The organism is Agathobaculum butyriciproducens, from assembly GCA_003096535.1.
Lineage (GTDB): Bacteria > Bacillota > Clostridia > Oscillospirales > Butyricicoccaceae > Agathobaculum > Agathobaculum butyriciproducens.
Genome location: QEKJ01000017.1, coordinates 1 through 52,806, shown reverse-complemented (window position 1 = coordinate 52,806; position 52,806 = coordinate 1). Strand labels below are relative to the sequence as shown.

Here is a 52,806-nt window from a genome sequence, read left to right as displayed (position 1 = left end):
GACACATTTCTATCGAAATTCATTTTAATCTCAAACCCATCCCGGAGGTGGAACAGGTCACTGCCTGACCTGTCCCGCCGGGACGGTTCTCTTAAAAACACCATATAGATTTTTTGTACGCCGCCGCCCGCCATCGAGCAGAGTTTTACACCTAATTGGGGATAAAACAGCTCATGGCGGGCGGCGGTGTCGTCCTGATCGGTATGCAGCTTATCCCTCTGCTGTCCGGCCTGTTCAGCTAACCCTTACCCGTTGTCCCTTTTTCCAGAAAAGGAGCTGATGTATGGACTTTATCATCGACGCAATCGTTGAATGGCTCAAAGGTTTGCTTGTCGATGGTATCATGGGAAATCTGGATGGCCTTTTCAATAACGTCAATCAGAGCGTTGGCGAGATCGCCACACAGGTAGGCACGACCCCGGCGGACTGGAACGCCGGGGTCTTTTCCATGATACGGCAAATCTCTGAAACCGCCATTCTGCCAATCGCCGGGGTCATCCTCACTTTTGTAATGACCTATGAGCTGATACAAATGCTCATTGACCGCAACAACCTCCATGACGTTGACACATGGATGTTTTTCAAGTGGGTGTTCAAAACCTTTGTGGCGGTAATGATCCTGACGAATACCTTCAATATCGTGCTGGCCGTCTTTGACGTGAGCCAGCACGTCATCCAGCAATCGGCGGGCATTATCCAGAACGGGACAGAGATCACAACGGATGTAATGGACAGTCTGCGGACCGAGCTGGAGGCAATGGAGTTAGGCCCCCTGTTTGGCCTCTGGCTCCAGTCATTCCTGATTCAACTTACCATGATTGCCTTAAACATCGTGATCTTCGTTATCGTATATGGCCGTATGATTGAAATTTACTTACTCACAAGTTTGGCACCCATCCCGTTTGCCACCGTCCCCAACCGGGAAACCGGACACATGGGGCAGAACTATTTCCGTTCCCTCTTTGCGGTAGGCTTTCAAGGCTTGCTGATTTTGGTCTGTGTCGCCATTTATGCGGTGCTTATCCAGAGTATCGCCACCGACGGCGACCCCATCGGGGCGATCTGGGGCTGTGTGGGCTATACGGTGCTGCTGTGTTTTACCCTGTTCAAAACGGGCAGCCTTGCAAAATCCATCTTCGGCTGCCACTAAGAGACTTCGGGCCATGTTGGCCCGAAGCGGAAAGGAGGCGGTATGCCCCGGCGCTACAAACAGGGCGCGGACGGACAGCCGCACCCGGCTTTCTACGGAAAGCTCCCCGAGGAATTTTCTAAAACAGACACCATGCGCTTTATGGTGGAAACCGATCTGAAACTGTCCGGCTGCGTATCGGCGGACACGCTGGCGGCACTCCGGGCGGAAGGCTATGACTACAAGGACGGGAACCTTGTTCCCGCCGGAAAGGAGGAAACCATGCAGGAAAAGGTTGCGGACGCCACCCCCGCCGCACCGTTGAAGCTGGATGTAAGCGTGCGGGTCATCGAACCTGTGAAAAACCTGATGGGCTTTGCCAGCGTGAAATTCAACGACTGCTTTGTAGTGGAAAATCTGAAAATCGTGCAGGGCAGCAAGGGCCTTTTCGTGGGGATGCCCAGCCAGCCGGACGGCAAGGGCGGCTATCGGGATATGGCCTATCCCGTCACGAAGGAGTTCCGGGAACAGCTCAACACCGCTGTTCTGCAAGCCTATGAAGTAAAGCTGGAACAGATGGCGGAGCGCGGCTCTGCCGGGCGTGCGTCCATCAGCGAACAGCTCAAGGCCGGGAAAGCGGCTGCCGAACAGGCAAAAGCGGAACGGCCCCCGAAGGAAAAGCCCAGCCGTGGTGCGGAGCGTTGACCTCGGGCCATGCTGGCCCGAAGCGGAAAGGAGGCGAAACCCATGCCACGCAAACGAACGGGCTATGACGCGGCCTGCTACTATGACGGCAAGCTGCTGGGCCGCTGTACCAAAGCGGACAGCGACGCCTATACCCTGTTGATGAACGCCTGCGGCGGGGACGCCGCCCGTGTCCTGCGGGAATACGCCTACTTTTCCCCGGAGCTGAAGGCCATCTTGGAAAAGGCGGCGCTCATGCAGGCGGACCGAGGCCGGACGAGCGGGATGTTCCATGCGCCCCGGAGCTCCCCGTGGGGAGAGGTGCAGAGCTGTGAAGCTCTCTGTCCGGGCGTGTTTTTGGTATCCACCGCCAGCCACGGCGGAACGATGGTTGCAAACGAGGTGGCCGCCATCCTCTCTCCGGCGGCGAAAAAATGCGGTTTCAAGGACAAGGGCTATATCTGCTATGAGGAGGACGCACAGGAAAGTGTGGTGCTCCGGGAGCTGCTGGACAAAAAGCTCTGGAAGATCCCCGACCGTATCAAGGACAAAGAGCGGTTTGAAGAAAACCTCAATCAGTCCATCCGGCAATACAATCCCGAATACTGGCGGGCAAGGCAGAGCGGACGGGAGGCCGCCGAAGCCGCCCGCAGCACAGCCCCGGCCAAAGAGGCCGCAAGGTAGCTTCGGGCCATGTTGGCCCGAAGCGGCAAAGGAGGTGTAACGAAATGGCCTATGTGCCAGTACCCAAAGACCTGTCCAAAATCAAGACAAAGCTGGCCTTCAATCTCACGAAGCGCCAGCTTATTTGTTTTTCCGGCGCGGCGGCGGTGGGCCTTCCGGCCTACCTGTTTTCCCGTGGCAGTATCGGAAACAGCGCCGCCATGTTCCTGATGATCGGCCTCATGCTCCCGTTCTTCTTTTTCGCCATGTATGAGCGGGACGGCCTGCCGCTGGAAAAGGTGCTGAAAAACATCATCCGCACCCGGTTCCTCTATCCCCGGGTGCGGCCTTACAAAACCGAAAACTTCTATGCGCTGCTTGGTGCCAGAAAGGAGGCGCAGCCGATTGCAAAACAACAGAAGGGCCGGAAAGCCCGCAGGCAAAAAGCCTGACAAGACGGGCCTTCTCGGCCTGTTCACAAAGGGAAAGGACATTCCCACCACCGCCCAGCAGACACTCCCTTACCGGGAAATGTACCGGGATGGGGTGTGCCGGGTGGAGGACCGCTATTACACCAAAACCATTGAATATGAGGACATCAACTACCAGCTCGCCCAGACCGAAGATCAGGCGGCCATCTTTGACGGGTGGAGCGCCTGTCTGAACTACTTTGACAGCTCCTTGCCGTTTCAGCTTTCTTTCCTCAACCACCGGAGCCGCCCGGGCAGCCGGTACAGCGTCAACATCCCCATGCAGGAGGACGACTACAACAGCGTCCGGCGTGAGTATGTGGAAATGCTGGAGAACCAGATCGCCAAAAGCAACAACGGCATTGTCCGCACAAAGCTCCTGACCTTCGGTGTGAATGTGGACGACCTCTCCACCGCAAGGGCGAGGCTGGAGCGTGTGGAGGCGGACATTTGCGGCAACTTCAAAAAGCTGGGTGTCAAGTGCCGCTCCCTCTCGGGGCTGGAACGGCTGGAGCTTCTTCACGGGCAGCTCCACCCCGGCGGCACCGACCCTTTCCGGTTTTCGTGGGATATGATACCCCAGACCGGCCTTTCCACAAAGGACTTTATCGCCCCGGACAGCTTCGACTTCCGTTTCAGCCGCCTGTTCCGGGTGGGGACGACCTGGGGCGCTGCCTCCTATTTGCAGATTTTGGCCTCGGAGCTCTCGGACAAGCTGCTGGCGGAGCTTTTGGAAATGGATGCGGAAATGACGATCACGCTCCATATCCAGACCGTCGATCAGGCCGCCGCCGTGAAATCCATCAAGGCCAAAGTCTCCGATATTGACAAGATGAAGGTGGAGGAACAGAAGAAGGCCGCCCGGGCCGGGTACGACATGGACATACTCCCGCCCGACCTTGTGACGTACAGCAACGACGCAAAGACCCTCTTGGAAGATTTGCAGAGCAGGAACGAGCGAATGTTCCTGCTGACCTTCCTTGTGGTGAACATGGCTCCGACCCGTCGGGAGCTGGACAATGACCTGTTCACGGTGTCGGGTATCGTTCAGAAATACAACTGCACCTTGAAGCGGCTGGACTTCCAGCAGGAGGACGGTTTTCTTTCCAGCCTGCCGCTGGGCCATAACGGCATTGAGATCAAGCGCGGCATGACCACCAGCTCCACGGCTATTTTTGTTCCCTTTATGACGCAGGAGCTCCGCATGGACGGCGAGGCTGTCTATTACGGGCTCAACGCCCTTTCCCATAACGTCATCATGGCGAACCGGAAGAAGCTCAAAAACCCCAACGGCCTGTTCCTCGGCGTACCGGGCTCCGGCAAATCCTTTGCCGCAAAGCGGGAGCTTGTGAACGTGTTCCTTGCCACCCGTGACCGGATTATCGTGGTGGACCCGATGGGCGAATACTCGCCCCTTATCAAGCGGCTGGGCGGGCAGGTCATCGAGATCGCCCCGGACAGCCCGCACCACATTAACCCGATGGACATTGATTTGAGCTTCGACGAGGAAAACCCGATGGCGCTGAAAGCCGACTTTATCCTGTCGCTGATGGAACTGATCGTCGGCGGAAAGGACGGCTTGCAGCCGGTGGAGCGGACCGTCATTGACCGCTGTGTGCGCCAGATGTACCGGGAGCATTTACAGAACCCGGAGACGGCGAAAATGCCGACCCTCCAAACCCTCTATGACCTGCTCTGTTCCCAGCCCGAGGGCGAGGCGGTACGGCTGGCAACGGCCCTTGAAATCTATGTGTCGGGCTCTCTCAACGTGTTCAACCATGAAACCAATGTGGACCTGAACCGCCGCCTTGTGTGCCTCGACCTGAAAAAGCTGGGGGCCGGGCTTCGGACGATTGCCATGCTCATTATGCAGGACCTTGTCAATTCGCAGGTGTCCATGAATTTCCTGCGCGGTATCGCTACATGGTGTTACTTCGACGAGTTCCATGTGCTGCTCCGTGACCGGCTGACGGCAAGCTACTGTGTGGCGATCTGGAAAATGCTCCGTAAGAAGGGCTGCGTACCCAGCGCCTTAACGCAAAATGTGAAGGACTTCCTTGCCAGCCCGGAGATCGAGAACATCTTTGAAAATTCGGACTTCCTTGTGCTGCTCTCGCAGGCGCAGGGCGACAGGCAGATTTTAGCCAAACAGCTTGGTATCAGCCCCCACCAGCTTTCCTATGTGACCCACACCAATTCCGGCGAAGGGCTGTTGTTCTTCGGGAACACCACCATCCCGTTTGTTGACCGCTTCCCGCAGAATACCGAGCTGTACGCCATTATGACAACCCGCCCGGAGGACAAGAAACAGGAAATGAAGCGGGCGTAACATACTTCGGGCCATGCTGGCCCGAGGTTTGGAAAGGAGGGATACCTCATCGGAAAGAAACCGGATAAACGGAATTTTCAAAGGCCGGGGCCGCTGGAGGATACCGGGAGCACTCGCCCCGGACCGGCTGACCGGGAAGGGCCTTCCCCCGCACCGTCCCGACGCCTGCGGTTTGAGGACGAGGATACCGGGCAGACCGGCGCTTCGGGCCATGATGGCCCGAAGTCCAAAAGCGGCAAGTTTCAAGAGGACAGCCGGAAAGCCCGCCCTTCTGACCGCATGAGGCAGGAGGATGACAGGGGCGATCCGCAGGATACCGGCAAGGCGCAGGAGCCGGAGGGCTCCGCCGAGAAAGCCGGGAGTAAAAAGGACAAGTACCAGAAGGCGCAGGCCAAAGCGGAGCGCGCCGGGGAAAAACTGGGAAAGGCCCGGGAGAAGCTGGATAAGGTCGAGGCGAAACGGGCGGCGCAGAAGCCGCCGGGGCTTGCAAAGAAAGCCGTCCGGGGAGCCCGCACCGAGGCATGGTTTTATCTCCACAACAAAATCCACGAAGTCGAGCATGAAAATGTGGGCGTGGAAGGAGCGCATAAATCCGAGCTGACCGCCGAGGCCGGGACCCGGAAACTGACCCGGTATGCCAAACGGCGCTGGCGGGAACACCCGGCCCGGAAGGTGGCAAAGTGGGAACGGAAGGACATAAAAGCCCGGGCCAATGTGGATTTTCAGAAGATGGCCGCCGAACACCCGGAGCTTGCCAGCAATCCGCTGTCCCGGATACAGCAGAAGTGGAAACTGAAACGCCGGTATTCCAAAGAGGCAAAGGCGGCGGCAAAACAGAGCGCAAAGGCCGCAAAGAAAGCCGCTGCCGCTTCGGGGAATGTGACCCGGCGGGCGGCGCAGTTTGTGACCCGTCACCCTGTGGCGGTTTTGGTTTTGGTGCTGTTGCTGCTGGTCTGCTATCTCCTGTCGGCGGTAAGCTCCATCTTTCCCACGCTTGGCAGCGGCCTTGCCAATGCGGTGTCCGGCACTTCCTATGCTTCGGAGGACGCCGACCTGCTTGGCGTGGACGAGGACTACACGGCGCTGGAAAATGAGCTGGCGCAGACGGTGGCGAACATCGAAAGCACCCATCCCGGCTATGACGAGTACCGCTATTCCGTGGACGAGATCGGCCACAACCCCTATGAGTTGGCGTCCTATCTCTCGGCAAAGTACCATGTTTATTTCCGGGAGCAGGTGCAGGACGAGCTGCGGGAGATCTTCGAGGCGCAGTATGAGCTGACCTTGACGGAGGAAATCGAGATACGATACCGTACCGAAACCAGCACCGACCCGGAAACCGGAGAAACCACCACCGAGGAAGTCCCCTATGAGTATTACATCCTCAATGTGACCCTCACCAATAAAACGCTGCCTGCCGTGATCCTGCCGAGGCTGGATGAACAGCAGCGGGAAATCTACACCGTTATGCAGCAGCTCAAAGGCAACAAGCCTTATTTGTGAAGGGATTTATACCGGCGGCGAGGACACCGGCCCCAGCTATGAGATACCCGGCGAGGCGCTGGATGACCCGGCCTTTGCGGCGCTCATGGCGGAGGCGACAAAGTACATCGGCTGGCCTTATGTGTGGGGCGGCTCCAGCCCGTCCACCTCTTTTGACTGTTCGGGCTTTGTCTGCTGGGTGTACACGGCCAGCGGCGTCCACAACCTTCCCCGTACCACGGCGCAGGGCATTTACAACCAGTGCGCCATCATTTCCCCCTCCGAGGCAAAGCCGGGCGACATTATCTTTTTCACGGGAACCTATGACAGCCCCGGCCCTGTGTCCCATGTGGGGATTTATGTGGGCGACGGGATGATGCTCCATTGTGGTTCTCCCATCCAATACGCAAATATCAATTCAAGCTACTGGCAGACACATTTCTACGCCTTCGGGCGCTTGTGAGCCAGAAGAAAGGAGCCCTTGCATGAACAAGATCGACAAGCTCGATAAGGAGCTGGAAAAGGCCCGGGAGAAGGCCGCCGAGTGGCAGGCCAAAATCCGGGAACTGGAAAAGCAGAAACAGGAGGAAGAAAACAGCCAGATCGTGCAGGCGGTGCGCTCTCTCAAACTGACCCCCGCCGAGCTGATGGCATTTCTGAACGACCCCAAAAACAGCCTTGCCGCTTCGGGCCACAATGGCCCGAAGCCGGAGGCACCCGAAAAGGAGGACACGGCCCATGAAGAAAACTAAATTTCGCAGGCTGGCGGTGATGACTGCCAGCCTTTTGTGTTGCCTGATCTTTACGGTCCCGGCTTACGCCCAGAGCAATGAGCCGCAGCCCGAGGCCACTCCCGCCCCGGTGGAAACCGAGGCGGAGCCGGAAACCCAGAACCCCTTTACCCCGGATGGAACGGGAACGGTGGTGGACAACGCCACCGACGAGGACGGCAAAGAGTTCTACACCATTACCACCGCAGACGAGAGTGTTTTCTATCTGGTGATCGACAAGCAGAAAACCAGCGAAAACGTCTATTTCCTCAACGCTGTAACCGTGGATGACCTTCTGCCTCTTGCCGAACAGGGCGAGGAACCAGCCGAGGAAGTGACCCCCGAACCGGAGCCGGAGCCCACCGAACCCGTGGAGGAAGTGACCGAGCCGGAACCCGAACCCGAGGCCGCAAAAACAGACAGCCCACTTCTTTCGCTGCTCCTGATCGGGGCGGTGGTGCTGATCGGCGGCGGTGCCGGTTATTACTTCAAGATTTACAAGCCGAAGCACGAAGCGCCGGACTTGGAGGACGACTACTGCGAATATGAGGACGAAGGGCCGGAGGAAATCGCAGAGGAACCCGAGGACGAGGATACCCCTCCGTGGGACGAGGACACGGAAGAACAGGAGGCCCGCCAGTGAATTTTACCAACAGCCCCTTTGAGCGAATGATGAAGGAAGTGCCGTGGCCGGGCCGGGGCAGCGATGACCCTTGTACCGGATGCCGCTACTACAAGGAGTGCAAAGGCAGGAAAAAACAGTGCCGGAAGAAATTCCGGACGCTGATCGTGGAGCCCCGACCTTCGGGCCATCGTGGCCCGAAGTCCTGAATGGACGCCCGGGAGCTGACCCGTGACGAGAAGAAGAAAATCCGTTCCCTTGTCACGGGGATGTGCGCCAACTATGACCGGGAAACGGGCCTGTGCCTGCCGCTGGACTGTGGCTGCTATATGCTGCACAAATGCTGGACGGGCGCTTACTGCCGGTATTTCCGGGAGGCCGTCTTGCCCCTCGACCCGGAGCTTCTTGCGGCGCTGACCGTGGAAGGCGGCTCCCCGGAGCTTCGGGCCTGTGCGGTCTGCGGGCGGGCATTTTTACCCGAAGGCCGTCAAGCCTACTGTTCCGACGCCTGCAAGGCCGAAGGAAACCGCCGGAAAAGTCGGGAACGCATGAGGAAAATGCGGGAGAAAAGGCCGGGCGGCGGTTACGATTTGCCGCCCCGAAAGGCTTGATATTCCGGGCTTTTTTGAGGGCGTTTCCGGGGCGGGAATACTGCAACCCATCCCGCCCCGGTTTACTCCCTCATTTCGTAACATACCACACTTCGGGCCATGTTGGCCCGAGGTTCAGAAAGGAGGTATCTCTTGGAGATCGTACAAGGCTATGCCATTTTGAAAGCCACCACCTTTGACAGCGGACACGGTTTTGCGCTGGGGCATAACCCGGGCGCGCCGAGCCCCTTTGTGACCTGGCAGTTTACCGAAGGCGAAAAGGGCCAGCGGGATTACTACTGGGGTCGCTATGGAAACAGTCTGGAATGGGCGCAGAAGGATTTTGACCGCCGGGTGGACGATTATCAGCACCTTTACCATGCAGCAGTCAAAAATACGGAGCTGGGCCCGGATGGCGTTTACCGCTACTATTCCACCCAGCGCCCTGTGGACATAGGCACCTACCCGAAGCCCCCGGATAACCTTCCGCTTTCCATCGTCAACTACGATGACGACAGGCGGCGTCCTGTGGCAAATGGCAGGCTGATGGCATGGGGTGAACTAACCTATGCAAAGCCGCTGACCGAAAAACAGATGGAGGACTATGAGCTGAAACCCGCACCGGGCAATCCTGACCGGGCGCGCCCATCCATTACCGCCCGGCTCAAGGATGGAGCCAGAGGGCAGGAACCTCCGAAGGAACCCAGCCAGAAGCGGGACCATAAAAACCATGAGGAACGATAAAGGAGGATTGCCATGCACGAAAAAGACAACTATCTGAAAACCGCCGAGCTCTCCACGGAGCAGAACTGCAACATGATCGACGGCGTACCCAACAACACACCCATCCCGCCTGCACCCCCGGAGCTGGACGTAAAACCGCTGGATAAAGTGAAGGAGCCCAAAGAGCGCAGAAAGGGCCGGGAGCTGGAACGCTGATGGAGAACCGCAAGCGGAATGTCCATCTGCACGTCATGGTAACGCCGGACGAGCTGGCAGCCATCCATGAACGGATGGCCGAAGCGGGCATTTCCAATGCCGGGGCTTATGTGCGGAAGATGGCTCTGAACGGGTATATCCTGCACGTTGACCTTGCGCCCATAAAAGAATTGATCTCTCTGCAAAGGCGCTGTTCCAACAATCTCAATCAGGTCGCCGTACACGCGCATACCTACGGCGTGTACCCGGAGGAAATCGACGGATTGAAGCGGGACTATGAAAAACTGTGGGGCGAGGTGTCAAAGGTGCTGCGGGAGCTCTCCGAGCTGGTGGCAAAGTAAGACGAGGGCGGCAGGCTTCCGTTGTGTGGGGCTTGCCGCCCTGTTCTTTTTTTACCACTTCGGGCCATGTTGACCCGAAGCTCCGGGACAGGATTCACTAATCTTTCGCAACATTTATGTCCCCGGGCTGGCATGATAAAATAGAGATAGAAAGAATAAAGGAGGTTTTGATGATGAAGATACTGCTGAAAATATTAGTCGCGCCCTTCGCTCTGGCGCTGTCCCTTCTGGCGGCTCTGCTGGTGTTTTTGTTTGATATTTGCGCCTTCCTGCTGACGATTGCCTCCGTGATCCTGGCGGTGCTGGGTATCGCCCTCTTTTTCACGCCGACCCCCATCGGCGGGATTGTATTTCTGTTCCTCGCCTTCCTCCTTTCGCCGTATGGGCTGCAAGCGGCGGCTGGTTCTCTGCTTTGGGCGCTGGACGGAGGCAAATCCGCTCTGTATCGGTTTCTGGCAAGTTAAACAGCCTCGGGCCATGTTGGCCCGAAGTCGGGGCGGTCTGGACGGGCCGCCCTTTTTTCATAGAAGGGAGGGATGATTTCTGGCTACCACAACTTTGTTGCAGCGCCATGCGGGCGAAGGCGAAACGATTGCCGAGGCCATCCGGGATTGTCTGGACTATGGTAAAAACCCGGAAAAAACAGAAAGCGGAAAGTATATCTCCGCTTATGAGTGCGACCCTGCCACCGTGGCGGACGAGTTTCTTTTGGCGAAAGCCAGCTATGCCGCCATGACAGGCCGGGAACAGAAAAAGGCCAATGATGTGCTGTGCTATCAAATACGACAGTCCTTTTATCCGGGAGAGATCACCCCGAAGGAGGCGAACCGTATCGGCTATGAGCTGGCTATGCGCTGGACGAAGGGGCGGCACGCTTTTATCGTTACCACGCATACCGACAAGCAGCACATCCATTGTCATATATATTACAACTCCACCACCCTTGACTGTACTCGGAAATTCCGAAACTTCTGGGGCTCCAGCTTCGCCCTCCGTCGGCTCTCCGACAGACTGTGCCTTGAAAACGGGCTGTCTATTGTAGAGAACCCGAAGCCCCGGAGCAAGGGAAAATACCGGAACTATGGGGAGTGGCAGAAAGAACGGAAAGGGCCGCTTTCGTATCAGGACCGGCTGCGCTTTGCCATTGATACTGCGCTGGCGGAGCGCCCCGCCGATCTGGACGAATTTCTCGGCCTGATGAAGCGGGCCGGATATGAAGTCAAGAAGGTTCGGGGCGGTGGTATCAGCTTCCGGCTGACCGGCCAGGGACAGGAACGCTTTACCCGTCTGCGGGCCTCTACGCTGGGGGACGGCTACGATCTGAAAGATGTTCTTGCCGCCATTGAGGGCAAAGAAAAACGCCCCGGACGCCCGGAGCGAAAAATCAGTCTGGCGGTGGATATTCAAGCAAAGCTGGCTGCCGGTAAGGGACCGGGCTACGAGCGGTGGGCGAAGGTGTTCAACATCAAGCAGATGGCCGCCGCCCTCGCCTATATACAGGACAACAGCCTGACTGATTATGAGCAGTTGGCGCAGAAAGCCACCGAGGCAACCGACCATTTCCATGCGCTTTCCGAGCAGATCAAGCAGACAGAGCAGGCCATGAAAACCAATGCCGGGCTAAAGGCCGCAACGGTTCAGTATGCCAAAACACGCCCGGTCTTTGAGCAGTACAAGGCTGCCAAGTACAGCCGGAAATTCCTTGCGGAGCATGAGGCCGATATTGAACTGTACCGGGCGGCACAGGCGGAAATGCGCCGTCTGCTGGGCGGGGCGAAGCTCCCGAAAATGGATGCGCTGAAGGAGGAAGGCCGTAAGCTCACGGCAAAGAAAAAGCGCCTTTATGGAGAGTATCAGAAAGCGCGCCGGGATATGCAGGAAATCGTCACCATCAAGGCAAATATTGATACTCTGCTGGGCTACACCGAGCCGGGCAGAAAGCAGGAAAAGGAGCGTTGAGGTTATGAAAACAAGGAGCAAAGCGACGCAAATACTTCGGGCCATGTTGGCCCGAAGATACGGGTTTGGGGCGAGCCCCAACAAGCAGCGTCCGGGCCTTTGTGGCCACGGAGGCATTGCTTGCCATTTAGCGACACCCCCGAAAATGGCGCAAAAAAACAGAGGCTCTTACTTGCGAACCTCCGTTTCTCTGGCTTTCTTGAGCCCTTCGGCTGTAGCCTCCATGACAACAAGCTCTTTTTCGTTCATGGAGTCTAAAAGTACATCAATGTGTTTCCGGCAACTGTCTCCGCCACGGTTGCCCTCCGTATAGAAAAACTGGTCTACGGATATATCGAACAGCGTGACGAGCTTAAAAAACAGGTTGAAGCTGGGGTGCTGGCCTTTGTTCTCAATGTTCATAATGGTTTTGTCAGTCTTGCCGACCAATTCCGCAACATAGGCTTGCGTCCAGCCCTTTGCCTCTCTGGCCTGTTTCAGTGCCAGACCGAGCCCATGAAAGTCAAACCTTCTTTCATCTTGGTACATTTTCATATCACCCTATATCATTGTACATTTCGGGTTGAATTATGAAAATGAAGTGAAATTTGATATGAGGTGATATTTTATTTCCCGTCAGAGGGGAGGTTCGCCCTTGTCCTATTTCAGACCAGGAATTATAATAGAGACATCTGATAATTGATTTATAGATTATGTCGGAAAGGAAAACCGATTGGCAAGGAGCATAGACATGGAAAAAATTTTTAGTATTTTAATCATCGAAGATGACGTGCCACTCAACGACATGACAAAGCGACTTCTCACCCAACACGGCTATTATGTAACTTCTGCCTACTCGGGGAGCGAGGCGCTTCTGTTGATGGAGAAAGGCACTTTTGACTTAATTTTACTTGATCTGATGCTGCCCGGCATACCGGGAGAAACAGTATTGGAGAAGATAAAAAGTGCGATGGATATTCCGATTATCGGTGTGTCCGCTAAAACGGATATAGACAGCAAAGTGAACCTCATACGAAACGGCGCAGATGATTACATCACAAAGCCATTCGACAATCAAGAGCTGCTGGTTCGGATTGAAGCGGTGCTGCGGCGCTTTCAAAAATCCACCGGCCCCAATAATGGCAAGATGCTTCATTTTAAGGATTTGTCCCTTGATACAGAAGCTATGGAGGCTAAAATCGGGAATACCCCCATTGCTTTGACACGGTATGAATATCTGATTTTACAGCTTTTGATGTCCGCACCCTCAAAGGTATTCACAAAGAACAATATTTTTGAAAGCGTGTGGAATGAAAACTTTATCGGGGACGATAACGCAATCAATGTCCATATTGGAAATCTCCGCAAGAAGTTTGCCAAAGTCAATCCAGAGGAAAAGTATATTCAGACGGTTTGGGGCCTCGGTTTCAAAATGCAGGGCTAATCCTTAGAGAAATCTTATAAAGTTTGCACGCCGATCTGCTACAATAAGACGATATGGAAAGGGGATGATTATTTGGAGGCTGCTTTGGAAACAGCCGGGTTGACCTATGTTTTCCCGGACGGAAACGGGATTAAAAATATCACATTTCAGGTAATGCGTGGAGAAATCTATGCACTGTATGGCGGTCATAACGCAGGAAAATCTGTACTGTTGCAGGCCATTATTGGCACACTCCGACCTCAATCTGGTACGCTCAAATTATTTGGCAATATAGACTATCAGCAGGAGCGCCGCCGGATTGGATTTGTACCCCAAAAGCCTGTGACAATCGGCTCTCTGTCACCGGCTGATATGCTGCACTATTTTTCTTCTGCTTTCGGAAGCACAGAAAGCCGTTTTTTAGATATATTGCATCTGAACCCGAAAGAAAAAAAGGCTGTACGGCGATTACCCTTATCGATCCAGCGTTTAGTGAATTTAGCGGTTGCCCTTTTGGGAAATCCAGATATGATAATTCTGGACGACCCTTTTTCCGGGCTGGATAAGGGAGAATGTGAACACCTGCTTTCTGTTCTGACCTATCTGCATGAAATGAACCATACCACGCTTCTAATCTCTGGACAAGATTATACGCTGCTTTCCCGGCTTGCATCCCAATATGGCGTGATGGCAGATGGCAAGCTGCTTTGTGAGCTTACGGCTGGGGAATTGAAAGAGAGCTGCCAGCGGTGCATAAAGATAAGAACCCCGCAATTAGAACGGGCTATTACGATTTTAAGCCAGCGGTTCCCGGATTTTGAAGTGTTGGGCCATGACCTGATTAGAATTTTTCATTGCAATGAGCAATCCGGGGAAATCAATACGCTGCTGGTTCATTCCGGGATAGAGGTATCGGAAATCTGGCTTGCCGGTATGGAGCCGACCGACTATCTTTTGAAAATGACAGGAGGTGCAAAGAGTGATCCAGACGATACAAAGTGAGTTATTCCGTATCCGCAAAAATCGCCTGTTTTGGGCCTGCCTCGCACTGGCTGCTTTTTTTGTCTTTGCGCTTGCCCTGACATTTTATCATAATTCGGTAAACGGTATGCTTCCGGCTATATCACTGGTTTCGTTCACGGAGTTTCTATTTTCAGATTACAGCCTGATCTTTCCGTTGACGCTTTTTTTGTGCCTGTACTTTACAGAAGATTTTCATACCGGCACATACAGTATCGCACTTTCTAAAGGAACAAGCAGAGTACATCTATTTTTTGGAAAACTACTGGCCTCATGGATTGGCGTTTTGTTTTTTCTGTTTGTATGTTTTGGTGTTGCATATTTGTCCATTTTGATAATGGGAGCATCCCGGTATGACATAGACTATTCGTTTTCTGCAATCGGAGCCTTTTTTCTGCTTCAATGTCTGTGCTTTTTAGGGTACACCGCATTTCTCAATCTGCTAAGTTACCTGCTCCGGCATCGGATAATTGTCACGATTGCCGCATTTTTTCTGCTGGGGGTTTTGTATCTATACCTCACAAAGATAAGCACAGCATTGGATATGGATTATTCGCTCTACAAGTATTGGGTGGTAGGGCTTTCCCATAGCTTGCAGATCAATACCTTTGGGGAGAATTTAATGCCCATTTTGATTACGCTGGTAGTATATTTGTTTTTACCGACAGCCGTTTCGTTCTCCTTGTTTCAAAGGCTGGATTTGCGCGGTTTGGAAAGGCGGTGATGGCCGCATGATTGTGTTATGTATCTTGCTGGCAATGCTTTCCCTGTTTTTGTTCCTGAAACTGATTTATCAGCGGAGGCTGGTTCGGAAAATCAAAAAGCAGATTGATTTTTTGACAGACCGGGATACGCAAACAGAAATCATGGTGGAAAAAACGGATAGGCCAATACAGGATCTGGCTACAAGTATCAATCATCTTCTGAAAAAATATCGCAGCATGGGTCAGGAAATCGAAAGGAGCGATACCCTGTTCCGGGATACTATCACCAGTCTGTCCCACGACTTGCGAACGCCGCTGGCAACAGCAAACGGCTATATCCAGCTCTTACAGGAACAGGATTTAACCGGGGAGCAAAAAGAATATGTAACGATTGCGGGAGAACGAATTTCCGCTGTAAAACTGCTTCTCGACCAACTGTTTGAATTTGCAAGGATTGAGGCCGACGAGCTGAAATTGAATTGCAGGAATACAGATATACACAGTGTACTTCGGGATGTTGTCGCCTCATACTATGGCGATTTTGAACAGAAAAAATGCGTCCCCCATATCGTCATCCCAAATTCACCGGCTATCATTTGGGGCGATCCAGATGCCTTAGCCCGGATCTTCTCAAATGTGGTTTATAATGCGCTTGTTCACGGGGAGGGAAATTATCAGATCACCGCAGCGTTAGAAGAAGCTCAAACGGTCATAACCGTTAAAAATGCGTCGAGCAGTATTCAGCAGGAAGATATTCCCCATTTGTTTGACCGTTTTTACACCACCGACCAGTCACGGACAAAAAAGACAACCGGGCTGGGGCTGGCAATCGCTCAAAGACTTGTGACCCGTATGGGCGGGCAAATCTCGGCTTCTCTGCAAAACGGTATCTTTGCAATTCAAATCGTGTTTCCCATTGTCAATTTCTAAAGGGCTGCTTCGGCAGCTCTTTTTTCATCCTTAGACTTTCCTTAGACTTTTCTCAAACAAATCCTAAACCTCTTTGGTAAAGTATGAGCCATAGGAGGTACAAACAATGGTTAAGGTAGCTTTAGTAATTTCACTCATCGCTTTGGCAGTGTGCCTGCTCATGGCCTTGAATGGCATATTGAGCGATGGCCTAAAAGGGCTAAAACAGAGATCAAAGCCCATCGGGATTTCATTTTTGATTTATGCTGTGGCCTTTTTGTTTTTCATCTTTTTTCAATAACGGAGGAATTTCATGCTGGAAATCAAAAATGTAAATCTGAATGTTGGAAATACTGCCTTGCTGTCCAACATCAACCTGACTTTAGAGCAAGGAAAAATCTATGGTGTTCTGGGGCCGAACGGGGCCGGTAAAACAACACTGTTTAAGTCCATGCTGGGCCTGACCGCCTTTTCGGGAGAAATCCTCTCGGATGGACAACCCGTTTCCAGTAGATGTTTTGGAAGTTTGATTGAATACCCAGCTTTTTACCCCCGGCTCACCGTAGAGGAAAATTTGAAGCTCCACGCGCAGTATTTAGGTCTGAAACAGCCAAACATTGAAGCGGCGCTCAAACAAGTAAACCTGCTGGACGCCCGGAAAAAGCTGTTCTCTCAACTTTCTTTGGGGATGCGCCAACGGCTGGGAATTGCCCGCGCCTTTTTAGGCAATGTTCAATATTTGCTGCTGGACGAACCTACCAATGGCCTTGATCCGATGGGGATAAAGGAAATCCGGCTGCTTCTGAAAGAACGCCTGAAATCGCCCCAACACTGTATTTTGGTATCAAGCCATAATCTGACGGAGATTGCCGCCGTCACGGATGTTCTTATTTTCATTCGTGGCGGAAAAATCATCAAGATTGTAGAAAACGATTATAACGAAAAGGAACTGGAAGCACTGTATGAGGATATTATGACTTCCGGCCAGAGGGAGGAAGCATAATGGGAATGTTGATTAAAAACGAGTTTTACAAGTTGAAGCGGGAATGGTTTATGGTATTTCTTCTGCTGTTGTCGCTTCTTCCCATCATTACCGGCGGAGCAGGAGCAGTTTTTAACGACAGCACAAAATCGCTTGCTGACCTGTTCTTCTTTATGAATAACCAGTTTTCCATGTTCTTCCCAATGGTGATCTTCATTTTGATTGGTTCGCTGTTTTATCAGGAATACAAGAACAAAACTTACATCAACTGGATTACCTACGGTTTTTCAAAGAAGAAGCTCTTTCTATCGAAAGTCGCTGTCAGCATCGTTATCGGTATCGGCTTCGCGGCTGTCTTATTTATCGCATTTGGCCTGCTTGTGATGGTACTCAATGGAGCTGGCAGGTTGCCCGGAGGTATTTCCTTGTTCCTCAATCTGGCAATCGGGTTTGGAATTGAAGCTGGTGTTGTCGTTTTGATAACTACCTGTTTAGGGGCAATCGTTATCAACTTGAGCCGCAATATCATTGTAACAAGCGTTGTAGGGGTTATATATGGCTTTGCATCCTGCCTGTTTATCGGTTCAGAAAGTGGCTTTATCATTCCGGGCAGCTTCGCATATCGTGTGTCCATGTTCTTCTCGGATAAATCTACTTACTATGAAGCCCCTGTACCGGCTACCATCGGCGGATGTATCAGCGTTGTACTTTGCCTTATTGTGATGTTTCTGGTTGGATTGATTGTCTTTTCCCATAAGAAAAAAATCGAAAACTAACTGCTGCCGGACGACGGCAAAAGAAAAAAAGCCGTCGTTCAGCATAAAATTTTCATGCCTATTTACATTTACGGCGGCTTTTGAAAGCCGCCGTTTCTTTAGCCCCTTGGAAGGAGATGACGACTAAGGTGTAAGAAATTACGGCGGCCTGTGTGGAGGTGCCGCCGTGGTTTTTATTTGTAAGCGACGATTTTTGACAGGGTATGACCTGTCAAAAAAACCCCTACTTTTGAACAGGGATGTTACGGCACTGTATGCGAAATTTGTCTTGACCTGACAGATAATGTGATTTCATGTACCTGTACGGCTATGTGCCGTCCGGGTACTTTTTGTTTTCCTGGCTATGACTTCGGGCCATGTTGGCCCGAGGTCATACCTCGGTGTCGCTCTCCACCACCTTCGTTTCGGCTACCCGTCAACCCGAACACCCGAAACGGAGGTATTTATGAAAATTATCAATCTGCGGGATATTTACCCTCATTATACACAGGATTGTTTTGTTGAAGTGACTGACGAAGTGGCCGATTTGTTTTCCGAGTTCGACCACAAAGAAGCGGCTTACCGTCTACGTACATTCCGGCACAAGGCATATTACTCTCTTGACCGGAACGACGGTATTGAGCATGAGGCTCTTTTCGTTGCCCTTTCTCCGCATGAGCTGTACGAGCGCAAAGTGACTATGCAGGAACTCCATGCCGCCATTTCCCGGTTGCCGGATAAACAGGCAAAACGGATTTACGCCCACTTTATTCTTGGCATGACGAAACAGGATATTGCCCGGGCAGAAGGGGTGCATGAGAAAGTAGTCCGTGTAGCAATCGAGCGAGGGCTGCGGCACTTGGAAAAAATTTTGAAAAAATCTCTGTGAGGTGTACCGATTTAGGCCAAAAAATGAAATGGCTTATGAGAGGCAAAACACTTCGGGTCAAGGTGGCCCGAGGTTCGGACAAGCCCTCATGCAAATCGAAAACTGAATAAAAAGGCACCCGGATACGAAGGGAAATGCGCTGTGTGACAGGCCCGCCATAACCTCTGCTTTTGGAGAATACAGTCTCTATAAAACAGAGCGAGCGATCAGGCTCATGCCATAGGTGGGGCAAGGCTGGCTCCACCGGAACAGGCACATGACCCGGATACTTGCGTTTAGTCACAGTCCGAGCGTTGAAGCGGCCTTGCAAGCCGTGAGCCGTCGCAGGCAATGAGAACGCCTTGCCATCAGAATGGGGAGAGTTGAAATACTATGGGGCAGAAAGCCTATGCCCGTCCGGTGTGTCTGTAATGTAGTAAAAACCTGTGGGGAGCCCGCCGGCAATGCTGTCTGATGATAGGCCAACCAATCCGGCGGGCTCCCCATCTTTTTCTCAAAGGAGTTTCTTATGGAAAATGCGTTTGGGATGTTTCCCGGTTTTGAGCCGGATGAATGGAGCAACGACGCCTGCCGCGGCTATGTCATCATGGCAATGGAGGACTGCGGCTTTTCAAAGAAGGATATTCGTCGTGTTGTGGGACAGCTTTATGAAGTCTTTGATCTCAACAGCGTGGAGGACGCCAAACAGAAGTTCCACTCCAGTCCGTACTGACCTCGGGCCACATCGGCCCGAAGTGGAGAAAGCTCAAAGGGCGGCACCTGCGGGTGCCGTCTTTTGACATTTCCCCACAGGACAAGAGGGAAACGCTGGCAAGTACACCCATTCTGAAAAGGAGGTTTCCAATGACACAGGCCGTCACATATCAACGAGAAACAAAGTCTGTACCCTTTCAAGGGAAAACTATTGTGCTGGAAAGCCTCACGCCGGTACTTTCCCCGAAGGAGAAGGAACAGCGCAAAAAAGAAATTGAACGCCGTCTTTATGAGGTGTTCAGTAAGTACGGGGACAGGTTTCACTAACCATTCGCAACATTGTTGTCCGGGGCTGCTGATAGTATAATATAGTTGTAAGGTTGGTAGCTCCATTCCAACAAGGAAAGGAGCCCAATATGGAATTTATCAGAGAAGATTGCATTTATGCGAGACAGTCAGTAGACCGCAAGGACAGTATCAGCATTGAAAGTCAGATTGACTTCTGCAAGTACGAATTGAAAGGTGGGAGCTGCCGGGTATTTAAGGACAAAGGCTATTCCGGCAAGAATACCGACAGGCCGGAGTTTCAAAAGCTGCTGGGCGAGATCCGCAAGGGAAAGGTTCGGCGGGTCATCGTGTACAAGCTGGACCGGATAAGCCGCTCTATTCTGGACTTTGCAAATATGATGGAGCTGTTTCAAGAGTACGATGTAGAGTTTGTATCATCTACGGAAAAGTTTGATACCTCGACCCCGATGGGACGGGCCATGCTGAATATCTGCATTGTATTCGCCCAGCTTGAACGTGAGACAATCCAGAAGCGCGTCACGGACGCCTACTATTCCCGGTGCCTGAAAGGCTTTCACATGAGCGGGCAGGCTCCATACGGCTATCAGTTGGAGCCCACCGTGGTAGAGGGTATCCGTACAAAAAAGATGGTTGCTGACCCCGTAGCCGCCGACCATGTACGGCTGATGTTTGAGATGTACGCCGAGCCGGAAACCTCTTTCGGAGACATTACCCGCTACTTTGAGGAACAGGGTATCAAGATTTACGAAAAGTCAATGGTTCGGAGTTTCCTTTCCCAGCTTTTACGGAACCCTGTTTACGCACAGGCCGACTTGGAACTGTACGAGTTTTTCAAGAGCCAGGGCGCAGCGATTGTCAATGACGCTTCCGATTTTGCCGGAACAAACGGCTGTTATCTCTATCAGGGGCGGGATGTGAAGGAGGACAAGGACAGGTGCCTAAAAGACCAGATACTTGTTATCGCTCCCCATGAAGCATTGATCCCCTCGGACACATGGCTGAAATGCCGGAAAAAGCTCATGGCAAATACCACCTTCCAGCAGGGGCGGAAACCGAAAAACACCTGGCTGGCCGGAAAAATCAAATGCGGGCATTGTGGGTATGCGCTGAAAGCCACCCATGTACCAAACAGCACAGGCTATTTCCGCTGCACCAAACGGACGGAAAACAAAGGTTGTCCGGGCTGCGGGAAAATCCGCAAAGAAGAATTTGAGCAATTTATTTTCTCGGCCATGCAAGAGAAGTTCAAAGATTTTCAGATACTCCACGGCAAAGAGGAAAAGGTCAATCCGAAGCTGACAGCCTATCAAGTAGAGCTGGCACAGGTGGAGGCAGAAATTGAAAAACTGCTGGACACGCTGACCGGAGCCAATGCGACCTTGCTTGCTTACGCCAACAAGAAAATCGAAGAACTGGACACCCGCCGTCAGACCATTTCAAAAGCAATAGCCGATTTGAGCGTCGAAACCATATCGCCCCAGCAGATAAAGAAACTGTCCTATTATCTCGACAACTGGGAGAGCATAGATTTTGATGACAAAAGAAAAGCCGCCGATGGCTTGATTTCTACAATCAAGGCCACCAGCGACCGTGTTCAGATAGAGTGGAAAATCTGACATTTCCGCTCTATCGCCCCTCATTTCTATTTTATCTCGTTTGTACCCCTTGTACACCGATGCTTACCATCAACGAAACTGCTATACATGTAGCTCTTACAGAACACAATCAGCCAACAAATATGAAGGTTCCAGCTATTGTTTTCAGCATTCCGCTTGCAATACTTTTGGCCGTTGGCGCATATTTCGGCCATTCATGGCAAACCGAACGGGCCGAAGCTGAACGGCTGCAAGCACTGGCGGATGAGCGAAAACAGGAGTGGGAAGAAAGTCATGCCGCAGAAGAGTCGGAGAACACAGTTTCCGATACACCAGTTAAAGCGCCAGTAAACATCAACGATTATTACGGTAAATGGACAGTTGATCTTGATAACAGCGATTCGGACCTTTCCATCAATTTTACTCTTGAAGACATAAACAGTGTTTTAAGTTTTTCTGCAAATGCAATCTGGGGTCAAGGAGACCGCGTGATTACTATTGATCCGGTTTCTATTACCATGAATGAAGCAGAGACACAGGCTGATGGTTATTATCGAGATAGCCGAGATGATACAGGAGCAATCATTCTCGACTTTGAGAACAATGAAATGTATATCACTATTACCAGCAGCAATACCCATGCATGGGATATCTCTGTACAGCATGCACACTGTACGCGAGCAGTCGATTCTCCGCTTTCCGATGCAATGAGCACCTTGTCCGAAGCACAGATCAACGCAATTACCTATCGTATCTACGAGGAAAACGAGTTTGGCGCATCCATAGCCATGCAGGGTCAGATCATGAACCGCCAGAATTGGAGAAATTACGAGCAGGCATTGCTGGACACGCTTGTAGATCGTATTGGCAATTATGACATGAGCGGAATAGACCCCAATTACACAGCAGAGCAAAAACTGGCAGCATGGATGACTGTACTGCCGAACGACCCGAATACCGGCGTTATCACATGTCAAATTTCCCGCGCTTCGTTTGAGCAATGGATGGCGGCAAATTATGATGTTGATACTTCGATTTCTCCTCAAGCGGGCATTTATGACAGTAATGATCAGTGTATCATTCGCGGATCGCAAGGTTATATAGATGATGACATCAATGTTTATAATATCCATTCTATTGATGACAGTACATTTTATGTTCAGTTTGAGAAGACATACCCTACGGATAGCACCTCTGACGGATACGGCTATGCTGTTGTACACATGGATAATCTGGATGATCAGCATTTCACCATCTGGGAGCTTGGCTGGGATACAGAGTCGATTTCCGAGCAATCTCTTGCAGCCTATAAAAATTAAAGGAGTGTAAAATGATGAAAAAGAAACTAATCGCCGCATTACTGGCCGCAACGGTCGCTGTGGGTGCCATGCCCTCTGCAGGTGCCCTGCTGGATGGTTTTACTGCCTCTCGTACGTACAGCAACCAGTTTACCGATGTGCCGACGAATGCCTGGTACTACAATTCGGTCAAGTCAGCTTATAACCTTGGCTTGGTAAATGGTTCGAGTGCAACCACATATTCTCCTAATAAAGAAGTTACCATTGCGGAGTTGTACGCTATGGCTTCTCGTATTCATGCGGCATACTACGGCAATGAAATTCAGCCGGTAGACGGCGCCTGGTTTGCGCCGTATGTGGAATACAGTCAGGAATATCTGGACACCGGTTCTCATGATAACGCATACTCGTACAGCGATGGCGTTCTTGTTGCAAACCTTCCCGCAGCGCGATGGTACTTTGCGTGCATCCTGTATGCTGCAGTCGATCCCGGTGAATTCAATCAGTTGAATCATGTTTTATCCGGTTCTATCGAAGATATTGACGCGATAGAAAACGAAGAGGTTCGCGATTGCATTTACACGCTGTACAATGCCGGTATTCTGACCGGAAGCGATGCATACGGCACTTTCCATCCGGATGACGGCATTACCCGTGCAGAAGTAGCTACAATCATGGCGCGTATCATCGACCCGTCTCAGCGTAAAACCTTTACATTAAAGGATAAGCCAGTAACTGTCAGCCTTGCCAACTATGTCGGTGAATGGTATTTTAATGACTGGCCAAACAGTGGTCTGGGAATTGAGAAAATCGGCAATGACTATTATCTGTCTTTGACCATTGTACAAGGCAAGGGATACCGCTTTAACGGAACATTGGAACCTGTTAAACTGATTAACAAAGGAACATACTACGAATCAGTTCGCTTTGATACTATGAGAGCTACTACCGCCGTAGCACGAATCCGTCCGGAGGGCAATCAGCTGGTAGTATCCTGCACAGAATACGGCACCAGCAGCTTGCCACTGAATATGTCCGGTAAATACTGCAGCAGAAGATAATTACAGATTCATCTCAAAAAATTCCATAATTCCCGCTTTGAGCACTCTCCACTCCCGGCCGACCTTTACGGCCGGGAGTTCTTCGTTTGCGATCATCTTGCGGACCTGCTGGCGCGTTGTCTTGAGCAGGACGGCCGTTTCCTTGACGGTCAGAATTTCGTCATTTTTCATGCCCACGGGTCCTTCCTCGAATCGGGCTGCGACGAAGTGCGAGGCTGATTATACTGCTCCTTGTAGATAAAATTGTGCAGCTTTCGCACCAGAACCTTGCGGAATCCCCAGTTGCCGTACTGATCCTCCTGCGGCTGAATGCTGTACTTGTCCGCGTAGTGTTTGAGCTCCTGCTTGCTGATTTCGAACAGTCGGCAGACCTCGTCGATTGTGTAAAACTCTTTCATCCCGCGATAATCCAGATACTTCATAAAAATCATCCTTTTATATATAAGATTTGACGGCACAGATCACAGTTCACCGCAATTCATGCCATCTTATATTTATGTTAGTGATTTCGTTTCAAAAATGATAATCGAAACCCATGCCAATTCTATTGAAAAGGCATGGATTTCGTGATTTATAGAACGAATTTCAATTCTTCGATCTCTGATTTATCCTTCAATGTAATCGGCTGAATGCCAAGCTTTTCAAACTGCTTGCGCACAGTGCGGAGCTGGCTTTCGGACAGCTCGCTGTTTTTCACAGCCTGTGCATAACATTTGCAGTCGGACAGCTTTTTGACAAGCAGACACATATTTTTGCGAGTTGAAGCATGTTTCACGGTCTCAACCTTTGCCATGCAGTCCGAATACCGCACAAACGGCAGGTCTGCGTGCAGCATTTCCATATAAGAGTGGATGGTGTCCTCAGACTCGTCCATGACAGTTTTCAGGATTTTCTTGTTGCTGCCCTTAACCTGCTCAGACAGTCCGCGCTTGAACTTCGCGCCCGAGCGGGAGACCTCGAATCGCAGCATTGGTGCATCGTAGTCCTCGAGCAACTCCTCCTCCATCAGCTGAAATGTTTTGTCATAGACCGTCAACGTGGTCGTTTTACAGCAAATCCGCCACGAATGTGCATTCTTTTTCTTATGATTGGAGAAAGTTTTATCGAATGTACATAGCTCGTATTTCTTCATATATGGACTGCGGCGAACGACACGCAGCGCCTCGTCAACCCAGTCCTGCGAGTTGGGGAAGTAGTCCAGACAGCAGTCAATGCGCGAAAGCGTCAGCTGCTCAAACTCGCAGTTCAGACCGATTTTATGCAGCAGCTTGGTCATTTCCTTGTCGAGCGATTTCAACTGTTCATCTTCCGCGTGGAATACCTTCTTGGGCGAATATTCTCCGTGCAGCAAAGTGTGCGGATTGAGACGGAAATGTATAAAGGGGGCGTGATTTTTCTTTATTTTGTTCTTGCTGCGCACCTGCTGATACAAATAAAGCACTACGCCCTGACCGCAGTAAGAAGTGCAGATATACTTCGTCAGACCTTTCTCGGAATGATATGTCGTGTCCGGATAAAAACTGCCGGAATTCAAACTTTTCAGACTATGAAACACCTTGTTAAAGTCCTTCTTAGACACTCTGTGGAATAATTCGATTGTGTGGATGCCATAGCGAAAATCCATTTCACTCGCCGCCTTTCGCAAAACAGCCGATTACGGCATCATGCAGATCATCCGATGACTCGCAGATTGCATACAGCTCATTGACAGCTTCAACCGCACGATCATCTGTGTGCGAGATAATGTCGAGGTTCATCTGAAAATCAACGTCATTCCAGAGCAATAGCGCCTTTGCGCGTTTGCCGTCGCGCCCGGCTCTGCCTGCCATCTGATAGAACGACGCTGCGCTGAATGGAAGCTGAGAGACGATAATCAGACGAATATCCGGGATATTCACGCCCATACCGAACGCAGAAGTTGCAATCATAATACGCGCCTTGCCGGAACGAAAGCGCTGTTCTTGCTTCGCTCGGCTGGATAATTTGCTGTGGCAGATGGCAATCTCATCAGCCTCGATATCACAATCTTCAATTAAGTAATCGCGCATCTCTTCCACATCACAGACACGGGTGCAGTAGATAACGATTTTGCCCTTGTCAGCATATTTTAGAATTGCTTTCTTGACTTTCCCATAACGAATTGCCTCCGTTTTCACGAACACTTTCCCCAGAGAAAGACTAGATCGCTTGAGCTTGCCGATATGTACCGTCGGATTTTTCATACGCAGACTTTTTATGATATACGGAATATCCTCCTGCATAACGGTTGCGCTGAACGCAGCAACAACAGGTGAGGAGGGCAAATCCTTGATAAATTTACCGATATTGCGATACATTGGACGAAATTCGCTGCCCCATTCGGTCAGACAATGCACTTCGTCCACAACAACCGTGTGTACTTTATTTCTCTGAATTGCCTTCCAAAGATGCGGATCATTCAAACGTTCCGGTGCAACAAAGAGCGCCTGGAGTTTACCATGCTTTAATCTTTCAATAATATTGGTATTCTCTGCATTGCCGCTGTACAGGCAGCCCGCTCGGATTTTGCTGTCCTCGCAACGCTGCACTAAGTCCCGCATCAATGCAACCGTCGGGAGAATACCAATCAGCAGATCGTTTGGGTACATAGCAATCATCGAGAGAAAGCAGATTGACTTGCCTTCAGAGGTTCGAGCTAAGCCAAGTACATCTTTACCATTGAGTAAGTCTGTAATTACATCCTTTTGAAACGCTTTCAGCTTTGCGATACCAAAGCTATTGCATATCATCTTTTCCTGTTTGTTTGTCATAATTTTCACTCCTGAACATAGAATTCTCGTTCAAAACTGAAATTTAGAAATTTCATCTGAACTGCCTTTATTCCATTGTTGAGAGCGTAATCAAATTATAATTTCACAGGAATAACATGATATATAATAATAGCGAAAGGCTTATCCCGGTACATGAGACAAGCCTTGGCTAATATTATAATTGCGATTTAGCGAACAACCTGCATTTTGCGGTCCTCAAGCAGCGAGCAGCGGTCTGCGATGCCGTCCGTCACATACACCGTCCCGTTTTCGTCCATCAAAATCGCATCAAACTCGTCCGAATGCGCGCGCCAGTAATCCAGCGCATCGTCCACACCCATGATGAACAGCGAGGTCGAGAGACCGTCCGCGAGTGTGCCGTCATGGCTGATGATGGTCGAGGAGATGACGCCGCTGTCGGCCGGATAGCCGGTGCGTGGATCGATGATGTGGTGATAGGTCGCGCCGTCCTCCTCAAAATAACGCTGATAGCCGCCCGAGGTGATGACGGCCTCGTCCTTAATCTCAATGACGGCGAAGTTTTCCTCGCTGTTCTCTGGGTCTTGCACCGCGACGCGCCAGCGGCTGCCGTCTGACTTGAGGCCGAGCGCCTGCACGTTGCCGCCGAGCGAGATGATGCCGCTCGTGACGCCGTTTTCACTGAATATCTGCATCATCCGGTCGGATGTGTAGCCCTTTGCGATACCGCCGAGGTCGACCTGCACATCATCTGGAATGGCCGCAGTGCTGCCGTCGAGTTGCACCTGCGTGTAATCGACGTGCGCGAGCAGGGTGGACAGCTCCGCTGGGTCGGGCACGCGGTACTGCTGCGTCGTGAAGCCCCACGCCTGCATGACCGGCTCGATGGTGCAGTCGAAAATGCCGCCAGTCGAGGCCGAGACCTCGAGCGCACGGGAAAGCAGCGCGCGGGTGTCCTCGTGCAGCGCGACGGTGTGGTCGTGGTTGAGCGCGTAAATGTCGCCGCTCTCACTGCTGATCGAGAACAGCGCGTCCAGACGTTCGATCTCGCTCTTCGCCGCCTCCAGCGCCTCTCCAGCATGGTCTCCGTAGGCGGTCAGCGTCATGGCCGTGTCCATCGCGAACAGGTCGATCGACTGGGAGTCTGTGCCAGCGGACGAGACCGAGGGGGCGGAAGCCTGTCCGCAGCCGCCCAGAAAAACAAGCCCGAGCAGCAGCAGCGCCTTGATTTTTTTCTTCATAAACAAATATCCTCCGAAAGTTAGCGTTTGCTTACTATAAAATAGCATATCACGGCAAAAAAGACTTGTCAAGCTGCGAAATCTTGATAAACCGTGGTTCATCTCGCGAAAAAGTGCGGTTGACAAATAAAAAGCGCTGGTGTAGACTAAGGTCAGCTTATAATGTTAGCAAAAGCTAACCATAGCATTTTTCCTCGGGTTGCAAAAACGCGCGAGGAAAAATGCTATTTTTCGACGTGATGGTTAGCTTTGTCTAACAAAAGGAGGAACCGAAAAGTGAAGTGTAAAAACACCATTGCAATGGTGCTGGCAGGCGCGATGCTCCTGCCGAGCAATGCCTTTGCTGCCGACCTGAGCCAGTACAGGGATTTCCCGAACGACTGGTCCGCGAAGTCGCTCGAGCAGGCGATCGACGATGGCCTGCTGAACGGCTCGAACGGTATGATCGACGCGAAGGGTCTGCTGACCCGCGCACAGATGGCGGCGATCGTCTCCCGTGCCTTCGGCGCGGCTAAGACGGCGTCTTTGGACGACTACAGAGACGTACTGCCGAGCGCATGGTATTACAGCGATATGGGCAAGGCAGTCAAGATGGGCGCGTTCCAGGGCGCGAATGGCCTGCTGAACCCGGATGCACCGATCACCCGCGAGGAGGCGTTCACCGTTCTGGCGCGCGCCTTTGCGCTCGAGGGCGGCGGCAGCGCTACGCTGAAGGACTTTGTTGACGGCGGCACGGTATCCTCGTGGGCGTCCGAGAGCGTTGCGGCGCTGGTCGCAGGCGGATATGTCAACGGCGCGAACGGAATGCTGAACCTGAAGAACAACATCACTCGCGCGGAATTCGCCAAGGTCATCACCGGCATGGCGGCATCCTATGTCGGCGCAGAGGGCGTCTCCGGCAAGACAGTCGAGGGCAACATGGTCGTCCGCGAGAGTGGCGCGTCGCTCTCCGGCATGACCATCAACGGCGACCTCATCATCGCGGACAGCGCGGACAAGGTGTCGCTGGATAACGTCAAAGTTACCGGCCGCATCGTCATCCGCGGCGGTGCGGACGCGGTCAGCATCAAGAATACCACGGCCGGAAAGGGCGTGCTGGTCAGCAGCCCGAACGGCGCGGCGGCAATCTCGGTATCGGGCGGCAGCGTCGGCACTGTGACCGCGAAGTCCGATCTGTCCCTGTCCGGCTCGGTAAGCAATGTTGCTGTTACCGATAAGGCTACCCTGACCGTCGAAAAGAACGCATCCGTCGGCACTGTCACCGTATCTGCGGCAGGCTCCAAGGTAACGGGCGACGGCAAGGTAACGAACGTACAGGCCAACGCGAACAATGTTACCGTCACCAGCAAGGGTGCCAAGGTAACAGCCGGCAGCGGCGTTTCCGGCGTCAAGGCAGGCGATAAGGCCGTAGAATCCGGCAAGAGTGAAACCGTTGGTACAGCTTCTTCGAGCGGCGGCTCGTCCTCCGGCGGCGGCAGCAGCTCGTCCCGCAGCGATTACAGCTATGTGCTGATGAATATCCCGTATGGCGAGTTCTATAAGGCCGAGCTCAACGAGAACGCCGCAGCCGTTGACGCGGTTTCGTCGGCGACCAAGAATAAGACCCGCATCGGTACTCTGGCAGGCGGTTCGTATCATGTCAATCCCGACGGCTCGGATATTACCGGCGTTACCTATCCGGTTCGCGTAAAGACGAGCGACCTTTCCGGCCTCAAGAAGGTAACAGACAGCGACTCCGTAAGCATCACGGTAAACAAAAAAGGCAAGGATGAAACCTCCACCTATACCGGCAAGGAGGCGCTGTTTGAAAGCGCAAGCTACTCCTACTACGCTCTGAGCTCCACCCCGTCTTACTACAAGGAAGCGACTCTGACCGACGGCAAGTGGTCGTTCGGCAAGGCGACCGGCGCGGCGTCCGAGGATACCGCAACCATTGCCAAATTCAAGACCTCCGGCCATCACGCCGACTACGAAATGAAGGTCGAAAGCGACAAAATCACGAAGGGCCAGAAGGTTTACGCCGTTGTCCTGACCGACACGGACGGCAATACCTACGGCCTGCACCACGTAACCGAAATCTGGCGCGCAACCGAGCTTGGCTTCGAGTCTGACTCCGCCCTCGTAGGCAAGACCATCAGCGCAGTCACCTACTACACCGACGACGGCGTAATCAAGCTCAAGCTGGCGGAAAAGCTGTATGTTCCGCACATCGCAAAGGACGCAAAGGCCGAAGTTGCAAAGTTCGATGCAGACGCAAAGGAAACTACGCTTACCCTCTCCGGTTTCCCCGAGGATTTCGCACAGAACGTCAAGGTTCCCGATGGCATGAGCTATGCGGACGGCAAAATTAAATTCGGTTCCGCTCTGCCGGGTTCCTACACGGTAACGGTTTCCGACGCGAAGGGCAAGTATGCAGACGTAACGGCAAGCTTCACCGTTTCCACGAGCAAGGCCGCTGCGAAGTATGACGCAAGCTCTGTTGCCCTGAAAAAGGCAGACAGCGCGGAAGATGCTGACTTTACGAACTTTCTGAAAAATATCACCTCGGTCAAGGTTGGCGACAAGAAATACGCCGCAACCGACAAGGACGCGGTGACGATTATCAAGAAGGACGGCGCGATTGACGAGGATGCCAAGTCGAACAACGAAGCGCTGTTCGCGGACGGCAAGGAGAAAACGCTTACCGTTTCCGCAGCCGGCTACCCCGACCTTACGTTCAGCTACACGCCGACCTATACTTACGCTTACGCCGCTGTTCCGTATGACGAATACTGGCAGAGCGAGGGCGTTTACCTGAACAAGGGCAGCGAGTGGGATGCTGGGTTCGATGCACGTGACGGCCACAACGAATACGATAAGGGCGCGTTCGATGCGGTTTCCCGCGCAACGACCAACCACGGTCTGCATCGCGGCAGCTTCCAGCAGAGTGTTGTTATCCACACCGCGGATAAGGATTATTATCCGGTTGCGTGGACGGACGGCGACAACTTTGTCGATGCAGACGGCAAGACCTACAACAAGAAAGAGATTGGCATTACCTCCTACAATATTACCGGCATCAAGTACGTTCCGGTTAAGGTAAGTTCCTCTGATTTTGCAGACTTCTGCAAGCAGTACACCGTTACCAAGAACGGCGAAACGCTTCAGGGCGGTTACAGCGAATTCAATCTGAACGCCTACACGGCAGTTGCCGCAGTAGACAAGGACACCAACGGCCTTAAGGAAGTCACCTTGGGTTCCAACGGCTATACCTTTGGTGCACGCCAGACGGGCGAAGGCTCCGGCATCAAGGGCGAGGCACTCAAAACCGCAGACAAGGCAATCACTGCGGCAGCCAAGGAATACTCCGGTAACTTCGGCGAAATGCTGCGTGTTGACCTGAATAACAATTATGGCGACCTCGGCGGTCATATGCAGACCGTTGTCTGGAAGTATTACGGCACTGATGAAAAAAATACCACCCCGCTCGCCACCTACGGTACGAAATTCGCAGCTGACAACTGGATGCACAAGACCATGGGCATTCAGCTCGGCCTGACCGACTCGCTCCGCGCGAAGCTCCCCGACGGCAAGGACGGCACCGGCAAGTGGACGATTACGGTTTACGCGCTCGGTTACAGCGATACCACCTATACTGTCAACGTCGCCGCCGAAAACCTGCCTAAAAAGGTTGAGCTGATGACGGAGAAGCAGAAAGAGCAGCTGGAAAGCCTGCGCGATCAGGCTAAGAAACTGCTCGATGCCGCGGCAGACCAGAATAACCTGACTCCAAAAGAAGCGGAACTGAAAAAACATTATGACGAAATCGTTGCCCTGCTCGCAAAGTCTGGCGCAAACAGCGTAGAAGCACAGGAACTGATTGACGAAGTTCCGAAACTGATTAAGGACGTAGAGGATGCACGCAAGCAGCCGACCAAACCCGACAAGCCGACTACGGAAACCAAGACCATCACCGGTAAGATTACGCCGAAAGATGACGATGATGGAAACATCGATGAAGGCTACAATTTCTCGTTTGATGTAACCTTGCAGGACGGCACGATTATCAATATCAGCAATGATACTACAGACGCAGGCGGAAATAAGAAATATTGGAAATGGGCAACCACCGAAGGTCATAAAGGCATTACCGGCTTGTTCACCAGCCTTCTGAACAAGACAGCGTCCGAAATCGGCAACGTAGATGCAGTTACCGGCGCTACCGTTTCCTCCAACGCCATCAAGACTGCTGTCAAAAACGCCCTCTCCAACGACTAGGAAGGCGAGCAGGCTCCCTCCGCGCCGGCCCTGAAAGCGGCGGACGCGCGGACTCAGCTTCTGTATGCAGCAAACTCCCCGGCAGAACTGACGGTTTCTGCCGAGGACGGCTGCACGGTGTATTACACCACAGACGGCTCTGAACCGCGCGTAAACGGGGAAACTGCAAAAAAACTGACCGGTTCGGCGCTGACGATTCAGCCGGAATCCAACACCGACCACAGCATTACGGTCAAAGCGATTGCGGCAAAGGACGGTCAGACCTCGAAAATTGCCGAAAAGACCGTGCAGTTTGTCGCGATCCCCAGTCTGACCTCTGGCACGCGCGTCTATCTCGGAAAAGTGACGGACGGCGGTGTGTCCGGCGGCCCGTATCAGATCAGTGTCCGCGTAACAACTACCAACGGCAAGATCACCCGTGTGCAGGACAACGGCACCGAGGGCAGCATTGACGATGATTCCGACTATGCGTACTGGCTCGGTTACGGCGTAATGGAATCCGACGGTATGCCCGCCAAACTGCTCGGCAAGTCGCTGTCCGATGTACTGAATATGAAGACCGTACCGGATGACGATGACCACAACAAAGACGCCGTTTCCGGCGCTACTGTCTGGTCGGATGCCATCCGTCATGCCACCATCGCGGCACTGCGCTCCGCGCCGGTCAGCGAAAGCGAATCTACTGTGCTCGCCCCGACCCTCACAGAGCAGACCTGCGTACCGAATGCTTCTTATAAGTATATCGACGTTGCCATGTCCGCCGACGAGGATACCTCGATTCGCTACACACTCGACGGTACCGACCCGACTGCCGACAGCACCGAAGCGGCTTCCATCGGCTGGTCTGGTGATATCGGTGTCCGCCTGTCCGCTGACCCAACAAACCATCCGAGCGGCCAGGTCATCGAAGTCCGCGCCGCCGCCTTTGACAAGGACGGCACTCGCTCGGATGTGGTTCGGCAGTTCTATGTGTTTGCAAATCCGCTCGGCAACGCGGCCTATACCGCGCAGTACAGCGGCATTTCCGCAACTGTTGACGGCATTACTGCAATCGCTGTAACACAAAGTCCCAACTACGATGATAAGTATTATATCACTTCGCTGACGCTCGATAAGGAACACAGCGAAACGTACGCAGACTTTCTCCCCGAGCTGTTCAGCCGCATTTATCTCGCGCAGACCACCGAAGGCGTTGAGCCGATCGAGGGGCACGAGCAAGAGAGCCAAGCTGTCCTCTCAGCCGTGCAGGCGGCACTGAATCAGGCGCTGACGGCTTCCAAGCCGACGCTCTCCGTATCGCCGGAGAAAACCACCTACGCGAATGCGGATGAGGTAACGGTAACGCTTGCCTGCCCGACCGACGGCGCGGAGATCTACTATACCGTGGATAACAGCAATACCCTGACCGGTTCGACGCTCTCCGACCCGACCAAAACCGGCACAAAGTACGAAAATCCGCTCTCGGTGTCCATCGGGGACATTGCAGGCGGAACGTTGTACATCCGCGCGGCGGCGAAAAAGGACGGCAAATGGTCCGGTATCGTTCGCAAGGACCTGACGTTCCTCAAGGGTGTCAAGGAAAACGCCTTTGCCGTGAACGGGCAGAACTATCAAAGCTGGGCTGACGCTGTTGCCGCGGTGAACGCGGCAAACGGCGGCACGATCGAACTCAACGATGACGTGGAACTGTCCTCGGCCAGCACTATGCCGTCCGTACCGTGCACCATCCGCTCGGCCGGTGAGACCAAGTATAAACTGTCCGGTTCCCCGCTGACGCTGAATGGTGATCTCACACTGGAGAACATCACCTATTCCGTCAGCCGGATATATGCCAACGGGCATGATCTCACGATCGCGAACGATGTGGAGACCGCGCGGAGCTGGACAGCTTACAATCTGTATGCAGGCAGTACCGTGGACAGCACCGCAGCGGGCACGCAGCGCATCAGCGTGCAGGCCGGTAATTTTGCTGTTATCGCCAGCGGCAGAGGCAGCACGACGCATAAGGCTGACGTGGACGTTGCCGTCGGCGGCAGCGCGGAGGTCGAGCTTGCGGGCGCGTACATGGGCGCGAAACTGGACGGCAATGTAACGTTCCATGTTGCAGACGGCGTCAAGCTGAATCAGTTCCTCGGCGAACAGAGCGGCGACTCCATCACCGGAAACCTGACCCTCCAAATCAATGGCACACCAACGCTGAAAAGCTACAATCCCACATATAAGGCCAGCGTCAACAAGGATTCGTTCGGCACGCTCGACCTGACCTACGCAGACGCAAATTTCATCACCGCAAACCGTGATAAATTCACCGGTTTTGCGACGGTTAAGCCAACTGCATAATTTCTCACAAGTCCAAGGGTGCTCCAGCAGGAGCGCCCTTTACTTTTGCGCATTGTTCGCACGACGAGCAAGTCTGATAACAATTTATGTGCCCGCTATAAAGAAGCATACTGAGCAGGATTGCCGTATTAAACATTGAAACCTCTTTTCAACCGCGGGCACCTTGCACAACAGCAGCAGATTGGATATAACAAAAGCAGCTATCCGGCACCCTGACGTCGGAAGATGTTCACGCGCGCATGACGGCACTGCTGGACGAATATAATGCCGCAGACAAGCATGATCTGCACGGATTGGCAAAGTTTCATGCAGATTATGAGGCCATTCACCCGTTCCAGGACGGAAATGGACGAACCGGACGGCTGATTCTGTTTAAGGAATGTCTGAAAAACGATATTATCCCCTTTGTGGTAAATGACAGCCGCAAGGCAGAATATTATCATGCACTGAATACCGCGCAGACCAAGCAGGATTACAGTCTGCTGGAACGTTTCTTCCGCGAGGAGCAGTCCGAATACCGTCAGCAGGTCGAAGGTTTCCTGCCACCGGTCAAAGAATAGCCAACGCCACTGCGGCTACTACGAGGCTACTGCCACCGAATATCGGCAGTCCCAACAAGTGCAGAAAACATACAAAAATCGCACAAAATGTTGGTGAACTGCGTCTTTTTAGTAGTCGCTGCGATGCAAACACCTCACATAGCACCGCTCCGACTCCAAAGGCCATGCGTTCGAATCGCACCGGGCGTACCAAAATGAATGACCCTACCCAATTCGAACAAGTCGATGAGACTTAAGGATTAGGTAGGGTCATTTTATGTCCTGAAAGCCTTGGTATGACAGGGATTTCAGCGAGTGGCGCGCTGAAGCAAATATGAGACACGAAAATACAAACCGTCTCAAAACGTAGTAGAAAACGAGTAAATTAGGCGATTCGAACACGGATGTCTCATTTAACAGTTGCACAGCAGCTCTCTTCCATTTGGCATGGTGTCAGATTTTTCAATGTGCGATGAGGTCGTTTGGTATTGTAAAACTCAATATAGGAAGCTACACTGGCTTGAAATGCTCTATCGGAAGGATGATCTTTCCGGTAGAGTTCTTCTTTTTTCAACGATGCGAAGAATGATTCTGCGACCGCGTTATCATGCGGCTTGCCGGGCTGAGAAAAGGATTGCTTCGTATTGTATTTATGCAAAAGCTGTTGAAACCGGTGAGAGATATATTGCGCTCCACGGTCGCTATGAAAAATAAGACCAGCTGGAGGATGCCGCTCTTCATGCGCCATTTTGAATGTTGCGGTGATAAGTTGCGTACTGTTCTTTTTTGAAATCTTATGTGCGATTACTTTGCGCGAGAAAAGGTCAATGATCACGCAAATATAAAAGTAGTGATCCCCAAGTTTAAAACAGGTGACATCGCTGACCCATCGTTGATTTGGCTGCTGAGCGTTAAATTGCTGCCGCAGGATATTCTTCTTTCGTTCCGGTTCACGCAGTTTCAGATATTCCTGCTTTGCTGTTGTACGAATACTGCTCAAGCCCATCTCACACATAAGTCGTGAAATATATTCAGCACTGACCTGATGCCCGCGCTGAACGAGAATCGTCCGAATTTTCTCTGCACCCAACACCTGCCTATATTCGTCAAACACATCACGGATGAGCTGACAGTATTCTTGATGACGTTTATCAAACCAAGCGTTGCCGCGCTTGCTGCGTAACATATGGTTGTAAAATGTACCGCGGTCAACATCCAGCGCCTCGCATATTGTGTGAACTTCATATTTTCCATAAAACGGCTCTAAAGCATGAAGCCGTTCCTTTAATGGTGCGGATACCAGACAATCAACAGATTTCAAAATTGTGATGATATTCTGCAATTTTTCAACTTTGCGCTGGAGTAATACGTATTCTTGATAGGAAAATTTCAATGGCTTGCCCGAGCTGTCTGTCGGAAAGGAGTTGAACCAACGATATAAGGTGCTTCGAGGGATACTGAGTTCACTGGAAAGAGCGATAGCACTTTCACCCTGCTGATAGCGCGTGATGATGGATAGCTTTTCTTCGTTTGAATATTTCATAGTAATATCCTCCTCTTTATATGTTAGGATATCACGGAAAATAAAGCGTGGAAATTTGCAAGACATTAGTGCTAATGCAGTATGCGATATTAGCACCAATGTAAAAGATTACTATAAGCAAGGATATGCTTCTATCTCCTATGTACAGTATTAATCAAAAGCTCATGCAGTGCCGATATAGACAAAAGGTAAAGCGTGTGTTACAATTTTATTGAATATATCGCCGAGAAAGCGAGGATACAGAATATAAAGAATAATGTATTATTAGCTTGGCTGGAATATGATTGGTTGAATCCATAACAACAGAATTGATGCGATTGAATCAAGAATAATTTGCTATGCGTTGTTCGCCGTACGATTGGAACACTTCGCAGGTCGCACCCTTTCCGTTTTGTACTTACAAAGTTTTTAGGAGGTAAAAATGAGTATTATTAAATCTTTTTCTGTTTGCGATGATAATGGCGAAGCTGGCGATATGTTCTATATAAAGCACAACTCAAGTAACTTTACAATTATTGATTGTTGTTTAAATTGTGAAGATAGAGAAAGTATCGTTTCAGAGATTATTGATGAAAAACGAAATAAAAATATTATACGAGTAATTTCTACCCATCCTGATGAAGATCATATTTGTGGATTGGATTTTTTAGATGATAGAATTGGCATTGTAAATTTTTATTGTGTAGAGAATAAAGCGTCAAAAGAAAGTGAAAGTGAAAGTTTTAAGCATTACTGCACTTTGCGTGACGGAAAGCATCATTATTATGTGGAAAAGGGATGCTCTCGTTGTTGGATGAATGAAAATGATGGTCCCAACGGAAAAAACTATGGTTCATCCGGGATAAATTTTTTGTGGCCTATTTTATCAAACGGCGATTATCAAGATGCGTTGCAGAAGGCAAAAGAAGGCAAAGCCTTTAATAACATTTCTCCAATATTCACATATTCACTAAAACATGGAGTCGTAGTCATGTGGATGGGCGATATAGAAAAGGATTTTGTCGAGAAAATTAAAGATCAAGTAGAGTGGAAGAAAGTTGACATTTTATTTGCGCCTCATCATGGACGAGATTCTGGAAAAGTACCTGATGACATTTTGAAGCAGCTAAATCCTGGGGTAATCGTTGTCGGAGCAGCACCGTCAGAGCATTTAAATTACTACCAAGGATACAATACCATAACACAAAATTCTGCTCAAAATATAATTTTCGAATGTATAGCCGGAAAAGTACATGTATATTCGACAAATCAGAATTATACTATAGATTTTTTGAACGATGAAGGTTGCAGTGATAGAGCCGATGGGTATTATAAGGGATCTTTTTGTACCCATGAGCAATGAAAGCATTATGACATACTGTTTAATATTGAGGCGGTTTTAATCATGAATAAAGTAAAAAACTTTTTTGATGATTTTACATTTCATGCCCGTGTGATGCCTATAATGGTAGTTACGATGCCTATCGTTATAGCAGCTATATCGAAAGGTATACTGCAGGGAGGATGGTCTGAAAACATCGGCCTTATTTTATTGAGTCTAGTGTATTTTACTATGACCAGTAAAATAGCAAGAAATCTCGGAAAGTCTTATGAGAAGAAGATGTATCAGCAGTTAGGAGGAATGCCCTCTACAATCGTGTTGCGCTTTTCGAATGACACATTTGATGAGGTTACAAAGAAGCGGTATCACAAAAAATTAAACCAATTTGATGGGTTAGTACTTCCATTAGATGCATCTGATGAAACATCCGATACTGATCTACAATATATTTCAGCTTCAAATATTCTTAGAAACTACGCAAATTCTAACCGTAATAAGGAACAGCGGGTATATCAGGAATTGAAAGAATATAACTTCTGGAGAAATCTTTATGGAACTAAAGGAATTGCTCTAGTTGTTTATCTTTTAATAATTGTAAGAGAAATTACCCTTCATGGAACTATTGATATAAAAAATATTTTTTTAAATCCATATCCAGATTATGTAGTTCTAATATTAATGACTCTATACGCTGTGACCTTTGTACTATTCGTCAACAAGCAAACGGTTATAATAAAGGCGTTTGACTATGCAAAAAGTTTGATTGAGGTGTGTGAGAGGATATGAGTGCCATTACTTAATTTGAAAAACAGCAGATTTTTCACCTTTAGCGCTTTGAACGCATCTTTTCTGTCAACACAAGGCATGTTAAACCGCTTGTTTCTTTAAAATGGGCGGTTTTTCTTTGCTTTTGAGTGATAATTTGACAAAATTTCCATAAAAAATCACCGGAATCATTTGATTCCGGTGATTTTTATGGAACTTGCAGATTTTATTAGCCAATGCCGCCGAACACAATACCCAAAATGAAGCAAGCTGCGCACAAAGGTACAAATACATACTTGCCGAAGGAGAGGAACCAGTGCATGACGGGCTTCGGATCGCCCTCCTGCACGGCCGCCAAAGCGGTGTCCTTCTTCATGATCCAGAAGAACATAATACCGGCGGTAAGTGCGCCCAGAGGGCAAAGGTAAATGGATACCATATCCATCCACTGAGAGGTCCAGGGCTGGATCGTCAAAGCTATCGCCACGCCTATAATGTGGATCACGGCGGTGGCCGTTACGCGATTGAAATGCAATTTCTCCTGAAGGAAAGCGACAGGGGTCTCAAACAGGTTGATAATAGAGGAAAGACCTGCAAAGAGGACGGCCACATAGAAGAAGATGAACATGATCCGAGCAATTCCGCCCATATTGTTAAACACGGGGATCAGATAAATGAACATCAGGCCGGGGCCGCCGTTGCCAAGGTCGGCACCGGTGGTGGCCATTGCGGGAATAACGATGAACATGGCCAGTAATGCCGCAGAGGTATCGAACAGTGCACAGAGGATCGCGGACTGGCGGATCTTAACGTCCTTACCGAGATAGGAGCCATAAATAACAGAACCGGAACCGGCCACAGACAGAGAGAAGAAGCACTGACCAAAGGCAAACACCCATACGTTCACATCCAGCAGACCTCTGAGATCCAAAGAGAAAATGTACTTGTAGCCCTCGCTGCTGCCAGGCACAAAGGGCATCATAATCGCCAGTATGATGAAAAGTACATACAGGGCGGGAATCATGACCTTGCAGGATTTTTCAATGCCGCCCGCAATACCCAGAATCATAATAAGAAAGGACACTGCAATCGCGAGAATAATCCAGAAATTATTGGCGCCGCCTGTTGTAAAGGTCATCTTAATGGCTTCCGGCAGGCTGGCTGCCTCCGGTGCGACAGCGCCAAAAGTCCCGCCGATGACATTCATATCGTTTCCCATAGCGACCAGTTCACCGGTCAGCGCCATTTTGGCATAGTAGAATACCCAGCCCATGATGACGGAGTAGCCGATACCGAGACAAAGGGACGCAAACACAGGGACGCCGCCAATGAGTTCTCCAGCCTTCTTGGACTTACCGCCATTTTCCATGGCTTTGCCGAAAGAGCCTACCGGTCCATAGCCTGCCCAACGGCCCAGAGAGAATTCCTCCATCATACCGGACTGGCTGATGACGATCGCGAAAATGAAATAAGGAATCAGGAACGTCAGGCCGCCGTACCGGGAGACCAGCATGGGAAACCGCCAAACGTTTGCCATGCCGACGCAGGAGCCGACTGCAGCCATGATAAAACCCCATTGAGATTTGAATCCATCCTGCTTTGCAGGTGTAGTAGTATTTTTCCCTGACATAAAATAACCTCCTACAATAATAATTATGGTTTAAGGCGCGGCAGCCAGCCTCCTCTCTTATTCACAGTATGCGATTTTGTGGGATTTCCGCTTTGCAGTGATGATTTTGAGTGCCGCAAAATCATCTCTCTCACTTGAGATAAGTTTATTAGTTTAGTAGAAAAATGTCAATTTGATTTATACACTTTTAACACGAGAAGCGCAGTTCTTAACGCATAAATTAGTTCTTGTGCACATTTTTGCCGTTGCGTATCCGATGAATCTTCAATGAATTCATATTTTCAACAAGCTCCTTCTCCTTTAAAATTATATGTTTCAGAATGAAGTGCAGCACATGCCGATTGTATCGAATCCGCTGCTCCGGCAATATATAACGCTGATGGAATTCCTGATTACTATATGCAATGTTAAAAGGGCGCGATTTATTATAAATCGCGCCCCTTAATTCAGCATTGCTCTAAGCGGTTGTTGATGTTATCTTTGCGCGTGGATCGCATTAAGCCGCAACCGGTTTTTTGCAGTGCGTTCGATATGGGCAGCAACAAAGAAGCCGAGGGTCAGCAAAAAAATGACGGGCAAACTCCCGAATCGACGAACAGAAATCATATAGCAGGCCGTATTGACGCTCAACACAAAGTCCAGTGCTGCTCGACCTGCTTGCGGATAAAAACTAACAACTTGTGAATGGTTTTTTGGAAAGGTTCACCGTATCCTATAGGTACGGTGAACCTTTCATTTTGTGTAAGCGAGAGGAGGTACGCATTTGGACCGGAAATACATTCAGTCAGTCAAGCCGCTGACCGACCACGTTCTGCAGGTCGATTTTATCTCCGGCAGCCGCCTGCTGCTGGATATGAAGCCTTATCTGGATAAATTCCGATTCCGGTCACTTTCCGACCCGCAGGTGTGGAACAGCGCGGTGACGAACGGCATTTTTGTCCGCTTTGGCGATGTTGAGATGAGCCATAACGAGCTGTTTTCCATGGCCGAGCAGGAACACTGACGCAGAAAAGGAGGAAAATGGTATGAGTAAAAAGCAGATGATACGACGGCGAGGGCTGAGCGCATTTCTGGCGATGGCGATGTGCTTCGGACTGCTGCCTGCGACGGCTTGGGCAGCGGAAGAAGGAGTTGCCATTGATGCAAGTAATTTTCCCAATAAAACCTTCCGGAACTATATACAGAAAGTGTTTGATAAGGACAATAACGACTTTTTCAGCGCGGATGAGATTGCTGCCGTGACAGAACTTACGTTTCAGTACCCGGATGACCCGAATACAGGTGTAGCGGGAATTACGTCTTTGAAAGGTATCGAGTACTTCACTGCCTTGACGAGTTTGGATTGTTCCTATCAAGACCTGACGGAATTAGACCTTAGCCGAAATACCGGGTTGACAAGTGTACTATGCTACGGCAATCAACTTACCGAACTGGATTTGAGTGCGAATACCCAGTTAATAGAATTGGACTGCAGCAGCAATGAGATTACCCATTTGGATGTCAGCAGCAATCATAATCTCGAAAAGCTGTCCTGCTATCATAATCGGCTTACCAGTCTGGATCTCAGCCGGAATAATAAGCTGACTTATACCTACTGTGATAGCTGGTGTCCTATTGAACCGGATGAGAACAACACGATCAATCTTGCTGAACTGGATGTTGACAAAACCAGTGACTGGGTTGGCGGCAAGGTTGAAAACGGCATTCTGACGATTGATGAAGGAGCAAAGAAGGTCACCTATAACTATCAGTGCGGTAATAACATCGAGATGCATGTCATACTGCATATTCATATATATGATGATTCCTGGGAATATAACGCCAATGAACATTGGAAGAAATGCACCAATTTTTGCACGGATGCGAACCAGGGGATGATAAAGAGCCCTCATGATTACAAGGGCGGCAATACCTGCTCCATCTGCGGCTATGTGAATGCTGCCGACACTTATGCTGTCACTGTTGAGGTTGATGGACACGGCACCGCCGGTGCGTCTCCGGCCTTCGCCAAGACAGATGAAACGGTCACGCTCACCGCGATTCCCGATACGGGTTATGCTTTTAAGACATGGGAGGTTATCCGTGGCGGCGTTGCCATTACCAATGATACTTTTATCATGCCTGACAAGCCTGTGACCGTCAAGGCTGTTTTTCAGGAAAAAACTGCGGCTCCAGTGATCAGCCCTAACGGCGGCAGCTTCAATGATACGGAGACCGTTACACTTACTTGTGACACGGAGGGTGCATGGATATATTACACCATAAATGGTGTAAAGTCTCATTACAGGGATCCGTTCACGCTGACGGAATCGGCGAATATCACAGCCTGGGCTGAAAAGATGGGCAAAGCCGATAGTGATATCGTCACAGCTGCTTTTATTAAGATTGTCGATGGCGTTGCCGTTGATACGTTCAATTTCCCCGACAAGAACTTCCGCGATGTCGTGAAAACGTTTGATACTGACGATAACAATATCCTCAGCGATACTGAGATTGCCGCAGTAAAGGAAATCGACTGCAAAGGCAGAGCCATTACCAACTTGAAGGGCATCGAGTATTTTACTGCGCTTGAGGATCTGTACTGTTACGATAACGAGTTAACCGAGCTCGATCTTAGCCAGAATATCAAGCTGGAAGAGCTGAATTGCAGTACAAATCGCTTGACGGTATTGGATCTCAGCCAAAATCCGAAGCTGAAAATGGTGATCTGCTCCGATAACGCGCTGACCGCGCTCAATCTCAGCAGCAACTCCAAGCTGACGAATCTGAATGCATCGGGTAATATTCGTGAGATTACACTGACAGGCAATACCTTTGATCTGTCGAGCCTGCCCGGCTTTGATGCGAGCCGCATGTCCGGCCTGACCGGCGGCAAAGTCAGCGGAAGCACTCTTACAGTAGATGGCAATGCCGCTGTCGTGACCTATTCCTATGACCTCGGTTATACCGGTACGGAACTGGATGACGCGGAAAAGGACGTTATTTTCACACTGGCGATTGCAGGACGCGGCACGGATATTGATATCAACAAGACCAACTTCCCGGATAAGGACTTCCGAGAGCTTCTTCTTGATAAAGAAGCCAATATTGATCGGAATCAGGATGGTAAACTCAGCACATGGGAAATTGCGCTGGTGCAGGATATTGATGTCTACGATATGGAAATCGCTGATCTTACGGGTATTGAATATTTTACGGAGTTGAAATATCTGGATTGTGCCGGTAATCACCTCACAAGTCTGGACCTCAGCCGGAATACCAAGCTGGCCGAGCTGGATGCAGAGAACAACACATATACGATTACTCCGGTCAACGACAGATTTTATCTTGCCTCTCTGCCTGCGGGTTTTGATGTAGCAAAGACCAGCCACTGGCAGGGCGGCACGGTCAGCGGCAATATCCTGACGATAAACAGCGATGTCGATGAGGTTACTTACGACTATGACTGCGGAAAGGATTTTACGACAACATTTACACTGGAAATCCCGACGCAGTACACTGTCACGGCTCATGGGCTGTACGGCGGAGTCATGGGGATTACCCCGGGCGAGGATTATACCGCACGATACACGGTCGGCGCTCAGGTCGGTCTTCAGATCGGCAAACGCGACGGCTTCACCCTGCAGGGTCTGACGCTCGAGGGAATCAGCGAAGAGCAGCTGCAATGGCAGGCAAAGGACGCAGAAAGCACAACTCGAGGTATTTCCTTTGAGATGCCCGCGCATAATGTGACGGTGACGGTCAACTGGAAGGCGAACGGCTCGTCCGGCGGCGGTGGAGGAGGCGGCGGCGGAAACGTCTCCATTCCCGACACCAAGATCCCGACCGGCATCTATGAGCACGGCACCGTCACCGTATCTCCCGAGTCTGCCTCCAAGGGCGACACTGTGACCATCACGGCAACCCCCGACAAGGGCTACACCCTCGAAAGCCTGACCGTGCTGGACAAGGACGGCAAGGCGCTCGCGCTGACCGACAAGGGCGGCGGCAAGTACACCTTCGTCATGCCGGCGGGCAAGATTACGGTGAAGGCAGCCTTTATGGATGACAACACCATGCTCAACTTCTTCACCGATGTGCACGCGGAGGATTATTATTATGACGCAGTCCTCTGGGCGGCGCAGAAGGGCATTACCGGCGGTATGAGCGACACGCTGTTCGCTCCGAACGCTGCCTGCACCAGAGCGCAGATTGTAACCTTCCTGTGGCGCGCGGCGGGTTCGCCTGAACCGAAGGCGCTGAGCAGCTTCGCGGATGTTACGGCAGATGCATACTACGCCAAGGCAGTTGCATGGGCAGTTGAGAACGGCATCACAAACGGTACGACCGATACCACCTTCGGCCCGGATGAGACCTGCACGCGCGCACATGGCGTAACGATCCTGTCTCGCGCAGCCGGGACAAATACCGCTTCGGGCAACAGCAATTTCGCTGACGTAGACGTGAACGCATATTACGCAAGTGCGGTCAAGTGGGCGGTTGACAATGGCATTACCAACGGTATCAGCAGCAGCCTGTTTGGCCCGGACAGCAGCTGTACCCGAGCACAGATCGTCACGTTCCTGTACCGTATGTATCAGGGCAAGTAAGCAGTACAACACAGATATCAGGCTATAACTGAAAAAACAGGACTCCTCGGAGTCCTGTTTTTTTGACAATCTCAGTATTTTTCCGGTTTCTATCCCGAAACCGACTGCGGTCTCATCATTTATTGAGATAGTGCAGACGGCGAAGAAATTCTTCATTATCCGTTTTTTCACAGATGGCATCGATGCCTGAGGAAATGATCCATACAGCCATGCCGCGCTGAGCACACAGTACGAGCAGATCAATGATCATCTTGTGATGTGTGGACTCCTGTCCGGCGAACGGGAAAAAACAGATAAGCAGGCGCGGATTAAGCAGATACCACCGATAATACGAAAATCGAAGCCGTTCGGGGTAGGACCAGCTGCTCAGTGGCTGCAGCAGCATTTCCTTCGGAAACCAGCGCAAAGCCTCGGATAAAATGCTGGATACAATCTTTTTGCGGATGATATGCTGTCCGGCCTTGGGGATAAGGCTGGTGCACAGATTGTCGAGCGCGGTCATATTGTCGAACAGCACGCCGCCGGGGCGGTCGGGTCGCTCAATCTGAATGCCGATCTCGCTGCCGATGACGCGGCCGAGATCGCCGGGCTGGTACAGGCGGCCGTTGAGCCGGAAAAAGCCGCTCGTCCAGCCGCGATCGCCCAGAAAGCATTCATGCAGGCGGCGGCCAGTGTTGTAGTTTTCATCGCGCAGAAAAGCAATCTCGCCGCGCCTGATATCAAACGTCATCGGCGGCAATGCGGGAAAGTGCAGATCCCGAACAGAAAGCACGGGGGCGCCTTCTGTCATAGCAGTATGCTCAAAGCGTTTAACGCCTCTGCCTCCCTCCCAGCCGAGCAGCTCAAACAGACGAGGGCCATATTCCTCCGGATACAATCTAAAAAATGTACGCCGGTCGCGGATTACATCGATGCGGCTCGCATATCGGAACATGAATGTTTCATCCATGTCAAACAGGAACACCGCTGTACCGTGGCGAAGCAGCAGCTGCACGCAGTCCATTAGCTTTGCAAGATCCTGGCGACGCAGCGTCTCGGTCAGCCGGTCGAGCACAAGCAGCTTGTAGCCGTTGAACCATGCACGAAAAATTGACAGACGGTAGTAGTCAAGCATGGAAAGGTCGATAAGCCGCGTACTCCATGGCAGATTAAGTCCCATCCGGTGGAGCATGTCAGTCGCTGCGAGTGATGTCAGCCGTTCGGTGCTTGGGAAGCGCTGCCGAAGATGATTCGTACGAACAAGTGCGAGAACAAAATCGCGCATGGTCAGTTCCTTGCTCGCGAAACGAGATTTGTCCACCACAATGGCATTCTGACGAATCCAGCGCTCCAGACCGGTTGCGCCAATGCGTTGTCCGCAGCAGAATGCCCGACCGTCGGTAAACACCGTTTTACCCTTGAAAATATCGAGATATGCAGTACCGGAGGTAAGGTGTTCATCAACATAAACACCGATACACTCGCCGTGTGCGATGGAAACATCAAACTGGTACTGCCCGCTCTCGCTGTGAAAATAGCCATGCTCGATGCGAATAAGCTCTTCTTTCATGTCAGTCTCCCTGCATCAGCAGCGGCATCGTGACGCAGCACTCCGTACCGATGCCCGTTGCACTGAAAACGCGAAGACCGTAATCTTCGCCGAACATCAGCCGAATACGGCTGTTAACATTGCGCAGCGCGATTCCGCCGCGTTTTTTATCGCCGGAGGCTGGGCTGCCATGGACAAATTCTTCGTTGAGCAGCATGACCTGCTCCTCGGGCATGCCGACTCCGTTGTCCTTTACGCGCAGGAACAATGTATTGGCACTGTTTTCAATGGAGATATATACGATGCCATGTCCGATTTTGCCTTCCAGACCATGTACGACAGCGTTTTCTACGAGCGGCTGGAGAATGAGCTTCGGCATTCTCGCCTCAAGCAGATCTTCATTTTCCATTTCAAGCTCCATTTCGAGTTTGTCGCCGAAGCGGCAGCGCTGGATGGTGAAATAGTTTTCTGCATTGTCCAGTTCATCCGAAAATGTGACATATTCCTGTACATTTGATATGGTATAGCGAAAAAACGTAGCTAACGCTTCGGTGGTTTCCGCAATATCCGCACAATCCGCCAGCAGAGCGTCCGAACGGATAGCCTCGAGTGCATTATACAGAAAATGCGGGTTGATCTGGTTTTGCAATGCCAGATATTCGGCCTGCTTCTGCCGCAGGCGAGTGATCTCCTCACCGTGCAGACGATCTACGATTTCCCGGAAGAACGCAAAAATCTCGCGGGAGCGGCTCCAGCCTGCGCCGAGGACGGCATCCACATCGCCGTCTCTGCCATAGCGGCGGAGTGCCCGGTGCAGTTTCCATTGTGTTGTCAGCCACATAAACGACACCTACCTGTAAAGCTTTTTGTATTCGGAAGGACTGATGCCCGTCGTTTTCTTGAACAGTCGCGAAAAATATTTCAAATCACGGTAGCCGATCTGATCAGCGACGTCCTGCACAGAGTTTTCATCACTGCATAGCAGCTCCTTGGCCTTGTTCATGCGCAGTTCAGTTAAATAATCCATAAAATTCTGGCCGGTCTCCTTTTTGAACATGGCGGAAAAATATGTTGCATTAAAGCCGACCGCATTGCTTACATCCTCAAGGCGCAGCGCCTCCTGATAGTGCTGCTGAATAAAGCGTTTGGCATCCGTAATCGGACGCGCCTCGCGCAGCATGCGCTCGTTGCGCAGACGATCTATTTCGCCACACATATCATCGTGCAGCAAGCGGAACAGCTCCTGTGCGTTGATGGCCTGCCACAAGCCGTCTATCATGCGCTGATAGAAGCTGTTGTCGGTCTCGCCGTTCCGCTGCATTCCGTAACGCATCGCCGTGAGGATCTCAAGAAACCAGTCCTCCAGCATCTTTCCCCAAAGCGGCTGCCTGGACATAACATCGCGGTAGCTGTCCTCGAGTTCACCGATGTACTGCTCCTTGTTCAGATATTCGGCGGCTTCCTGAAAACGGCGCTTACAGCTGCTGTCCATCGTGTAATATGCGTGAAAATCAGGGATATCAGTCTCCGCATCGCGCCAGACCGGAGTATGACACAGACGATCGATACACAGCCAGAGCGCCTCGCGCATAGAAGCGCCAAGCGCATCGGCAGCAGAGCATCGGCTGCCAAGGCAGATTGTCGCACGGATGCCCCAGAACAGATCGCGCTGCTTTTCTATTTCCTTACGTATTTTGGTGAAGCATTGCTTGACCTCAACCGGCTGGTACTCCGGCAGATAGGCCGCAACAGCGACACCTTCTCTTCGAATGGCTGCGGCAAAGCCGCATTTGAGCTGTCCAAGCTCCTGCCGGACGATTTCAAGTGCGTGCTTCATCATGGCGTGCACGCCATCCGGGTTCTTCCATGCTGATGGAATATCCGGCTTGACAATAGCGGCGAAATAACAGCCGTTGGATGGCAGACCGTATTCCAGATTGAACGACCGCACCGCACTGGAGGTACGGACATCGCCGTGTATCTCGCCTATCAGCGTGTCAATGATGCGCTCCTGTTCACGCTCATCGCTTTTCTTCAAACGGTACTCAATCGTAGCCTGCTCGCTGAGCTTGCCCTTAAGTCCGGTGAGAAGATCGGTCATCTCCTGCACCTTGAGCGGCTTCAGCAGATAACCCTCTACACCGTATTTCAGTGCGTTCTGCGCATATTCAAACTGGGCATAACCGCTGACAACGATAAAATGCAGCCCCGGCTGTATCTGCTTTGCCTGACGGATGAGATCAATGCCGTCAAAGCCCGGCATCCGGATATCGGTTACGAGCAAATGCGGCTGTTTGTCGCGTATCATCTCAAGCGCATGCATACCGTCGCTTGCCATGCCGACAATCTCAAAGCCAAGACTTTCCCAGTCAATCAGCTTGCACATCAGCAGCAGGACCTTTTTTTCATCATCTGCCAGTACGACCCTTAACATACATATTCCCCTTTGAAGGTAATTTTAGGAAAACAGATTTTACTTGTTGATAGGAAAAAGGGAAAACGTAACCGTTTTCCCTTTTTCTTATTCATAATAACACTGTTTGCAAGGATTTGCAAAGTATTTTCAAGAAATTACTCGTAATCCTTAACGTTGCTGGAGTCGATCCAGGTGTTGTCGGTTACGATCTCAGTGGTATCGAGGGTTTCGCCCTTGAGCAGTTTAACAGCAGCCTCGATGCCGTTTGCAGCCATAGCGCCGCCGTTCTGAGAAACTGTACCGGAGATACGGCCATCCTGAATAGCTTCGAAGCCGTCCGGCGTGCCGTCAACGCCTGCGATAACGATACCGGAGTTTGCACCTGCTGCGTTGCCGGCGCCTACTGCCATGCCGTCGTTCTCACAAACGATTGCGTCCAGATCGTAAGCGGACAGCCAGCTCTCAACGGTAGACTGAGCGCTTGCGGTGTCCCACTGGCAGTCAGCCGGTGCAACGACCTGCTTGATCTCGGGATAGTTCTTCAGAATGTTCTCATAGCCTTCCATGCGCTGCAGACCGCCTGCATCGCCGGACGGGCCGGTCAGGATAGCGATGTTGCCCTTGCCGTTGAGGAGCTTTGCAACCTGCTCCATCTCGGTTTCGCCGGCCTTTACGTTGTTGCCGTAGGAAACAGCGGAGATGCCGTTGTTCTGCCAGTCGGTGCAGGCAGAGATGATGTTGATCATAACAACGCCGGAATCAGCTGCGGACTTTGCAGCATCAGCAAGGCCGTCCGGATCAACAGGCTCGAACAGGATGGCATCATAGCCCTCGGATACACACTGCTCAATCTGGCTGATCTGGGTAGCTGCGTCCTGATCGGCACTCAGGATGGTCAGGTCAACGCCCAGCTCGTCAGCCTTGGCCTCAGCAGCCTCGGATACGGCAATCTGGAATGCGTTGGTCTGGTGCTGCTGGATGAGGGCGATCTTGTAGGAATCGCTGCCGGAATCAGCACCGGAATCGGTGCCTGCATCAGAACCGGTGGAAGTACCGCCGCAGGCAGCCAGACTCAGAGTCATGGCACCGGTAAGCAGCATAGCGAGAAATCTCTTCTTTGTCATTTTCTTTTTCCTCCTTAGAGACGTTGTGAATATGATGAAGAGGAGAGGGGAGCGCTAAGCACTCCCGCTGCCTCTTTATCAGCAAAAATCAGTTTTTCTTAGTCTTTCCCTTTACGTCGATCAGGACAGCTACCACGATGATAACGCCCTTGACGATCTTCTGCCAGTGGGACGATACGCCCATAATGTCCAGACCGTTTGCAATAACGGTGATGAGCAGACAGCCGATGACAACGCCCCACGGCTTGCCCACACCGCCGGTCATGGATACGCCGCCGACAACGCACGCCGTGATGGCATCCATCTCATAGCTCTCAGCTGCGGTCGGCTGGCCGATGGTAACGCGGGAGGTCATCAGGAAGCCGCACAGACCAGCCAGCAGGCCGGCAATGGCGAACGTGGAAATGCGGATGGCAGTGGTGTTGATGCCGGAAACGCGGGCCGCCTGAAGATTGCCGCCGCAGGCATAAACACGCCGTCCGTAAACCGTTTTGGACAGAACGAATGCACAGATGATGATAACGATCACAAGAAAGACGGACAGCATCGGGATGCCTGCGATAGAGGAGGCAGCGACCGCCTTGTATTCCTTGCTGATGCCGGTGATCGGCTTGCCGTTGGAGGTAAGCAGAGCCAGACCGCGAACTGCCGTCATCGAGCCGAGTGTCATAATAAACGGGGGCAAATCGCCGATGGCAACGCCGATACCGTTTACCATGCCGACAGCCAGACCGGCCAGCATCGCAACAACGAGCGGAACGATGAGCGGCAGGTCGCCCTTGCCGAGCAGCGCGGCCAGAATGCCGGTGAATGCAACGGTGGAGCCGACCGACATATCAAAGCCGCCTGCGATGATGACGAACATCATGCCGAACGCCAGAATGCCGTTGATGGAAGCCTGTTTGAGAATGTTCACGAGGTTGGTCGGTGCGATGAAGCTGGGCTTCAGGCAGGTAAGCACAACGACCAGTGCAATGAAGATCAGGAAAATGAAGTATTCGCTGATCAATCCCTTGATATTTTTCTGTTTCATTTCTCTTTTCTCCTTATACTTCAATCGCGGAGGCCAGTGTCATGATACGTTCCTGCGAGAACGCATCGCGCTGTACCTCACCGGAGAGATTACCCTCGCACATTACCATGATGCGGTCACAGACCCCCATCAGCTCGGGAATCTCGGACGAGATCATGATAACGGCCTTGCCCTGCTGTACCAGCTTGCCGAGCAGCAGGTAAATATCGCGCTTGGCGCCGACATCGATGCCGCGGGTCGGCTCATCGAGGATGATGACATCCGGGTCGTTCAGCAGCCACTTGGCGATAACGATCTTTTGCTGGTTGCCGCCGGACAGGTTGCCCGTAATCTGGTCGCCGGAAGGAGTTTTGATGTTCAGCTTTTTGATGTACTCCATGGAAGCGGCGCGTGCCTTGTTCTTGTTGTAAAGGCCGTGGCTGAGCAGCTTTTTGATGGCTACCATGGCGATATTGTCGTTTACCGAGCCGCTGAGGTTCAGACCGGTGACTTTTCGGTCCTCGGTGATGAGGGCCACGCCCTCCTTGATGATGTCCTTCGGAGAATGGACCTTGACCTGCTTGCCCTTGACGAAGATCTCGCCGGAGGCCAGCTCGTGCATACCGAAGATGCCCTCGACCAGCTCACTGCGGCCCGCGCCTACCAGACCGCCGATGCCGAGGATCTCGCCGCGGCGGACGGAAAGGCTGACGCCCTTTACCTTGTTGTCGGCACGGACGATGTTCTTTGCTTCAAAGATCACATCGCCAATCTTCGCCTCCAGCTTGGGGAATACATCGGTAATCTCGCGGCCGACCATCATTTTGATGAGTTGAGCCTCGTCGAGGTCCTTGGTGTCGCCCGAACCGATGTACTGACCGTCGCGGTAAACGCTGACACGGTCGCAGATGGAGAAGATCTCGTCCATACGGTGCGAAATATAGATAATGGCAACGCCCTTAGCGGTCAGGCTGCGGATATGCTCGAACAGCAGCTCGACCTCGCGGTCGGTGATGGCGGCTGTCGGCTCGTCCATGACGATGACCTTTGCGTTAATGGAAATTGCCTTGATGATCTCGATCAGCTGGCACTGTGCAACGGTTAGGTTGCGCAGCTTTTCTTTCGGAGAAACGTGCAGGCCGCACTCCTTGATGAGTTTTTCAGCCTCTGCGATCTCAGCCTTTGCATCGACCAGACCGTTTTTGCGGATCTCACGGCCGACGAAGATGTTTTCATACACGGACATATCCAGAATCGGATTGAGCTCCTGATGAATCATCGCAACACCGTGATCCATGGCTTCTTTCGGATTGGATACATGGTACGGCTGACCGTTAAAGATGATCTCACCGCCGTTGTCCTTTGTGTAAATACCCATCAGAATTTTCATCAGAGTGGATTTACCGGCACCATTCTCGCCCATTAAAGCGTGTACCTCGCCGGGCTTAACCTGAAGCTGCACATGATCCAACGCCTTCACGCCGGGGAAGGTCTTGCTGATATCTTTCATTTCCAGTACATACTCCATGCTGTTCTTCCCTCCTCATGTGTCATTTTATTGTCATTATTTTATCAAACTGCTGCACATAGGAAAACACACAATCTTCACATATGGGGGGACGATTTTTGGATTTTTCACAAATATAGCATTTTACTTAATTTGCACAGAAATATTTTGTGCTATATGCATAAAACGCTGCCGTCCAAATCTCCGGAAGCAAGCCTTTAGCGAAACGTTTTTCACTTTCGGTACGTTAACTCGAGCCGCTTTCTTGGCTTTCTCATAATATAATTTCCCGGAAATGATATGGTATATAAATGGCAGATGAACGTTTGCGTTGAACCACTGTCTATAGTTTCAAACTATGAACAATGACGAGTTTATCGTATTTTACAAAGGGGGCATCAGCCTCTATACTAATATCATAAAATAAACGAGCCACTGCTCATTGCATAGATCAGAAAGGACAACATCCTATGAAAAATCCCGCTCCTTATCGTTATGATATTGTCGGTAGCTTCCTGCGCACAAAGGCTATCCATGAAGCTCGCAGCAAGTTTGAAGCCGGCGAAATTTCCGCTGAAGAACTGACCAAGGTCGAAGATGCCGAGATCACCGGTCTGGTAAAGAAGGAAGA

Annotated in this window: 48 protein-coding genes and 2 pseudogenes; 36 read left to right on the top strand and 14 right to left on the bottom strand. The window is 51.3% G+C overall.

Annotated elements, in window-relative coordinates; all coding sequences use genetic code 11:
• Positions 1 to 158: 158 nt before the first annotated feature.
• The 16 genes and pseudogenes from C7386_RS10920 to C7386_RS10840 form a co-directional block, all read left to right on the top strand.
• Positions 159 to 242 (top strand): annotated as a pseudogene (locus C7386_RS10920) (Maff2 family mobile element protein); the annotation flags it as partial.
• Between the two features lie 41 nt (positions 243 to 283).
• On the top strand, positions 284 to 1,150 hold the full coding sequence (locus tag C7386_RS10915) for a VirB6/TrbL-like conjugal transfer protein, CD1112 family (RefSeq protein WP_087216255.1): 867 nt from the start codon (positions 284 to 286) through the stop codon (positions 1,148 to 1,150).
• Positions 1,151 to 1,192: 42 nt separating this feature from the next.
• Entirely contained in the window at positions 1,193 to 1,834 is a 642-nt protein-coding gene (locus tag C7386_RS10910) for a septation protein SpoVG family protein (protein WP_158096794.1), read from the top strand.
• Positions 1,835 to 1,876: 42 nt separating this feature from the next.
• Positions 1,877 to 2,497: a DUF7007 domain-containing protein gene (locus C7386_RS10905; RefSeq protein WP_367575349.1), complete on the top strand. Its 621-nt coding sequence runs from the start codon at positions 1,877 to 1,879 to the stop codon at positions 2,495 to 2,497.
• Between the two features lie 44 nt (positions 2,498 to 2,541).
• Positions 2,542 to 2,928 carry a PrgI family protein gene (locus C7386_RS10900; RefSeq protein ID WP_021419855.1) on the top strand — a complete coding sequence of 129 codons (387 nt, stop codon included), beginning with the start codon at positions 2,542 to 2,544 and terminating at the stop codon, positions 2,926 to 2,928.
• Positions 2,846 to 5,275, top strand: coding sequence for a VirB4-like conjugal transfer ATPase, CD1110 family (locus C7386_RS10895; RefSeq protein ID WP_437124100.1), 2,430 nt, complete (start codon positions 2,846 to 2,848; stop codon positions 5,273 to 5,275). The genes C7386_RS10900 and C7386_RS10895 overlap by 83 nt, the downstream gene beginning before the upstream one ends.
• Positions 5,276 to 5,554: 279 nt before the next feature.
• Positions 5,555 to 7,220 (top strand): annotated as a pseudogene (locus C7386_RS10885) (C40 family peptidase).
• Positions 7,221 to 7,242: 22 nt separating this feature from the next.
• Positions 7,243 to 7,509, top strand: a complete 267-nt coding sequence (locus C7386_RS10880; protein ID WP_006574806.1) for a DUF4315 family protein — start codon at positions 7,243 to 7,245, stop codon at positions 7,507 to 7,509.
• Positions 7,496 to 8,170: a DUF4366 domain-containing protein gene (locus C7386_RS10875; protein WP_116705547.1), complete on the top strand. Its 675-nt coding sequence runs from the start codon at positions 7,496 to 7,498 to the stop codon at positions 8,168 to 8,170. Before C7386_RS10880 ends, C7386_RS10875 begins: the two co-directional genes overlap by 14 nt.
• The gene (locus tag C7386_RS10870; RefSeq protein ID WP_116705546.1) at positions 8,167 to 8,358 is read left to right on the top strand and encodes a hypothetical protein; all 192 of its coding nucleotides are present in this window, start codon (positions 8,167 to 8,169) and stop codon (positions 8,356 to 8,358) included. The genes C7386_RS10875 and C7386_RS10870 overlap by 4 nt, the downstream gene beginning before the upstream one ends.
• The gene (locus C7386_RS10865) at positions 8,359 to 8,760 is read left to right on the top strand and encodes a cysteine-rich VLP domain-containing protein (RefSeq protein WP_116705545.1); all 402 of its coding nucleotides are present in this window, start codon (positions 8,359 to 8,361) and stop codon (positions 8,758 to 8,760) included.
• A gap of 132 nt (positions 8,761 to 8,892) precedes the next feature.
• Entirely contained in the window at positions 8,893 to 9,483 is a 591-nt protein-coding gene (locus C7386_RS10860; RefSeq protein ID WP_318261293.1) for a defense against restriction DarA-related protein, read from the top strand.
• Positions 9,484 to 9,495: 12 nt separating this feature from the next.
• Entirely contained in the window at positions 9,496 to 9,678 is a 183-nt protein-coding gene (locus tag C7386_RS10855) for a DUF4316 domain-containing protein (protein ID WP_087216223.1), read from the top strand.
• A complete protein-coding gene (locus tag C7386_RS10850; protein WP_021419845.1) occupies positions 9,678 to 10,019 on the top strand; it encodes a plasmid mobilization protein in 342 nt (113 codons plus the stop codon). The genes C7386_RS10855 and C7386_RS10850 overlap by 1 nt, the downstream gene beginning before the upstream one ends.
• Before the next feature lie 170 nt (positions 10,020 to 10,189).
• Positions 10,190 to 10,483 carry a CD1845 family protein gene (locus C7386_RS10845; RefSeq protein WP_021419844.1) on the top strand — a complete coding sequence of 98 codons (294 nt, stop codon included), beginning with the start codon at positions 10,190 to 10,192 and terminating at the stop codon, positions 10,481 to 10,483.
• 94 nt (positions 10,484 to 10,577) lie between these two features.
• Complete coding sequence (locus C7386_RS10840) at positions 10,578 to 11,978, top strand: relaxase/mobilization nuclease domain-containing protein (RefSeq protein ID WP_437124099.1); 1,401 nt, start codon at positions 10,578 to 10,580, stop codon at positions 11,976 to 11,978.
• Positions 11,979 to 12,146: 168 nt separating this feature from the next.
• On the opposite strand, the gene C7386_RS10835 is transcribed toward C7386_RS10840, so the two are convergent.
• Positions 12,147 to 12,512 carry a helix-turn-helix domain-containing protein gene (locus tag C7386_RS10835; RefSeq protein WP_207655872.1) on the bottom strand — a complete coding sequence of 122 codons (366 nt, stop codon included), beginning with the start codon at positions 12,510 to 12,512 and terminating at the stop codon, positions 12,147 to 12,149.
• A 196-nt stretch (positions 12,513 to 12,708) separates the two neighbouring features.
• Here C7386_RS10835 and C7386_RS10830 point away from each other — a divergent pair, with 196 nt between their 5' ends.
• From C7386_RS10830 to C7386_RS10775, 13 genes are all read left to right on the top strand, one after another.
• Positions 12,709 to 13,401 carry a response regulator transcription factor gene (locus C7386_RS10830; protein WP_116705541.1) on the top strand — a complete coding sequence of 231 codons (693 nt, stop codon included), beginning with the start codon at positions 12,709 to 12,711 and terminating at the stop codon, positions 13,399 to 13,401.
• Between the two features lie 72 nt (positions 13,402 to 13,473).
• Positions 13,474 to 14,382, top strand: a complete 909-nt coding sequence (locus C7386_RS10825; RefSeq protein ID WP_242956069.1) for an ATP-binding cassette domain-containing protein — start codon at positions 13,474 to 13,476, stop codon at positions 14,380 to 14,382.
• On the top strand, positions 14,360 to 15,124 hold the full coding sequence (locus C7386_RS10820; protein WP_116705540.1) for an ABC transporter permease: 765 nt from the start codon (positions 14,360 to 14,362) through the stop codon (positions 15,122 to 15,124). Before C7386_RS10825 ends, C7386_RS10820 begins: the two co-directional genes overlap by 23 nt.
• A gap of 34 nt (positions 15,125 to 15,158) precedes the next feature.
• On the top strand, positions 15,159 to 16,034 hold the full coding sequence (locus tag C7386_RS10815; protein WP_318261296.1) for a sensor histidine kinase: 876 nt from the start codon (positions 15,159 to 15,161) through the stop codon (positions 16,032 to 16,034).
• A gap of 106 nt (positions 16,035 to 16,140) precedes the next feature.
• Positions 16,141 to 16,314, top strand: coding sequence for a receptor (locus C7386_RS10810; protein ID WP_116705538.1), 174 nt, complete (start codon positions 16,141 to 16,143; stop codon positions 16,312 to 16,314).
• A gap of 12 nt (positions 16,315 to 16,326) precedes the next feature.
• Positions 16,327 to 17,016, top strand: a complete 690-nt coding sequence (locus tag C7386_RS10805) for an ABC transporter ATP-binding protein (RefSeq protein WP_116705537.1) — start codon at positions 16,327 to 16,329, stop codon at positions 17,014 to 17,016.
• A complete protein-coding gene (locus tag C7386_RS10800) occupies positions 17,016 to 17,771 on the top strand; it encodes an ABC transporter permease (RefSeq protein ID WP_116705536.1) in 756 nt (251 codons plus the stop codon). The genes C7386_RS10805 and C7386_RS10800 overlap by 1 nt, the downstream gene beginning before the upstream one ends.
• Before the next feature lie 445 nt (positions 17,772 to 18,216).
• Positions 18,217 to 18,639 (top strand): RNA polymerase sigma factor, encoded by a 423-nt coding sequence (locus tag C7386_RS10795; protein ID WP_116705535.1) that lies wholly within the window; start codon positions 18,217 to 18,219, stop codon positions 18,637 to 18,639.
• 508 nt (positions 18,640 to 19,147) lie between these two features.
• Positions 19,148 to 19,351, top strand: a complete 204-nt coding sequence (locus C7386_RS10790; RefSeq protein ID WP_021419835.1) for a hypothetical protein — start codon at positions 19,148 to 19,150, stop codon at positions 19,349 to 19,351.
• 131 nt (positions 19,352 to 19,482) lie between these two features.
• Entirely contained in the window at positions 19,483 to 19,659 is a 177-nt protein-coding gene (locus C7386_RS13490) for a hypothetical protein (protein ID WP_021419834.1), read from the top strand.
• A gap of 89 nt (positions 19,660 to 19,748) precedes the next feature.
• On the top strand, positions 19,749 to 21,257 hold the full coding sequence (locus C7386_RS10785; protein ID WP_116705534.1) for a recombinase family protein: 1,509 nt from the start codon (positions 19,749 to 19,751) through the stop codon (positions 21,255 to 21,257).
• The gene (locus tag C7386_RS10780; protein ID WP_133241596.1) at positions 21,245 to 22,555 is read left to right on the top strand and encodes a hypothetical protein; all 1,311 of its coding nucleotides are present in this window, start codon (positions 21,245 to 21,247) and stop codon (positions 22,553 to 22,555) included. Before C7386_RS10785 ends, C7386_RS10780 begins: the two co-directional genes overlap by 13 nt.
• A gap of 11 nt (positions 22,556 to 22,566) precedes the next feature.
• A complete protein-coding gene (locus C7386_RS10775) occupies positions 22,567 to 23,595 on the top strand; it encodes an S-layer homology domain-containing protein (protein WP_116705532.1) in 1,029 nt (342 codons plus the stop codon).
• Here C7386_RS10775 and C7386_RS10770 read toward each other — a convergent pair whose 3' ends face one another.
• The 5 genes from C7386_RS10770 to C7386_RS10750 all read right to left on the bottom strand — a co-directional run bounded on the left by C7386_RS10770 (position 23,596) and on the right by C7386_RS10750 (position 27,604).
• Positions 23,596 to 23,766, bottom strand: a complete 171-nt coding sequence (locus tag C7386_RS10770; protein WP_116705531.1) for a helix-turn-helix domain-containing protein — start codon at positions 23,764 to 23,766, stop codon at positions 23,596 to 23,598.
• Positions 23,763 to 24,017 (bottom strand): MerR family transcriptional regulator, encoded by a 255-nt coding sequence (locus C7386_RS10765; RefSeq protein WP_116705530.1) that lies wholly within the window; start codon positions 24,015 to 24,017, stop codon positions 23,763 to 23,765. Before C7386_RS10765 ends, C7386_RS10770 begins: the two co-directional genes overlap by 4 nt.
• Positions 24,018 to 24,166: 149 nt before the next feature.
• A complete protein-coding gene (locus tag C7386_RS10760) occupies positions 24,167 to 25,219 on the bottom strand; it encodes a hypothetical protein (RefSeq protein ID WP_116705529.1) in 1,053 nt (350 codons plus the stop codon).
• Between the two features lies 1 nt (position 25,220).
• The gene (locus tag C7386_RS10755) at positions 25,221 to 26,384 is read right to left on the bottom strand and encodes a RecQ family ATP-dependent DNA helicase (RefSeq protein WP_116705528.1); all 1,164 of its coding nucleotides are present in this window, start codon (positions 26,382 to 26,384) and stop codon (positions 25,221 to 25,223) included.
• A gap of 188 nt (positions 26,385 to 26,572) precedes the next feature.
• Positions 26,573 to 27,604, bottom strand: coding sequence for an FAD:protein FMN transferase (locus C7386_RS10750; RefSeq protein ID WP_116705527.1), 1,032 nt, complete (start codon positions 27,602 to 27,604; stop codon positions 26,573 to 26,575).
• A gap of 276 nt (positions 27,605 to 27,880) precedes the next feature.
• Here C7386_RS10750 and C7386_RS10745 point away from each other — a divergent pair, with 276 nt between their 5' ends.
• The 3 genes from C7386_RS10745 to C7386_RS10735 all read left to right on the top strand — a co-directional run bounded on the left by C7386_RS10745 (position 27,881) and on the right by C7386_RS10735 (position 34,761).
• Positions 27,881 to 31,861: a penicillin-binding Tp47 domain C-containing protein gene (locus C7386_RS10745; protein ID WP_116705526.1), complete on the top strand. Its 3,981-nt coding sequence runs from the start codon at positions 27,881 to 27,883 to the stop codon at positions 31,859 to 31,861.
• Positions 31,862 to 31,891: 30 nt separating this feature from the next.
• On the top strand, positions 31,892 to 34,201 hold the full coding sequence (locus C7386_RS10740) for an FN3 associated domain-containing protein (RefSeq protein ID WP_318261295.1): 2,310 nt from the start codon (positions 31,892 to 31,894) through the stop codon (positions 34,199 to 34,201).
• 239 nt (positions 34,202 to 34,440) lie between these two features.
• On the top strand, positions 34,441 to 34,761 hold the full coding sequence (locus tag C7386_RS10735; RefSeq protein ID WP_116705524.1) for a Fic family protein: 321 nt from the start codon (positions 34,441 to 34,443) through the stop codon (positions 34,759 to 34,761).
• A gap of 388 nt (positions 34,762 to 35,149) precedes the next feature.
• Here C7386_RS10735 and C7386_RS10730 read toward each other — a convergent pair whose 3' ends face one another.
• Entirely contained in the window at positions 35,150 to 36,283 is a 1,134-nt protein-coding gene (locus tag C7386_RS10730; protein ID WP_116705523.1) for an IS3 family transposase, read from the bottom strand.
• A 421-nt stretch (positions 36,284 to 36,704) separates the two neighbouring features.
• Between C7386_RS10730 and C7386_RS10725 the strand changes: the two genes are divergently transcribed.
• Together C7386_RS10725 and C7386_RS10720 are read left to right on the top strand one after the other, a co-directional pair.
• Positions 36,705 to 37,625: an MBL fold metallo-hydrolase gene (locus tag C7386_RS10725; protein WP_116705522.1), complete on the top strand. Its 921-nt coding sequence runs from the start codon at positions 36,705 to 36,707 to the stop codon at positions 37,623 to 37,625.
• 42 nt (positions 37,626 to 37,667) lie between these two features.
• The gene (locus C7386_RS10720; protein WP_116705521.1) at positions 37,668 to 38,390 is read left to right on the top strand and encodes a hypothetical protein; all 723 of its coding nucleotides are present in this window, start codon (positions 37,668 to 37,670) and stop codon (positions 38,388 to 38,390) included.
• Between the two features lie 208 nt (positions 38,391 to 38,598).
• On the opposite strand, the gene C7386_RS10715 is transcribed toward C7386_RS10720, so the two are convergent.
• Positions 38,599 to 39,999 (bottom strand): sodium-dependent transporter, encoded by a 1,401-nt coding sequence (locus C7386_RS10715; protein ID WP_116705520.1) that lies wholly within the window; start codon positions 39,997 to 39,999, stop codon positions 38,599 to 38,601.
• 763 nt (positions 40,000 to 40,762) lie between these two features.
• Here C7386_RS10715 and C7386_RS10710 point away from each other — a divergent pair.
• Together C7386_RS10710 and C7386_RS10705 are read left to right on the top strand one after the other, a co-directional pair.
• Complete coding sequence (locus tag C7386_RS10710) at positions 40,763 to 41,002, top strand: DUF2442 domain-containing protein (RefSeq protein WP_110435615.1); 240 nt, start codon at positions 40,763 to 40,765, stop codon at positions 41,000 to 41,002.
• 22 nt (positions 41,003 to 41,024) lie between these two features.
• Positions 41,025 to 44,588, top strand: coding sequence for an S-layer homology domain-containing protein (locus C7386_RS10705; RefSeq protein ID WP_116705519.1), 3,564 nt, complete (start codon positions 41,025 to 41,027; stop codon positions 44,586 to 44,588).
• 115 nt (positions 44,589 to 44,703) lie between these two features.
• Here the strand turns inward: C7386_RS10705 and C7386_RS10700 are convergent, their stop codons facing one another.
• The 6 genes from C7386_RS10700 to C7386_RS10675 form a co-directional block, all read right to left on the bottom strand.
• Entirely contained in the window at positions 44,704 to 46,137 is a 1,434-nt protein-coding gene (locus C7386_RS10700) for a sugar ABC transporter ATP-binding protein (protein ID WP_116705518.1), read from the bottom strand.
• A gap of 1 nt (position 46,138) precedes the next feature.
• Complete coding sequence (locus C7386_RS10695; protein ID WP_116705517.1) at positions 46,139 to 46,957, bottom strand: sensor histidine kinase; 819 nt, start codon at positions 46,955 to 46,957, stop codon at positions 46,139 to 46,141.
• A gap of 9 nt (positions 46,958 to 46,966) precedes the next feature.
• A complete protein-coding gene (locus C7386_RS10690) occupies positions 46,967 to 48,550 on the bottom strand; it encodes a response regulator transcription factor (RefSeq protein ID WP_116705516.1) in 1,584 nt (527 codons plus the stop codon).
• Positions 48,551 to 48,687: 137 nt separating this feature from the next.
• Positions 48,688 to 49,656, bottom strand: coding sequence for a sugar ABC transporter substrate-binding protein (locus tag C7386_RS10685; protein WP_116705515.1), 969 nt, complete (start codon positions 49,654 to 49,656; stop codon positions 48,688 to 48,690).
• Between the two features lie 88 nt (positions 49,657 to 49,744).
• Entirely contained in the window at positions 49,745 to 50,689 is a 945-nt protein-coding gene (locus C7386_RS10680; protein WP_116705514.1) for an ABC transporter permease, read from the bottom strand.
• 13 nt (positions 50,690 to 50,702) lie between these two features.
• Positions 50,703 to 52,196 (bottom strand): sugar ABC transporter ATP-binding protein, encoded by a 1,494-nt coding sequence (locus C7386_RS10675; protein WP_116705513.1) that lies wholly within the window; start codon positions 52,194 to 52,196, stop codon positions 50,703 to 50,705.
• Positions 52,197 to 52,806: the final 610 nt, after the last annotated feature.

Excerpts from the sequence above, each read along its gene's own strand:
- C7386_RS10700 (WP_116705518.1), bottom strand. The coding sequence starts at position 46,137 with ATGAAAGAAGAGCTTATTCGCATCGAGCATGGCTATTTTCACAGCGAG.
- C7386_RS10900 (WP_021419855.1), top strand. The coding sequence starts at position 2,542 with ATGGCCTATGTGCCAGTACCCAAAGACCTGTCCAAAATCAAGACAAAG.
- C7386_RS10795 (WP_116705535.1), top strand. The coding sequence starts at position 18,217 with ATGAAAATTATCAATCTGCGGGATATTTACCCTCATTATACACAGGAT.
- C7386_RS10895 (WP_437124100.1), top strand. The coding sequence starts at position 2,846 with ATGCGCTGCTTGGTGCCAGAAAGGAGGCGCAGCCGATTGCAAAACAAC.
- C7386_RS10835 (WP_207655872.1), bottom strand. The coding sequence starts at position 12,512 with ATGAAAATGTACCAAGATGAAAGAAGGTTTGACTTTCATGGGCTCGGT.
- C7386_RS10790 (WP_021419835.1), top strand. The coding sequence starts at position 19,148 with ATGGAAAATGCGTTTGGGATGTTTCCCGGTTTTGAGCCGGATGAATGG.
- C7386_RS10805 (WP_116705537.1), top strand. The coding sequence starts at position 16,327 with ATGCTGGAAATCAAAAATGTAAATCTGAATGTTGGAAATACTGCCTTG.
- C7386_RS13490 (WP_021419834.1), top strand. The coding sequence starts at position 19,483 with ATGACACAGGCCGTCACATATCAACGAGAAACAAAGTCTGTACCCTTT.
- C7386_RS10915 (WP_087216255.1), top strand. The coding sequence starts at position 284 with ATGGACTTTATCATCGACGCAATCGTTGAATGGCTCAAAGGTTTGCTT.
- C7386_RS10830 (WP_116705541.1), top strand. The coding sequence starts at position 12,709 with ATGGAAAAAATTTTTAGTATTTTAATCATCGAAGATGACGTGCCACTC.
- C7386_RS10725 (WP_116705522.1), top strand. The coding sequence starts at position 36,705 with ATGAGTATTATTAAATCTTTTTCTGTTTGCGATGATAATGGCGAAGCT.
- C7386_RS10845 (WP_021419844.1), top strand. The coding sequence starts at position 10,190 with ATGATGAAGATACTGCTGAAAATATTAGTCGCGCCCTTCGCTCTGGCG.
- C7386_RS10730 (WP_116705523.1), bottom strand. The coding sequence starts at position 36,283 with ATGAAATATTCAAACGAAGAAAAGCTATCCATCATCACGCGCTATCAG.
- C7386_RS10910 (WP_158096794.1), top strand. The coding sequence starts at position 1,193 with ATGCCCCGGCGCTACAAACAGGGCGCGGACGGACAGCCGCACCCGGCT.
- C7386_RS10775 (WP_116705532.1), top strand. The coding sequence starts at position 22,567 with ATGATGAAAAAGAAACTAATCGCCGCATTACTGGCCGCAACGGTCGCT.
- C7386_RS10785 (WP_116705534.1), top strand. The coding sequence starts at position 19,749 with ATGGAATTTATCAGAGAAGATTGCATTTATGCGAGACAGTCAGTAGAC.
- C7386_RS10800 (WP_116705536.1), top strand. The coding sequence starts at position 17,016 with ATGGGAATGTTGATTAAAAACGAGTTTTACAAGTTGAAGCGGGAATGG.
- C7386_RS10690 (WP_116705516.1), bottom strand. The coding sequence starts at position 48,550 with ATGTTAAGGGTCGTACTGGCAGATGATGAAAAAAAGGTCCTGCTGCTG.
- C7386_RS10765 (WP_116705530.1), bottom strand. The coding sequence starts at position 24,017 with ATGAAGTATCTGGATTATCGCGGGATGAAAGAGTTTTACACAATCGAC.
- C7386_RS10810 (WP_116705538.1), top strand. The coding sequence starts at position 16,141 with ATGGTTAAGGTAGCTTTAGTAATTTCACTCATCGCTTTGGCAGTGTGC.
- C7386_RS10750 (WP_116705527.1), bottom strand. The coding sequence starts at position 27,604 with ATGAAGAAAAAAATCAAGGCGCTGCTGCTGCTCGGGCTTGTTTTTCTG.
- C7386_RS10680 (WP_116705514.1), bottom strand. The coding sequence starts at position 50,689 with ATGAAACAGAAAAATATCAAGGGATTGATCAGCGAATACTTCATTTTC.
- C7386_RS10705 (WP_116705519.1), top strand. The coding sequence starts at position 41,025 with ATGAGTAAAAAGCAGATGATACGACGGCGAGGGCTGAGCGCATTTCTG.
- C7386_RS10675 (WP_116705513.1), bottom strand. The coding sequence starts at position 52,196 with ATGGAGTATGTACTGGAAATGAAAGATATCAGCAAGACCTTCCCCGGC.
- C7386_RS10815 (WP_318261296.1), top strand. The coding sequence starts at position 15,159 with ATGCTTTCCCTGTTTTTGTTCCTGAAACTGATTTATCAGCGGAGGCTG.
- C7386_RS10755 (WP_116705528.1), bottom strand. The coding sequence starts at position 26,384 with ATGACAAACAAACAGGAAAAGATGATATGCAATAGCTTTGGTATCGCA.
- C7386_RS10905 (WP_367575349.1), top strand. The coding sequence starts at position 1,877 with ATGCCACGCAAACGAACGGGCTATGACGCGGCCTGCTACTATGACGGC.
- C7386_RS10735 (WP_116705524.1), top strand. The coding sequence starts at position 34,441 with ATGACGGCACTGCTGGACGAATATAATGCCGCAGACAAGCATGATCTG.
- C7386_RS10865 (WP_116705545.1), top strand. The coding sequence starts at position 8,359 with ATGGACGCCCGGGAGCTGACCCGTGACGAGAAGAAGAAAATCCGTTCC.
- C7386_RS10760 (WP_116705529.1), bottom strand. The coding sequence starts at position 25,219 with ATGGATTTTCGCTATGGCATCCACACAATCGAATTATTCCACAGAGTG.
- C7386_RS10695 (WP_116705517.1), bottom strand. The coding sequence starts at position 46,957 with ATGTGGCTGACAACACAATGGAAACTGCACCGGGCACTCCGCCGCTAT.
- C7386_RS10875 (WP_116705547.1), top strand. The coding sequence starts at position 7,496 with ATGAAGAAAACTAAATTTCGCAGGCTGGCGGTGATGACTGCCAGCCTT.
- C7386_RS10855 (WP_087216223.1), top strand. The coding sequence starts at position 9,496 with ATGCACGAAAAAGACAACTATCTGAAAACCGCCGAGCTCTCCACGGAG.
- C7386_RS10685 (WP_116705515.1), bottom strand. The coding sequence starts at position 49,656 with ATGACAAAGAAGAGATTTCTCGCTATGCTGCTTACCGGTGCCATGACT.
- C7386_RS10880 (WP_006574806.1), top strand. The coding sequence starts at position 7,243 with ATGAACAAGATCGACAAGCTCGATAAGGAGCTGGAAAAGGCCCGGGAG.
- C7386_RS10720 (WP_116705521.1), top strand. The coding sequence starts at position 37,668 with ATGAATAAAGTAAAAAACTTTTTTGATGATTTTACATTTCATGCCCGT.
- C7386_RS10715 (WP_116705520.1), bottom strand. The coding sequence starts at position 39,999 with ATGTCAGGGAAAAATACTACTACACCTGCAAAGCAGGATGGATTCAAA.
- C7386_RS10770 (WP_116705531.1), bottom strand. The coding sequence starts at position 23,766 with ATGAAAAATGACGAAATTCTGACCGTCAAGGAAACGGCCGTCCTGCTC.
- C7386_RS10850 (WP_021419845.1), top strand. The coding sequence starts at position 9,678 with ATGGAGAACCGCAAGCGGAATGTCCATCTGCACGTCATGGTAACGCCG.